This window comes from Mesorhizobium sp. M1273 (assembly GCF_040318195.1).
In the GTDB taxonomy this organism is placed as follows: Bacteria; Pseudomonadota; Alphaproteobacteria; order Rhizobiales; family Rhizobiaceae; genus Mesorhizobium.
Genome location: NZ_JAMYLV010000008.1, coordinates 114,263 through 171,221, shown reverse-complemented (window position 1 = coordinate 171,221; position 56,959 = coordinate 114,263). Strand labels below are relative to the sequence as shown.

The following is a 56,959-nucleotide window of genomic DNA, read 5'->3' as shown; positions in this document are numbered from 1 at the left end:
CGCCCAGCATGGCCGCCGTATCGCCAGGCTGTTCCTGGATGAAGTGTTGCGCCACGGCACCACGACAGTCGCGGCCTATTGCTCGGTACACAAGGAATCTGCCGAAGCGTTCTTTGCAGAGTCGCACGACCGCAACATGCTCAACATCGCCGGCAAGGTGATGATGGACCGCAACGCGCCGGACGGCGTGCTCGACACGCCGCAATCGGGCTATGACGACAGCAAGGCGTTGATCGATGAGTGGCACGGCAAGGGGCGCCAGCACTATGCCATCACGCCGCGCTTCGCCATCACCTCGTCGCCCGAGCAATTGGAGATGGCGGGCGCGCTCTGCCGCGAATATCCTGATCTGCACATGCAGACGCATCTGTCGGAAAACCACGCCGAGATCGCCTTCACGCAGCAATTATACCCGCAGACGCGGGACTACACCGACATCTACGAACACTATGGGCTGCTCGGGCGCAGAAGCCTGTTCGGCCATTGCATCCACCTGTCGGAGCGCGAGGCGGATGCGCTTTCGGATAGCGGCTCGGTGGCGGTGTTCTGCCCGACCTCCAACCTGTTTCTCGGCTCGGGCCTGTTCGATTATCAGCGCTATAGCCGCCGCGAGAAGCCGCTTCGCATCGCCGCCGCCACCGATGTCGGCGGTGGCACCAACTATTCGATGCTGCGCACCATGGACGAGGGCTACAAGGTGATCGCGCTGAACGGCGAGAAGCTCAATCCGTTCCAGTCCTTCTGGCAGCTGACCCGCGGCAATGCCGAGGCGCTGTCGCTTGCGGAAAGGATCGGCACCCTGGAGGAAGGCAGCGACGCCGATATCATCGTGCTCGACGCCCGCGCCACGCCGGCGATGCGGCTGCGGGTGGAGACGGCGGACACGCTCGCCGAGGAATTGTTTCTGCTGCAGACGCTCGGCGATGACCGCGCCGTGCGCGAGGTCTATGTCGCCGGCCGGGCGGCCAAGGCGGATATAGCGGTTTAGCCGTCGTATGCGGCCGGCTTGACCGGGCGGCAGCCATCCGCCAAAGCAACAGGCGAGATCGACAGGGGAACGACATGGCCGTTGCGGACGACATCGCTCTGATCAAGAAACAGGAAGCCACGCTTGTCTTTTCGGCCTTCGACGAAGCCGTCGCTTTCGAGATCGGCTCGGCGATCCGCGACCGGGCTCTCAAGGAAAACCTGCCGATCATCGTCGATATCAGAACTTTCGACCGGCCGCTGTTCTATGCGGCAATGCCCGGCTCGAACGCCTCCAATCCGGACTGGGCGCGGCGCAAGATCAACGTCGTGCGGCGGTTCCTGAAAAGCACCTACCGCATTGTGCTGGAGCAGCAGCGCCCCGACCGCAGCTTCAAGCCCGGCGAAGGGCTGGACGTTGCCGACTATGTGCTGGCCGGTGGCGGCTTTCCCATCACTGTCAAGGGCGCTGGCGTCATCGGCGTGATCGCCGTCTCCGGCCTACCGGAGCGCGAGGACCACGGAGTGGTCGTCGATACGCTGTGTAGCTACTTGGGCGTCGATAGCCAGGAGTTGGTCCTGCCGCCGGAAGCAACATCGTGACGTTGGCGCTGCCCCTCATCCGCCTGCCGGCACCTTCTCCCCGCGTAGTGACGGGGAGAAGGGAAACGCTCCAACGCTGGCGATCCCCTCTCCCCGTCTCTATACGGGGAGAGGGTAAGGGTGAGGGGCAGCGCAAACGCCGCAGAAGCTCGCACAGCGTCCGTGGTAGCTCAGTATGACCGCGCTCGATCCCAAGTCCTTTCTCATTTCGATCTTCAACGCCGCCGTTGCCGCCGCCGATCCCCAGAGGACGATCAAGGATCATTTGCCCGCAAGGCCGAAGGGACGGACCATCGTCATCGGTGCAGGAAAAGGCTCGGCGCAGATGGCGGCGGCTTTCGAGAAAGTGTGGGACCGGCCGATCGAAGGGCTGGTCGTCACCCGCTACGGCTATGGCGCGGCCTGCCGGCGCATCGAGATCATCGAGGCGGCGCATCCGGTGCCGGATGCCGCGGGGCTAGAAGCTTCCCGGCGGCTGCTCGAAAAGGTCCAGGGACTGACTGCGGACGACCTCGTCGTGGCGCTCATTTCGGGCGGCGGCTCGGCGCTGCTGCCGTCACCTGCCGAAGGTCTGACGCTGGCCGATGAGATCGCCGTCAACGAGGCGCTGCTCGCCTCCGGCGCGCCGATCGCCGCGATGAACACCATCCGTAAACATGTTTCCACGATCAAGGGCGGCAGGCTGGCGGCCGCTGCCTATCCAGCCAAGGTGGTGTCGCTGGTGGTCTCCGACATTCCGGGCGATAACCCGGCGCTGGTCGCTTCCGGCCCGACCGTTCCCGATTCCGGCAGCCGCGAAGATGCATTAGCGTCGATCGCCGCCTATGACATGAAACTACCGGCTTCAGTGATGGCGCACATCAATTCGCCGGCCGCCGATGCACCGCGCGTCGATGATCCGCGTTTTTCGCGCAACGAGGTACATCTGATCGCCTCGGCCGGCGTATCGCTGGAAGCGGCTGCGGCCGAAGCCAGGTACCAAGGTATCGAAGCGGTCATTCTCTCCGATTCCATCGAGGGCGAGGCACGTGAGGTCGGCGGCGTCCACGCTGCAATCGCGCGCGAAGTGGCGAGGCGCAACCGGCCATTCGCAAAACCGGTGCTGATCCTGTCGGGCGGCGAGACGACCGTGACCTTGCGCGCGGAAGGCAAAGGCGGCCGCAACTCGGAATTCCTGCTCGCCTTCGCCATTGGGATCAGCGGCATGGCGGGCGTCCACGCACTGGCCGCCGACACCGACGGCATAGACGGTTCGGAAGACAATGCCGGCGCCTTCGCCGACGGCTCGACAGTGTCGCGGATGCATAAGGCGGGCATCGATGCCAAGGCCATGCTTGCCGGCAACAACGCCTGGACGGCATTCAATGCCGTAGATGACCTTTTCGCACCCGGTCCGACCGGCACAAACGTCAACGATCTCCGGGCGATATTGATCAAATAGCTCAGGCGGCCATCAGCTTTTTCACCGCTCTCATATCCTGCAGGAACCGGTCGCGTTCTGCCTGCTTGTCCGCCGGCTCACGAATGCGCAGGATGAAGGACGGATGGATGGTGACGAAGACACGCAAGCCATCGTCGCGCTCCACGACGGCCCCACGCATCTTCATGATCGGCACCACCTTGCCAAGCAGCGCCTGCGCCGCCGTTGCGCCGAGCGCCACCGCCAGATTGGGCTTGATCAGATCGATTTCCTTGTCGAGCCACCAGCGGCAAGCCTGCACCTCGCCGGCGTTCGGCTTGGAGTGGATGCGCCGCTTGCCTCGCGGCTCGAACTTGAAATGCTTGACCGCGTTGGTGACGTAGACTTTCAGCCGATCGACGCCGGCATCGTCCAGGATCGCGTCGAACACCTTGCCCGCCGGACCGACGAAGGGCTTGCCCGCCAGGTCCTCCTGGTCGCCCGGCTGTTCGCCGACGAAGATCACCTTGGCTTTATCAGGGCCTTCACCGAACACGGTCTGCGTGGCGTCGTGCCATAGCGGACAGCGGCGGCAGATCTTGGCCGTTTCGCGCAGTTCAGGAATCGTCCTGGCGTCGATTTCTGTCGTTTCCGGAGACTTGCTTGCAGGCAAGCGTCTTGCCTGCACTTTGGCATGGTGCGGCGTCGGGGTTGTCTGCATCCTGGCGATCATGACTAAGGCGGCCTTGCTCGCTCCTGCAATCAGACACGCAATGAGCAAAGCCCGCCGAAGGTTCCGCTGAAATTATTCCGCATGGGCCTTCACCGGCGGATGGCCGACGATGTGATGCCCTACACCTCGTGCAGATAGAGGTGATAATCCAGTTCGCTGACCGTGCGCGCCACGCGCAGATATTCCGACTGCTTGATCGCCACGAACGTCCGGTGCAGGTCTTCGCCCAATGCGCCCTTGAGGAAGGTCGACGCCCTTGCCGCCTCGATCGCGGCACGCCAGTCGACCGGCATCGTCGTGCGCGTGACGGCTGATTCGTAGCCATTGCCGGTGGTTTCGGGACCGGGATCGAGGCCTTCGTCGAGGCCTTTGACGACACCGGCCAGCACCGTTGCCGCCACCAGGTAAGGATTCGCGTCGACGCCCGATGGCCGGTGCTCGATGCGGCGGTTCCTGGCATCGCCGGCCGGCACACGCAGTGCCACCGAACGGTTGTTGACGCCCCAGGTCGGCGCCACCGGCGCATAGGATTGCGAGACGAAGCGCCGCCATGAATTGGCATGCGGCGCGAAGACCAGCATCGATTCCGCCATCGTCTGGATCAGTCCGCCGAGGCCGCGCAGCAGCGGCAGCGACCAGCTTTCGCCGCCGGTTTCGGCAAAGACATTCTTGCCGGCATCGTCCAGCAGCGAGACATGAAAATGCATGCCCGAGCCGGCATATTTCTCGATCGGCTTGGCCATGAAGCAAGCGGTGACACCATGACGGCGCGCCTGCGCCCGCACCAGTCGCTTGAGCATGACGAGATCGTCGGCCGCCCGCATCACATCCTTGCGGTAGTTGAGCGTCAGCTCGTACTGGCCGGGCGCATATTCCGAGATGACCGTCTCGGCCGGGATGCCTTGCACCTTGGCTGCGGCGTAGATGTCGGAAAACAGCGGCTCCATGCCGTGCAGATGGTCGACGGAATAGACCTCCGTCTTGGCCGAGCGGCGTCCGTCAAGCACCGCGTGCGCCGGCTGCACCTTGCCTTCGGCATCGCGCTCGTTGGCGAGCAGGAAGAATTCGAGCTCGAAGGCACCGGCCGGATGCAGGCCCTTGGCCGCGAGGATGTCTACCTGGCGGGCGAGTGCCAGCCGCGGGTCGGACGACATCGGCTGGCCATCGAGATGGTACATCGCCATCAGCACCTGGCCGCGCGGCGGCTGGGTGCCGAACAGCGGCACCAGTGTGCCGGGGATCGGCCACGCCCGCAGGTCGCCGTCGCCCGTCGTCCAGATCAGCCCGGTCTCGTGAACATCCTCGCCGGTGATGTCGAGGCCGAGGATCGAGATCGGCATGTGCCGGCCCCCCTCGAAGATGCTTATCAACTCATGCCGGCGCACGATCTTGCCGCGACCGACGCCATTGGCGTCGGTCAGCACGATGTCAAACGCTTCGATCTCGGGATGAGCGTCGAGAAAGGCCTGCGCCTCGGCGGGCGTCGAGCCCGAAGGGGATGCCGTAACCAGGTTCAAACTTTGCTTGGGCGCTTGTTTCATGCCGCAAGCTTGTCTCACGCCGTAAGCTTTGCCGCAACCGCGCCGAAGGCAGTGATCAGCCGGTTCACCTGGGCGGCGCTGGTCGCAGGAGAGATCAGCATCATGTTGTGGAAGGGTGCGATCAGCACGCCGCGATTGACCAGCGCGACATGGATTGCCGCCTCGAGCTCCGGCACGTGCGCAGCTTCCGCATCGCCGCCGTTCCTCAGCGGGCCCGGCGCGCAGATGAACTCGACACGGGCACCGACGCGAGCAACATGCCAGGGCAGACGATAGCGATCGATGACGGCGGTCAGCCCGGCGTCGAGCCGCCGCGCCAGATGGTCCATATGGCTGTAGTTCTCGTCGGTCATGACGTATTCGAGCGTGGCGCGCATCGCTGCGAATTGCAGCGGATTGGCCGACAGCGTTGTCCCCATGCCGGAGTGGCCGGGCTCTTTCCGGCTGATATAAGCGGCATAGCGGGCCGCAACGTCTTCGCTCATGCCCCAGACGCTCGCCGGTACGCCGCCGGCAATCGGCTTGCCCAGCACGAACAGGTCCGGCTCCAGCCCGTATTTGCTTGTATAGCCGCCGGGACCGGTCGAGATTGTATGCGTCTCGTCGATTAGAAGCAGCGTGCCGGTCGCACGGGTGAGACGCCGCAAGCCATCATGAAAGCCGGCTTCGGGCAGCACCATGCAGGAATTGGTCAGCACCGGCTCGGCGATGACGCAGGCGACATCGTTGCCCCGGAGTGCTGCGTCGAGCGCCGGCAGATCGTTGAACTCGACGACATCAGTCGCCCGCGTCAGGTCGCGGAACTCGCCGGCCAGTCCCGGTCGATTCACCGCTTTCCCGGCGACCAGCCGCACCATCGTCTCGTCGACCGAGCCATGATAGCAGCCGTTGAAGACCAGTATCTTCTCCCGGCCGGTAACGGCGCGGGCAACCCGCAGCGCGAAGCGGTTGGCATCGGTCGCCGTCGTCGCGATCTGCCACGACAGCAAACCGAAGCGCTGCTGCAGCAACGGCCCGATGGCGAGCGCGTTCTCGGCAGGCAGCATGTAGGTCAGGCCGCGTCCGGCCTGCCGGCGGATGGCGCGGGCGACGGGCGGCGGCGAATGACCGAACATCGAACCGGTGTCGCCAAGACAGAAATCGTCGAGCCGGTTGCCGTCGATATCTCTGATGGTGGCGCCCCTGGCACTATCGACGAGGATCGGGAACGGCGTCGGCCAGTCGTTCATCCAATGCATCGGCACGCCACCGAAGAAGCCGGGCAGGCCGTTGCCGATTTTCGCCATCGATTTCGGCCGCGCCCGGCGGAAGGCTTCTGCCTCGGTCTCGCGCAACTCGGCGATCCGGGCCGGGCCGATGCCGCCGATGGAAGTCTTTGAATGGTTCATGACGTTCATGGCGGCCCTCTCAGTCGCACATTAGACAATCGGCGGCCGCTACCGCAATTGGCCGGGCGGCTGCCCTGTGTTGGGTCAGCGTCATTTGCATGAAAACAGGCGCTTGACCGCGAGCCGCCTTCGGGCGCCAATGGTACTTCGGCTGGAGGGGATAAGATGGTGCGGGCGATCGTCTGCGCAACAACGCTGCTGTCGTCGGTTGGTGCGGCTCTGGCGTCCGGCGGCATCTGGTGTTCCGCCGAGGATGCAGCCGTCAAATTTCAGGTCGGTGCCGGGGTCACCAGAGGCATGGGCGGGCCGACCTTCAATTTTAGCGGTGAGCTCGAGATTCTGGGCAGGCCGGCTGCCGACAGTCTGCGCAAGACGGTGTTCGAGGATCAGAACCTCACGCAATATTGGCTCGACAACAAGGAATTGCGGCTGCTCGTCTACCACGAACGGCAGGTCGAAAACGCCTACGGCTATGTCGAACTGGCGATCCTGACCAAGGCCAGCGACGAAGGCGTCTATGACGGTCGCTATTTGCTCTCAATCCATGATGTAACGGCCGATGCCGAAAAGGACGGCAAGCAGGCTGAATTGACCGGCAAAGTATCTTGCGGAGCCGAGTAAGTAACAGGCTACGCCGAAATATCGATGACGCCGCAGTCGCCCGCAGCGCTGCCAAAGGCGACGCGGCGCTCTTCCTTGTCCCACATCATCGAAGTGACGGCGCCCTTGCCCGGCCGGCGCAACAGCACTTCCTTGGCGTCGGCGAAGCGCACCGCCATCACCATCCCGTCATCATAGCCGATAGCAACGACGTCCTGGCTCGGGTGACAGGCGACGGAGGTGACCATCGCATTGCCGCGCGTGCCGAGTTCCAGCGGCGCCTTGCCCATCGGCCCGTCTTTGCCGGAAAACGGCCAGACGATCGCCGCCGGTGCGCCGGAACTCGCCAGCCATTTGCCCTTGGCGCTCCACGACAGGCTTTTCACCTTGCCGGGGTAGCCGGACATGCGCATGTGCTTGCCGTCGGCGAGCTTCCAGCCATGCAGCGCGTTTTCCTGCATGGAGGTGACGACGAAGCCGCCGTCCGGCGAGAAGGTGATGCCGGTGTGGGCGCCGGCCCATTCGAGCTCGACCGGCTTGCCGTCGGCAGCCGGGAAGTGCAGCGTCGCGCCATTGTAGCGGGCAACGCCGAAGCGCATGCCTTTGGGCGAGAAGGCCAGCCCCTCGACCGAGCGCGGATGCAAGAATTCCCTGGTCTTGCCGTCGGCAAAACGCACATAGGCAATCTTGCCCGAAGCATAGGCAACAGCGCCTTGCGGCCCGGCGGCGACGCTGGTTATCCATTTTTTGCCTGCGGTCGCCAATTCCGTTGTATTGCCGCCTGGGGTCACGGCAAAGATCCTGCCGTCCTCACCACCGGTGATCAATCGGTCGTTTGCCGCATCATGGAAGGCGGCGAGCATTCCGTCATTGGCCTGCACCGTCTTGTGGCCATGGTCGAGCCGATGGATTGTGCCGTCGGCCAGCGCAAAATGCGGCACGTCGCCGAGAAACACGGCGGCGAGGCAGTGGCCTTCGAGATCGAGCGGGGCGACTGTCGGCATGAGAGATCATTCCGTTCGAGATTTCTGCTGCCTCACCCTTAAGGGGTTGAGCTGCGGGTCTCAACCCGTGCTTCGGATCGTGGTGAGGAGAGACCGCCAGCGTTTAGGCTGCACTTCTCTCAGAAGGAAGAAAGGGCAGCTAAATCAAGCGGCCTGGCAGGCCTCGAAGCTTGTCTTCAGTCGCTCGGCGTCGAGTTCGCGGCCGATGAACACCAGCCGGCTCTCGTGCTTCTCGTCGTCCTTCCAGGCGCGCTGGTGGTCGCCCTCGATGATCATGTGCACACCCTGGATGACATAGCGCTCGTCATCGCCTTTCAGCGCAATGATCCCTTTCAGCCGCAGGATGTTCGGGCCTTCCATCTGGGTGACCTTCTCGATCCACGGGAAGAACTTTTTCGGGTCCATCTCGCCGCCGCGCAGCGACACCGACTGCACAGTCACGTCATGGATGTCGGAAGGGTGCGCATGATGATGCCCGTCATGATCGTGGTGATCATGGTGATGGTGGTCATGATCATGATCATGATGGTCGGGATCGTCATGCGCCTCGAGGAAGTGCGGATCGTTCTCCAGCGCCCGGGACAGGTCGAACGCACCGCGATCGAGCACCTCGGACAGCGCCACGCTGGCGCGTGTGGTGCGATGGATTCGTGCCGCCGGGTTGATGGCGCGGATCGTCGCCTCCACCTTGCTCAGCTCTTCGGGGGTGACCAGATCGGTCTTGTTGAGTACGACGACATCGGCAAAGGCGATCTGGTCCTCGGCCTCTCGGGAATCCTTCAGACGCAGCGGCAGGTGCTTGGCGTCGACCAGCGCCACCACCGCATCGAGCCTGGTCTTGGAACGCACGTCGTCGTCCATGAAGAAGGTCTGCGCCACCGGCACGGGATCGGCGAGGCCTGTGGTCTCGACGACGATGGCGTCGAAGCGGCCAGGCCTGCGCATCAGGCCTTCGACGACGCGGATCAGGTCGCCGCGCACGGTGCAGCAGACGCAGCCATTGTTCATCTCGTAGATTTCCTCGTCGGATTCCACGATCAGCTCGTTGTCGATGCCGATCTCGCCGAATTCATTGACGATGACGGCGTAGCGCTTGCCATGGTTTTCCGAAAGGATGCGGTTGAGCAGTGTCGTCTTGCCGGCGCCGAGATAGCCGGTGAGGACGGTTACGGGGATCTGCGTCTGTGCGTCGCTCATATTCTGCCTCGAATAGGGATTGTCGGCTCCATATAGGATGTGTGCTCGGCTTTTGCACGAGGCAAACCGGTGGGCCAAAGAGGGCTGGTATTGCCGAACTTTCCTCACATTACCGAACTTTCATTGGCGCCGCCTGACAGCGGGCCCTAGACAGGCGGGGTCATTTACGGAGCTGTTCGCGTTGAAGAGGCGCCAGATGTCCGACAAGTCCTTGCCACTGAGCCGTCGGCAGGCGCTCGGTCTCGTTGCGGTTACCGCTGGCGGCATATTCCTGCCCGCCGGTGCAAGGGCCGGGAAGGTTTCGTCCTATGCCGGGCTTGCTTTGTTTGAAGCCGGTGCTGGTGTCTGCACCATCACGCCCGAGGTCACCGAAGGGCCGTTCTATTTCGACCCGAAGCTCGAACGCGCCGACATCACCGAGGGCAAGAAGGGCATCGCCCTCAATGTGCGGCTGCAAATCGTCGACGCCGCCTGCCGGCCGCTTCCCGGCGCCCGCGTCGATATCTGGCATTGCGATGCCCAGGGCGCCTATTCCGGATATCCCGGACAGGGCGACGGGCAGGATATCGACACGTCCGGCCAGAGCTTTCTCCGCGGCTGGCAGAGAACCGATGAAAGCGGCATCGCTTCTTTCGCCACCATCTATCCCGGCTGGTATCGCGGCCGCACCACACACATCCATTTCAAGATCTTCCCCGACGACCGCTCGGTGATGACCGGCCAGATGTTCTTCCCCGACAGCCTCAGCGAGCAGATATTCGCCACCGTCGCGCCCTATAAAGATCGCCCCGGCAAACGCGATACATCGAACGCGCGGGACGGCATTGCGCGGCAGGCCGGGCCGCTGTCGCAGGCAGCGCTGCGGGAAATGGCGGACGCCTATCAGGCGTTGATGGTGGTCGCGGTGAAACCTGGTTGAGAACACCTCGTCATGTCCCCATCCAGCCATTGCGGAAAGTCGTTTGTCATCTAACTGAAATAAACATCTGGCATTAGCCACGGCGAACACCGCGAAGCTTGCCGGCAAAGCTATTTTCCGAGCCGGAATGTTTCGATCGTCATTGCCAATCGGCGGCCTGCTTCTATGCTGCCCGTTCCGGTTCGGCCGAGGAGGGATGAGCATGGCCAAGGCGGACAAGACTGCAACAATGAGCCGGCTGCATTCGGCGGCGCGGCTGGCGCGCACGGCGCTCGCCGCCCGGCTTCTGGCGCATGGTTTCTATGCCGGTCAGGACCAGATCATGCTGGCGCTCGACCGCGAGGACGGGCAGACGCCCGGCAACCTTGCCGGCCGCCTCGGCGTGCGTCCGCCGACCATCACCAAGACCATCAACCGGCTGCAGGCGCAGGGCTTTCTGGAGAAGCGGGCCTCGTCCGCCGATGCCCGCCAGGCGCATATTTTCCTCACCGACACCGGCCGCGAAATCATCCACGCCATCGAGAAATCGGTGAAGAAGACCGAAAAGCAGGCATTGAAGGGTCTCGACAAGAAGGATCAGAAAGCGCTGTTCAAGCTGCTTGCCCGTGTCGAGGCGAACCTTTCGAACGGCGAAATGGTGCTCCCCGATGACGAACTGGATATCGAGGACAAGATCCTTGAATAAGGTCACGCGTTCGCCGCTGGCGGCCGTCGCGTCAGTGCCGACCAACGTCCCGGTGTGACGCCGAACGCCTTCTTGAAATGCCGATTGAAATGGCTTTGATCACTGAAGCCGGCTGCGATGGCGATTTGCGCCAGCGGCTCGTCGGCTTCGATCATCCGACGGGCCCGCTGAAGCCGGCGCATCACCAGGAACCGGTGCGGGCTGGTGGAGAAGGTGGCGCGGAAATGCCGCGAAAGGGCATAACGGTCCAATCCGGTTATCGCCTCCAATTCGTCTGAACGTACAATCCGCGCGACATTTTCCTCCAGATAGTCGCGCGCCAGGCTGGCGGCGCGCCACGCCGTTTTCGCTACCGGTTTCGTCCGCTGACCGGCGTGCCGGGCCAAGCTTTGCATAAGCTGCGTCATGAAATCGACGACAAACAGCTCGTCCAGTTCCTGATTCAACGGCCCGAGCGCGGAAAGCAGCGTCGCCCGGAGATCGCGGTCTGTCACCACGGCATTCCCGACGAATGGCAGTGATCCGCCGCCGAGACAATCGAGCATCAGGGACGGCTCCAAATAGAGCATTCTGTATCGCAAGCCGTCTTCGGTGCCGGCACCGCCATCGTGCAGTTCGTCGGGATGAAGGATAATGATCTGGCCAGGCAGGCTCTGATGCGTTTGGCCGCGATAGCGGAAGCGCTGCACGCCATAAAGCGTCACCCCGATCGCATAGGTGTCGTGGCGATGGAGATCGAAGGCATTGCCGTGGAACCGGGCCTCGATGCGTTCCATCCCGGCAGCACCGGGTGCCGGTACGATGCAGTTCTCGGCTGCATCCACGCACAAACGTCCAAGACCCTGAAAGGCTTCCCGGTCCAGATCGTGCGCCATCGCTTCACTCGCAGCCTCGGATTGGCCCCCTTTTCGGATTGGAAACTGTCGCATGTTCGATACGAAATTTGCAATCGTGCTCAAGGATGATCTTCCCGTCTGGCAAAAGCTCAATGTCACCGCCTTTCTGACCAGCGGCATCGTCGCGCAATTTCCCGACATTATCGGCGACCCCTACCGTGATCGCGCCGGCAATATCTACAACCCGCTGTCGATCCAGCCGGTCATCGTGCTTTCGGCGGACGGCCAGACGCTCGGCGCGATCCAGCGGCGGGCGCTGGAGCGTGGTGTGACGGTTTCGCTCTATGTCGAGGAAATGTTTTCGACCGGGTATGATCTGGCCAACCGCGCCGTCTTTGCCGAATTTGCGCCGGAGGATGCCAAGGTGGTCGGCATCGCGCTTCGCGCCGAAAAGAAGCTCGTCGACAAGATCACCAAGGGCGCCCGCATGCACGCCTGAGTCGTCGGCCACTAGGTCGGCCACTGGGAAACAAACTGAGCCTGTCGGCGGCTGTCGTTGTGCCAGCCTGTTTTGGCTTGCCCGCAGGCGACAATTGCCGCATTGGTGAGGGACCGCCTTGCTTCCCATCCGGCCTGAAATTGAATGCTCCCCCAAGACATGACGAAAGCGCGACATCGCCAGCGGCGATCCTGTGCATGCTTTCCGTCTATGTGTTTTTCACCTTCCTCGACACCAGCAGCAAGTACCTTGTGCTGGCCGGTGTCTCGGCGCTGATCGTCGCCTGGGCCCGCTTCGCGGTCCATGTGCTGATCGTCGGCGTCTTTCTGCGCGGATGGCGCGAGCCGCTGCGCTTTCGTCCCGCCAACCTGCCGGCGCACATCACGCGCGGTCTGCTCCTGTTCGGATCGACGATGTTCAACATTCTGGCGCTGCGGACGCTGCAACTGGCGGAAACCACCTCGATCTACTTCTTCGGCCCGATGGTGATCACCGCGCTTGCCGGTCCGTTGCTCGGCGAATGGGCTGGCTGGCGGCGCTGGCTGGCCATCATGAGCGGCTTTGTCGGCGTCCTCATCATCACCCGGCCGGGCGTCGGCGTTTTTGGCGTCGGCCATCTCTTTGCGCTCGGCTCGATGCTATCGAACAGTTTCTACGTCATCATGACGCGCCGCATGTCGGCTACGGAAACCTCGGAAAGCCTGATCCTGTTTTCGGCGCTGGCGCCGGCCGTGCTGCTGCTGCCGACACTGCCGTTTTCGCCTTCGCTGCCGCAGGATGGCTGGCACTGGTTCATATTGCTGATGCTTGGCGTCTTCGGCGCCATCGGTCATTGGCTTCTTGTGCAGGCCTATCGCCTTGCCACCACCACGGCCCTGGCTCCCTATCCCTATTCGCAGATGATCTGGATGATCATCTCCGGCCTGATCGTCTTCAACCAGTTTCCCGATCGCTGGACGCTGGTCGGTGCCACAGTCATCGTCGCCAGCGGCCTCTACATCGTTCACCGCGAGCACCGGCTCCGCTTGCGCAACCGCGCAACGCTGGGCGCGGAGGCGGAAGCGCTGGCAAAAAAACTTTGATTTGCTCGGAATCGATGGCATAAGAGCCGGCCTTTAAACAGTTTAAATTGCTTCGGGAGCGCAGGGCGCTGGCACAGAAGATCAAGCTTTCGACCATCGCGGATGCGCTCGGCGTGTCCACGGCCACGGTCTCGCTGGCCTTGCGCGACAGCCCGCTGGTCGCCGGCGGCACCCGCGATCGCATCAAGGAACATGCACGCGCCATCGGCTATATCTACAACCGCCGCGCCGCCAGCCTGCGCACCTCGCGCTCGGGCATAGTCGGCGTCGTCGTCCACGACATCATGAACCCGTTCTTTGCCGAGATATTGCGTTCGATAGAGAGCGAGCTCGACCGCAGCCGGCAAACCTTCATCCTGTCGAACCACTACGACCAGCTCGAGAAACAACGCACTTTCATAGACACGCTTCTGCAGCTTGGCGCTGACGGGGTCATCATGTCGCCGGCCATCGGCACGCCGCCCGAAGACATAATCTTGGCCGAGGAGAACGGTCTCCCGGCAGTGCTGATTGCACGCACCGTCGAAGGTGCCGACGTGCCGGTGTTTCGCGGCGACGACGCCTATGGCACCGGGCTTGCCACCAACCATCTGATCTCGCTTGGCCACAAGCGCATCGCCATGATCGGCGGTACCGACCAGACGTCGACCGGCCGCGACCGCTATCAGGGATATGTCAACGCCATGGAGGCGGCAGGGCTTGAGGTCAGGCCGTCCTGGCGCATCCCCGGCCCGCGCACCAAGCAGGCCGGCTTCGAGGCGGCCGGGCAGTTCCTGGCGCTGAAGGACAGGCCGACCGCGGCCTGCTGCTGGAACGACCTCGTCGCCATCGGCCTGATGAATGGCATTGCCCGCGCCGGGCTGGTGCCGGGCATCGACATCTCGGTTACCGGCTACGACGACCTCGAGGAAGCGGCGATCGCCACGCCGGCGCTGACTACCGTGTGGAACGGCCAGCGCGAGGTTGGCCGCCGCGCCGCCAGCGCGCTGCTCGACAAACTCAACGGACAGACGGTGCGGCCGTCGCAGGAACTGATCAAGCCGGAACTGCATGTGCGCCAGTCGACCGGCAAACCGGTGGAACGTGCATGACAAAAACCGAACAGCAAGCTGTTACCATTCTGGTGCCGGGCCAGTTCAACGACCATGCGGTCGGCCGCATCGACGGGGCGTTCAGCCGCGTCCGGATCGAACGCGCCGATCCGTCGCTGGTCACCGACGAGATGCGTCATACGGTGCGCGGCATAGCCGCCTTTGGCGGCATAAGCGCCGCGTTGATGGACGCGCTGCCAAAGCTCGAGATTATCGCCAATTTCGGCGTCGGCTATGATTCGGTCGACATCCGCCACGCCGCACGGCGCGGCATCATGGTCACCAACACACCGGATGTGCTGACCGAAGAGGTCGCCGATACGGCGCTCGGCCTGTTGATCAATGCCGTCCGCGAACTGCCGCGCGCCGAGGCCTGGCTGCGCGACGGAAGCTGGCTGAGCAACGGCAACTATCCGCTGAGCCGGCTGACTTTGCGCGGTCGCCATGTCGGCATCTTCGGCATGGGCCGCATCGGCCTCGCCATTGCCCGGCGGCTCGATGCTTTCGGACTGCCCATCGCCTATCACAACCGGCGCCGCGTCGAAGGCCTGTCCTATGACTATCACCCGACGCTGAAAGGTCTCGCCGAGGCGGTCGACACGCTGATCTCGGTGGCGCCCGGCGGGGCCTCGACGGAAAAGGCCGTCAATGCCGAAATTCTCTCGGCTCTTGGGCCGAACGGCGTCTTCGTCAATATCGGCCGGGGCAGCACGGTCGACGAACCAGCCCTTGCCGCCGCACTTGCCAGCGGCAGCATCGCCGCTGCCGGGCTAGACGTCTTTGCCGACGAGCCGAATGTGCCAGCGGCGTTGCTTGCCGCGCCCAACACCTCGCTTTTGCCGCATGTCGGCTCGGCGTCCGAGCATACGCGCCGCGCCATGGCCGACCTTTGCGTCGACAATCTGGTCTCGTGGTTTTCGCAGCGCAAGGCGCTGACGCCGGTGCCGGAGACGGCAAATGTCAAGGCAAGGCCGTAAGCGGGCTGCCATATCTATTAACTTCAGCTTAACCCTTCGGAATCATTCTGGTCCCCTCGCAGTGTATGTCCGCCTGACAGGACATGACAGCAAGATGAAGCGCGCCTCCCTGATCTCTTCGAACCGGCGCGCTTGAAATGCGCGGAGAACCAGGATGAAGACGCTTCCTGCATTGATGGCAGTCGCTGTGCTGTTCGGCAGCGCCCAGCTGTTTTACGCCGGTAGCGGTGAAAGCCGTGCGGCCAGTGAGTCACCGCTTTCATCCGGCAACTACAGGCTGGTAGCCCATGGCAACGAGGGGTCTTGTGCGGTCAGCCGCGGCGCCGAGATTTCGCAAGGCCTGTCGCTGTTGACGGTCGCAGCAAATTGCCGCCGGGTGTTGCCCGGCGTCGAGCAGGCGAAGTTCTGGCGAGAGCAGGATGACGGCACGGTCACCTTCAGCGCCAACGGCACCGATCCGATCGTCATGTTCTCAGTCGCCGACGGCGATGGTTACGAATCCTACGCGCCGGCGCTGCCGCTGCTGACGCTGGCGTCAGCCGGCAACTAGCGAGCGCGGCAGGACTATTCCGCGGCTGCGCGCACACCCGATTTCGCCGCCTGATGCACGCGCACCGCATCGCCGAATGCGCGAAATATCTTTACCGAGATACTGTCCGATTTGACCCAGTATTCGGGATGCCACTGGACGCCGACAGCGAAAGCCCGTGCATCGCGCACCGAAACCGCCTCGACAGTGCCGTCGGCGGCGACCGCTTCGACCTGCAGCTTTGGGCCAAGCCGGTCGATGGCCTGGCGATGCACCGAATTGACCATGATATCGCCGGCGCCGAAGACCCCGGCCAGGCAGCTGCCGGGTTTTATCGCCACGCTCTGGCGGATGGCGAAGCGTTCGTCCTGATTGTCGCTTGCCGGCGCACGATGATCGAGCGAACCGGCGCGTTCCTGGATTTCGGTGGCCAACGTGCCACCCAGCGCCACATTCATCTCCTGGATGCCGCGGCAGATGGCGAGCAATGGCACCCCGCGCTCCACCGCCCGGCGGATCAGCGGCAACGTCGTCGCGTCGCGGGCGGAGTCGTAAGGACCATTGGCTTCGCTGGCGTCACCGCCATAGAGCGAGGGATGAACGTTCGATTTGGAGCCGGTGACCATGACGCCGTCGACGGCGGAAAGCAGTTCGTCGAAGTCGAGCCGGTCGCCGAAGGACGGTACCAGCAGCGGGAACACGCCTGCACCCGAAAGCGCCGCTTCGAGATATTGCTGTGGCGCGGCATGCCAGGTGTAATTGTCGAACTGGCGGACATCGGTCGATACGGCGACGAGCGGCTGGTGCATTTGGTCCGGATCCCATCGGGTGCAACGAATTATCTGCCTGCAAAATAGGCGATCCGAAGGCGCATTTCCATGGCAAGTTTCGGCGTGTCGCGTAGGCCAGTTAATCGACCTTAGACTATAGTTGCAAGATCTGCCCCAACGCCGTGAATTTCCCCGAAATGCGCCACTCAAACCGGGCTGCCGTGCTGGACTCGACTCCTTGCCTGTGTATTGTCGGCTCGAAGCCGATCCGGGCGCCGAAGTGTCCCGAATGTCGGTCAGTGGATCCAAAAGGGAGGAACTTCATGGATCGTCGTTCGTTCATCCGCAAGGCCGGCACCACCGGTTTCGGCGCTGCGGCCGCTGCCGCGACACTTGCTGCGCCGGCCATCGCCCAGTCCAATCCGAAAGTGACCTGGCGACTGGCGTCGTCCTTCCCGAAGTCGCTCGATACGATCTATGGCGGCGCCGAAGTGTTTTCCAAGATGCTGTCGGAGGCGACCGACGGCAACTTCCAGGTCCAGGTCTTCGCCTCCGGCGAACTCGTTCCCGGCCTGCAGGCCGCCGATGCCACCACAGCCGGCACGGTCGAGGCCTGCCATACCGTGGCATACTATTACTGGGGCAAGGACCCGACGTGGGCGCTGGGAGCCGCGGTTCCGTTTTCGCTCAACGCGCGCGGCATCAACGCCTGGCACTATCATGGCGGCGGCATCGATCTGTTCAACGAGTTCCTGGCGACGCAAGGTCTGTTCGGGCTGCCGGGCGGCAATACCGGCGTGCAGATGGGTGGCTGGTTCCGCAAGGAGATCAAAACGGTCGCCGACCTTTCCGGCCTCAAGATGCGTATCGGTGGTTTTGCCGGCAAAGTGGTGCAAAGGCTCGGGGTGGTTCCGCAGCAGATCGCCGGTGGCGACATTTATCCGGCGTTGGAAAAAGGCACGATCGACGCCGCCGAATGGGTCGGCCCTTACGACGACGAGAAGCTCGGCTTCTATAAGGTTGCGCCCTATTACTACTATCCCGGCTGGTGGGAAGGTGGACCGACCGTCCATCTGATGTTCAACAAGGCGAAATACGACGAACTTTCGCCGGCTTACAAGTCGCTGGTGCATACTGCCGCTCAAGCGGCCGACGCCAACATGCTGCAGAAATACGACTATCTCAATCCGGCGGCGGTTAAGCGGCTGGTTGCCGGCGGTGCCAAGTTGAGCCCGTTCAGCCAGGAGATCATGGCCGCCTGTTTCGAAAAGGCCAACGAAGTCTATGCCGAGATGGAAGCCTCGAATGCGCCGTTCAAGAAGATCTGGGATTCGATCAAGGCGTTCCGCAAGGAGCATTATCTCTGGGCGCAGGTGGCCGAGTACAACTATGACACCTTCATGATGGTCCAGCAGCGCAATGCCAAGCTCTGATCCTGTTGCTTCGCGGCGCCAGTGTTCCTTTCGGAACACTGGCGCCGTAGCGCATTCATTTGCGATCAGTCGGGCACCACCACGACCTTGACCTCGCCTGGCGCCGGCGGGTTGGCAATGATCGCCACCGCCTCGTCGAGGCTGACCTGTCGTGATATCAGCCGATCTACTTCGATCGTCCCCGAGGCGATAAGATTGGCGGCCCGGCGATGGGTAAAGGGGTTGAGGAAGGAACCCAGGACCTTCAACTCACGGAACAGCAGATCGAACGGTTCGAACGCCACTTTCATGCCTTGCGGCATCACGCCGACGACGACGACGGTGCCGCCCGCTTTGGCCAGCCGCATCGCCTGCTCAACAGTGTCTTTCACGCCGGCGCATTCGAACACCACGTCGACGCCGCCCGGCATCAAACCCGACCGGCCGACGATCGCATCGATGACATCGAAGGCGCTGGGATTGAGCGTCGCCGTTGCGCCAAATTGCTCGGCAAGAGCCCGCCGCGAGGCCTGACGGGTCGACAAGAAAATGGTCGTCGCACCGGCGAGCTTTGCCAGTTGAACGGTGAGCAGGCCGATCACGCCGCCGCCGAGCACCGCGACCGACGAGCCTGGTTTGATCGCGGCAAGGTCCACGCCATGCAGGCAGCAGCCGAGCGGCTCGCAGAAAGCACCATGCGTAGGCTTCAGATCGCCTGGCAAGACGAAGGCCTGTTTCTGGGGCAGGACAAGATATTCGGCAAAGCCGCCATCGCGATGGATGCCGATGGCGCGTAGATTGCCGCAGAGATTGACCCGGCCGGCCTGACAATGCTCGCATCGGCCACAGGCAATGTTGGGATCGCCGGTGACGCGGTCGCCGACGGAAAAGCCGGATGCGGCAGGTCCGACCGCCTCGACGATGCCGGAGAATTCATGCCCGAGCGTCACCGGCGGCGTGCACGGGAATTCACCATGGAAAAGATGCCTGTCGGTGCCGCAGACGCCGCACGCCTCGATGCGCACCAGCAGATCGTTCGGCCCGGCGGTCGGTTTCTCGACCTCGCACACGGCGAGGCTGCCCACTCGCTCCAACCGAACCGCCTTCATGGCTGCCGGGCCTTCCTCAGTTGAAACTCGGTGGTTGCGACAGATCGATTGCCGGCGCCGCCGGTTTCGCGGGCGGCTTTTCGTCGAAGCTCGGCGGCTGCGACAAATCCGGTGGGGAAGGTGAGGCCGGGGCAGTGCCGCCGTTGGCCGGCGGCGTGCCAAGCGGCGACAAGCCGATGCCAGGCGTTTCCGGCACCTGGTAGTTGATGGTGCCAGGATCGACGACAGTGCCTTTGTAGTGCATCACCATCTGCGGGAAGGCGATGGTCAGGCCGATCATGATCACCTGGATGCAGACGAAGGGCACTGCGCCCCAATAGATCTGCCCTGTGGTGACGGGCGCGATCTGCTTGCCGGTGAGTCGGTCGAGATAGGGCACGCGCGCGGCGACCGAGCGCAGATAAAACAGCGCGAAGCCGAAGGGCGGATGCATGAAGGAGGTCTGCATGTTGACGCCCAAAAGCACGCCAAACCAGATCAGGTCGATGCCGAGTTTGTCAGCCGCTGGCGCCAAAAGCGGCACGATGATGAAGGCAAGCTCGAAAAAGTCGAGGAAGAAGGCGAGCACGAAGACGAGGATGTTGACGCCAATCAGGAAACCGACTTCACCGCCCGGCAGCGATGTCAACAGGTGCTCGACCCAGATGTGGCCATTGACGCCGTAGAAGGTCAGCGAGAACACCCGCGCGCCGATCAGGATAAACAGAACGAAGGACGACAGCCTGGTCGTCGAGGCCAGCGCCTGCTTGACCACGTCGAGCGACAGCCGCCCCTTCATCGCCGCCATTGCCAGCGCGCCGACGGCGCCCATGGCGCCGCCTTCCGTCGGCGTGGCGATGCCAAGGAAGATGGTGCCCAGCACCAGGAAGATCAGCGCCAGCGGCGGGATCAGCACGATGATCACCTGCTGTGCCAGTCTGGACATTAGGTTGATCTTCAGGCGCTGGTCGACGATCGCCACGACATAGATGAAGATGACGCCAGTAGTGGCGCCGAGGATATCGGCGTTGCCGCCATGGTTCGGTGCGAGGTAGCGATACGCCGCATAGGAAACAACCACCGCCGCCAGCAGCGCCGCCAGCAGCGACAGCACACCGTGGCCGAGCGTGCGGGCCTCCAGCGGCAGTGCCGGCATCGACTTCGGCCGAAAGATCGACATGAGCAGGATGTAGAGCATGTAGATGCCGGTCAAAATGAGCCCGGGGATCAGCGCCCCCTTGTACATATCGCCGACCGAGCGGCCGAGCTGGTCGGCCAGGACGATCAGCACCAGTGACGGCGGGATGATCTGGGCGAGCGTCCCGGACGCGGCAATGACGCCGGATGCCAGCCGCCGGTCGTAGCCGTAGCGCAGCATGATCGGCAGCGAAATCAGACCCATGGCAATGACGGAGGCCGCCACCACGCCGGTCGTCGCGGCGAGCAGCGCGCCGACGAAAATCACGGCATAGGCGAGGCCACCACGGACCGGTCCGAACAACTGGCCGATCGTGTCGAGCAGGTCTTCGGCCATGCCGGATCGTTCGAGCACGATGCCCATGAACGTGAAGAACGGGATCGCCAGTAGCGTATCGTTCGACATCACCCGGCTGCCGTAGAAATTATCCGGCAACGCGTGCAGCAACGGCCAGGCGAGATTGATCGAGCCGCCCGAATAGGGCGACAGAAGCACGCCGATGAAGAAGAACATCAGGCCGTTGGCGGCGAGCGAGAAGGCGACGGGATAGCCGATCAGCAGGAAGACGACCAGCGAGGCGAACATGATCGGCGCCATGTTCTGGGCGATGAACTCGATCACGAGCGCACCTCTTCGACGAGCGCCTTGGCTTCGAGCTCGGCCTGCTCATGCACCGATATGAACGGAGTGGGATCGTCCATCTGACCGCGCATGATGGCGATTTTCTTGATGATTTCGGAAATGCCCTGCAGCGCGAGCAGAAAAAAGCCGACCAGCAAAATCGCCTTCGCCGGCCAGATGATCAGCCCGCCGGAATTGTTCGACATCTCCCCGCTGCGATACGACAGCGACACATAGGGAACGAAATAGACCACCATCAACGTCACGAACGGCATCAGGAAGAAGACGTGACCGAAAAGGTCGATCCAGTGCTGCACGCGGCGCGAGAACATGCCGTAGACGATATCGATGCGGATATGGTCGTTCTGCTTCAGCGTGTAGGCGGCGGCCAGCATGAAGGCGGCGCCGAACAGATACCATTGCAATTCCAGCCAGGCGTTCGAGGACATGTCGAACACCTTGCGGATGACGGCGTTGGCGGCGCTTACCAGGATCGCCAGCAGGATCAGCCACGAAACCCATTTGCCGATGAATTCGTTCAAACGGTCAATGGTTCTGGAAAGAGCGAGAAGCCCTGCCATGCATTCCTCCCTTGTGTCAGAGCGCGGCGGTTCCCTGTCCGTCGTGTCGCTGTGGACCAACGGTATGCAGTGCGTGGTCCGGCTGGTCAACACGGGATAGCCCGCATAAACACAGTTGTGAGATGACGGGCGGCAAAATGCTGCCGCGTCCTTTGCATGTCCAAGGACATGCGGCGCTTTCATCCAAGCAAAGTCGGGTGCGGCTCAGGCGATCTTCTGTTGGTCGCGGCCGGCGCCGATCAGCACAAGCATGGCGACGAGGAACAGGTACATCCAGCCGTCCCGCCATTCGAGCGGGAAATAGCCGGCCCATAGCGATTCGGCCATGCCGAAAGCGGCGGCACCCAGTGCCGCCCGCAAAGGCGAGAGATAGCCGCCCACTGCGGTCACGAACAGGATCTTCAACCCGTAGACCAACCCTGTGCCGAAGCTGATGTTACCGTAGTAGAAGGCGGCGAGCACGCCAGCCAGTGCCGCGCAAAGGCCGCCGAAAAGCACCGCGTGCCGAAACACCGCACGAACATCGACGCCGCACATCGCAGCCGCCTTGGGATCGTCGGATACGGCGCGCCAGCTCCGGCCGAAGCTCGAATATGCGAAGCCCCAGGCAGCCAGCGCTATGGCCGCCAGTACGGCGGCGCAATCGAGCAATTGGATCAGCGTCAACGTCGCCTTGAAGCTGGCATTCTGCGCGAAGACGATGGTCTGGGCCAGCATTGGCGGCAACCATAGGTCATGGGTATCGGCGGCGATGCGGCTGGCTTCCGACAAGACCAGCAATATGCCGAGCGTCGTCACCACGATGGCGTTGGGCGAGCGGTCGGCCAGCGGTTCGAAGATACTTCGCGACAGGACATGGCTGAGCAGCGCCGCATAAAGGAATGCCGCAGCTACGCCGAGCGCGACCGATGCAAACAGCGTTAACCACAGGGCCTGATAGCCGAACGCCGCAGTGAGGATCATCGTATGCCCGCAAAAGGCGAACAGCGCGCCATAGGCAAGATTGGTACGGTGCAGGATGCCGTTGGTCAGCACGTAGCCGAATGCAAGCAATGCGTAGAGCGCGCCCGAATGCAGCCCGTTCAGAACCTGCTGGAAGAAATAGAGCATGCAAGACCCTCTATGCATGCCCCGCAATCGGGGCAGAGGTTTGGGACGAACGATATTCTCAGTACGGCGATCGCCTCAGTGACAAGCGTTGCACCCGGAATCTAACTTGTCAAACGCGAGTTATCAGTTAGATTCGCCATATGACAGTATCCTGGACTCCGCACCGCTTTACCGGTGGCATGCTGGCGCTCGATACGGCGAACACCGTCGTTTTGCGGAACGATCCGGAGAAAACTTTCGACCGTTTCGACGATCCGGCCGAGATCGCCCGCTTTGCCGAAGCCGCGAGTGCCTTTCGCGCCGCCGAGCTCGGTGGCAGGCGGCTCGTAGCGCCGGCGCCTGAAAAGATCGCACCGGTGGTGCTGTCGATCCGGGAGACGACCGATCGGCTGTTTCGCGGCGCGGTATCGAAAGGTGCGATCGCGACCGGCGATATGCCGAAATTCTTGGAAGCCTGCGCCGATGGCCTCGCTCATAGCCGCACCGAAATCGGCACGCCTGGAAAACCGTTCGGTGATCCGGCGACGCCGATTGCCTTCGAGGCCGCGCTTGCGGTCTCGGCGTTGTCGCTGCTGCGTAGCGACACCATTGCCAGGCTGAGGATATGTCCGAACTGCAGCTGGCTGTTTGTCGACAAAAGCCGGAATTCCAGCCGCCTCTGGTGCGACATGGCGGTGTGCGGCAACCGCCAGAAGGCAAACCGACACTATCGCCGCCGGACCGCGGCCAGGGAGGTCACCAATGTCTAGAAGATTCTCACGCGCGATGATTGTCGTCGCGGCGTTGTTCGCGGCGGCCGCGCTCGGCGCCTGCCGTGATTCCGGCAAGGACCAGTTGTTCGCCATTTCCGGGAAGCTGTTCGAGTTCAACTACCGGCTGGGTATCGCCACCTATGTCATCACTCTCAATCCGCTGCGGCCGGTGGGTGAGGGGCAGGTCGCTGTGGTCTCCTTCCAGAACCCGGCCGGCGGTGATCCGATCATCGTCACCCAGAAAATATGGCCGAAGCTGCCGCATGTGACGCTCACCAGCCCGCCGCTTACCTGCGTTGTCAAGGACAAGCCCTATGCGGTGTCGATCCGCATCGAGGATTCCAGCGGCAAGTTGCTGCAGAGTTTCGCGACCACTCTGACGTCCTCACTCGACCAGTCGGTCCTGCCCGACCGGCCTCTGGTGGTCGGGCCAGTCTACGAGCTCAACAAGGACCTGGCCGGCCATGTCGACGGCAAGCTGCCCGGTGAACCGAAGCCCAGTTGCCCAAAGGCTGCATGATGCATCACCAGCGGCACTGACCGCCGCCGGAATTTTTCATGCTCGGCCATCCTCCCCGACAGGCGTTTCGTGGCGCCACACGGCCGCGCACGGATCGTTTGTTGCGGACCGCCTGGCACCTTCGATTTTGTTTGACCTCCCCGGCAAGGGAAGAAAGACTGTGGGCACTCGACTCCGACGTTGGCCGCGCACCTCCAGGCGCGCGGCCTCCGCACAGGAAATGCCTGATGACGCTGCACAATGTCGCGCTCGACGACAAGTTCGACCTGGCAAAGGAGCGCATCTTCCTGTCGGGTGCCCAGGCAGTCATCCGCATGCTTCTGATGCAGCGCGAGCGCGACCGCCGGGCTGGCCTGAACACCGCCGGTTTCGTCTCCGGCTATCGCGGCTCGCCGCTCGGCGGCCTCGACATGCAGCTGTGGAAGGCCAGGAACCAGCTCGCGCAGTCGGACATCGTCTTCCAGCCCGGTCTCAACGAGGAGCTCGCCGCCACCGCCTGCTGGGGCTCGCAGCAGGCCGAATTGCTGGGCGAGGGTACCCATGACGGCGTTTTTTCGGTCTGGTACGGCAAGGGTCCGGGCGTCGACCGCTCCGGCGACGTGTTCCGCCACGCCAATCTCGCCGGGTCGTCGAAACATGGCGGCGTGCTGGCTCTGATGGGCGACGACCACATGGCCGAATCCTCGACCAACGCGCATGCCACCGAGTTCCTGTTCGTCGACACCATGGTGCCGATCCTTAATCCGGCCGGCGTCCAGGAGATCATCGACTACGGCCTTTACGGCTTTGCCATGTCGCGTTTTGCCGGCACCTGGGCGGCGATCAAATGCGTCAAGGACAACATCGAATCGACAGCCTCGGTCGATGCCGCGCTTGACCGGCTAGATATCGTCATTCCGGACTTCGACATGCCGCCCGGCGGCCTCAACATCCGTAACGAGATCGACATGCTCGGCCAGGAGGAGCGGTTGCATGAATACAAGCGCGCCGCCGCTTCTGCGTTCATCCACGCCAATGGGCTGAATCGGATCGTCTATTCGGGCGGCACCAGCGCCAAGCTTGGCATCGTCACCATCGGCAAGAGTTATCTCGATGTTCGCCAGGCGCTGGAGGATATCGGCGTCGACGAAGCGGCCGCCAGTCGTATCGGTATCAGGCTGTTCAAGGTCGGCTGCCCGTGGCCGCTCGACCTGCAACACATCGCCGACTTTGCTCGCGGCCTCGATACCATCGTCGTCGTCGAGGAGAAACGCTCGCTGATCGAGGTGCAACTGCGCGAGAACCTTTACGGCACCGCGACGCAGCCGGTCATCGTCGGCAAGAAGGACGAGACCGGCGACTGGCTGTTCCCGGCCAAGGGCGCGCTCGACCCCAACGATATTGCCATCGCGCTCGGCGAGAGGATTTTGCGAACGATCGGCCCGTCGGAAGAAATCGCCGCGCGGGTTGCGAAATTGCGCCAGTTCCAGGCGATGCTGGCCGACACGTCAGACATCGCCTCGCGCACGCCCTTCTTCTGCTCCGGCTGCCCACACAATTCCTCGACCAAGGTGCCGGACGGCTCGCTCGCCGCCGCCGGAATCGGCTGTCATTTCATGGCGCTGTGGATGGACCGCAACACCGTCGGCTTCACCGCCATGGGCGGCGAGGGCGCGCAGTGGGTCGGCCAGGCGCCGTTCTCGAAGCGCGAGCACATCTTCCAGAATCTGGGCGATGGCACTTACAACCACTCGGGTGTGCTGGCGATACGCTTCGCGCTGTCGACCGACGCCAACATCACCTACAAGATCCTCTACAATGACGCCGTCGCGATGACCGGTGGGCAGCCGCACGAGGGCGGCCTGACGGTAGACATGATCGCAAGGCAGGTGCGCGCCGAGGGCGTGGAGCGCATCGCCATCGTCACCGACGAGCCGGACAAGTATCCCGGCAAGGTGGAATTTCCCGCCGGCGCCACCATCCATCACCGCGACGACCTCGATCTCGTCCAGCGCGAGTTGCGTTCGGTCAAAGGCGTCTCGGTGCTGCTCTACGACCAGACCTGCGCCGCCGAGAAGCGTCGCCGCCGCAAGCGCGGCACCTTCCCCGATCCGGACAAGCGTATCTTCATCAACGAGCTGGTCTGCGAAGGCTGCGGCGATTGCGGCGTGCAGTCGAATTGCGTCTCGATCCAGCCGGTCGAGACCGAATTCGGCCGCAAGCGCAAGATCGACCAGTCGAGCTGCAACAAGGACTTCTCTTGCGTCAACGGTTTCTGCCCCTCCTTCGTCACCGTTCACGGCGCCAAAATCAGGAAAGCCGAAGGCATAGCCGGCGCGGCCGACCCGCTCGCGGGGGTGCCGGCGCCGGCGCAATTTGCGCTCGGTGAACAAGGCTGGGCGGCGATCATCGACGGTGTCGGCGGCACCGGCGTCGTCACCATAGGCGCGGTGCTGGGCATGGCCGCGCACCTGGAAGGCAAGGGCTGCGGCATGATCGACATGGCCGGCCTCGCCCAGAAGGGCGGCTCGGTGTTCACCCATGTCCGCATCGCCCGCACGCCGGACGACATCCACGCCATTCGGGTATCGGCCGGCAAGGCCGATCTCGTGCTCGGCTGCGATCTCGTCGTTTCAGGTGCCAAGAAGGTGTTGGCCGCGGTGCGCGAAGGCCATACCATCTTCCTCGCCAACACTGCCGAGATCATGCCGGGCGAGTTCGCCCGTTCGGCCGATTTCTCGCTGCCCGTCGAGCGGCTGAAGAAGGCGATAAGAACGGCCGCGGGCGACGACAGGACGCATTTCTTCGACGCTACCCGCACCGCCACTGCCCTGTTCGGCAGCTCGCTTGGTGCCAACATGTTCATGCTCGGATTCGCCTTCCAGCATGGCGGCTTGCCGCTGTCGACGGAGGCGGTCGAGAAGGCGATCGAGCTCAACGGCGAGGCGGTAGCGATGAATGTCGCGGCATTTCGCTGGGGCCGCCGCGCCGCCGACCAGCCGGATTTCGTCCGCAGCCTTCTCGCCCAGCCGGGCAAGGCCACGCAGCATGCCGCCATTGCCGAGACGCTGGACGATATCATTGCTCGCCGCGTCGGCTTCCTGACCGCCTACCAGAACGCCGCCTATGGCAAGCGCTATGCCGACAGACTGGCGGCGCTGCGCAAGGCCGAAACCAATGCTGTGCCCGGGTCGACCGTGGTGACCGAGGCTGCCGCAAAGAACCTGTTCAAGCTGATGGCGATCAAGGACGAATACGAGGTGGCGCGGCTTTATACGGACGGCTCCTTTGCCGCAGAGCTCGCAAAGCAGTTCCAGAGCTACGGCAAGCTTGAATTCCATCTCGCACCGCCGATCATGGGCAGGCGCGGCAGTGACGGGAAGCCGAAGAAATCGAGCTTTGGCCCGTGGATGATGAACGCGTTCCGCCTGCTGGCGGCAATGAAGGGCCTGCGCGGCACCGTTTTCGACCTGTTCGGCTACAGCGCCGAGAGGCGTATGGAGCGGCAGCTTCTTGCCCTCTATGAAGCCGACCTGGAACTTGTCGCCGGCGCGCTGGCGCCGGGCAAGATCGAGGTTGCTGCCGCGCTTGTTTCGGTACCGGCGCTCATCCGCGGCTTTGGCCACGTCAAGCAGGCCAGTGCCGAAAAAGCCGCCGGCGAACGCCAGCGTCTGCTCGACCGCCTCTCGACGGCGCCGCTGCGGCCGCAACTTCAAGCCGCCGAATAATTCAGCGCTGTGATACGCCTTGTTTACCTGAACGGTAGTTTCCCTGCTTCCGCCGCGTCACCAATGGATGTTGGCAGGGTTCGAAACGCCGCTCTAAACCTTTCTTAAGGCCAATGTGACACTGCTGGGTTCCCCAGGGTTGGGATCCAGGCGTGAATCTGAGACGAAAAAACGAGATTCCGGTCGACGTTTACATTCCGTTCGTGGAAACGCTGTTTCGCGACGGGTTCACGCTGTCGATCGGCCTTGTTGCGCAGACACTCCTCGTCATTCTGGTCTATTGGAAGACCATGGACTTGGCGTATCTTCTAGTTGCCGCTGGGCTCATCATTGTCGGTACTCTGCGCCTTCGCAACATCCGAAAATACGGGCGACTTCCTTCCCCGACGACGTGGGAAGAAGCCCATGATCGCGAAAACGATTACATAATTTTCGGTTCGATGCATGGTTTCATGCTTGGCGCGTTCTGTTTCGTCAGTATCTATCTGGCAAATGACAGCCACGACAACTATGCCGAAATAGCCTCTGTCTGCGTCACTCTGGCATCGGTCACGTCGATTGCCGGCCGCAATTATGGGTCGCCGCGGATGGTCATGATTTTTATCATAACCACCACATGGCCCATATCGCTTGGCTTTATCCTGCGCGGCGATATCTACCACATCATCCTCGGTCTGATGTCGGCCCCTTTTCTGTTTGCGATCAAACGGTTCGCCGACATCGTCCGCGAAGTCCTGTTTACCGCCCTGTCGGAGGAAAAGAAGGCGAACCGCATCGCGCAGCGTTTCAACCGCGCGCTCAACACCATGTCGCATGGCCTTGTCATGCTTGGTCCCGACGGCCGGGTGGCGGTGGCCAATGCCGAAGCCGCGCACCTGATGTCGCTCAAATCGGCCGATGCGCTGCTAGGCCGCTCGATCCACGGTCTGCTGATGCGCGGCGCTGCAGGCGGCATGCTGGCGCCGAAAGATTGCCGTTACATCGAAGCCCAGCTGACGCGTGCGTTGCGCGAGGGCCGCGACCGCAAGGTCCTGGTCTCGCTCACCAACGGCCAGCACTATGAATTTTCGGCGCGCGAAGGCAGCCAGGAACTGGGCGTCGTCACTTTCGAGGATGTGACCGCCCGGGTCGAGGCGGAAGACAAGATCCGCTTCATGGCGCGCTACGACAGTCTCACCGGCCTGCCCAACCGCGCCTACTTCCACGAGTTGGTGGTGGAAGCCATGGCCTCAGGGGATCCCGAGCGTCTCTGCGGGCTGGTGGTGCTCGATCTCGATGATTTCAAGAGCGTCAACGACACGCTCGGCCATCCGGTCGGCGACGGATTGATCTACGCCGTTGCCGAGCGGCTGGCGGCAGTCGCTGGGCCAGGCATCACCGTCAGCCGCTTCGGCGGCGACGAGTTCATGATCTTCTTCGAGCGCATCGAGGATGAAAGCCACCTGACCGGCCAGGTTGACGAGATCTTTGTCAATCTACAGGGCGAGGTCGATGTCGCCGGCCACGGATTACGCATCCAGGCCTCCGGCGGCGCGGTGCTGTCGCGGGTCAAGGATACCGACGTTGACGCCATGATCGTCAAAGCCGACCTTGCACTCTACAAGGCCAAGGAGCTTGGCAAGAACGGTTGGCGGCTGTTCGAGGCCTCCATGGATGCTGCCTTCCGCAGCCGTCAGCTGATGAAGGCGGACCTGCGCAGCGCCGTGGAAAACAACGAATTGCGGGTGGTCTATCAGCCGATCGTCGCGATGAGCACGATGCGTATCGCCAGTTGCGAAGCGCTGTGCCGCTGGGATCATCCCGATCTCGGGCCGATTTCCCCCGGTATCTTTATTCCGCTGGCGGAGGAAATGGGGATTATTTCCGACATCAGCACCTTCGTCCTGCATGCGGCCTGCACGGAATGCGCCAAATGGCCGGCCCAGACCAGCGTGTCGGTCAATCTCTCGGCCAAGGATTTCCGCAACCGTGATGTCATCCAGAAGGTTCGCGACGCGCTGGCTGAATCCGGTCTCTCCGCCGGACGTCTGGAGATTGAGGTCACCGAGACGGCGCTGCTCGACGACAAGTCGCTGACACGCCAATATATCGAGGAGTTGAAGCGGCTCGGCGTGCGCATTGCGCTCGACGATTTCGGTACCGGGTATTCGAGCCTCAGCTATCTCCACAAACTGCCGCTCGACAAAATCAAGATCGACCGCTCGTTCCTGATGGATGTCACTCAGAACAGCCGGTCGCTCGAATTGCTCAAGGGCATCGTCAACCTGTCACGGCCGCTGGGACTTTCGGTTACCGTCGAAGGTGTCGAGACCTTCGAACAGCTCAAGATCCTGGCATTGCAGGTCAAGCCGGACCTGGTCCAGGGCTTTCTGTTCGGGTCGGCACTCAGCGCGTCCGGCATCGAGACGATGTCGAGCACCGTCTGGCCCTTTGCCAAGGACATCCAGACGGCAAGGAAGGCGCCGCGGCGCTGACTTCGCGCTGAAAACCTGCGTATTTTAGTATAATTTTATTAATTGTTAACCTTAACGGGCGGTAAACGAGCTCCTACTTATTTTCATCTTTACATCTCATGACCCGTCCGTAGTGTCGGCTGGTGGCGGTAATCGCGGGGAATAGAGTTCATGTGTGCCCAGTTGAGTTCGCTCGGCCATGCGGCGGGCGCTGGTGGGAAAGATGCGTCCGAGACCATGTCCAGCTTCGCGCAACATGTTTATGCGCTGCTTGACCGGACGGAGTACCGACGCTGTGAAAGCGGCGAGGACTTCGAAAACATTTACAGGCTGCGCTACAATTCCTATCGGATGAACGATCTGGTGCCCGAGAATGCGTCCCGTCAGGTCCATGACGAGTTTGACGAACTGCCCAATTGCCATACGTTCGGAATCTATATCGAGGGGCGGCTGGTCAGCACAATGCGCCTGCATAACGTGTCTGCTGATAACGCCACATCACCAGCACTCAGCGTCTACAAGGACTTGTTGATGCCGCGTCTGGCGGCCGGCGAAGTCTTTATCGACCCGAGCCGTTTTGCCGTGGACGCCGAATGGTCACGGCTTTACCCGCAGATCCCGTATGTGACGCTGCGCCTTGCGGGCATGGCTTGCTTCCATTTCGGCGCGCCTTATTGCATATCCATGATCCGCGAGGACCATGCGGCTTTCTACAAGCGCATCTATCGGGCGCGACCGATTGGCGATGCGCGGCCCTATGCCGGCGTGATCAACTGTTTCGCGCTGCTTTATCAAGCCGATGTCCTGGCGATCAAGAATGAAACCTACGCTCGCTTTCCGTTCTTCCGTTCGACGCCAATGGAGCAGCGCATGTTGTTCGATACGCCCGGTGCCGGCGAACTCGCCCCGCTGACCATCCTGCCCACCGCCAAGTATTTTCGCGAAGCCGCCTGAACGAGCCCATGGAGCCTTCCGGTCGCTTCGGCGTTCTGGGCAAGGGTGCTGGTGGTAGGTCGGCATGGCCGGCATCCGCCAAGCATCGCTTCGATAGCGATCCGATCAAAGGAACCGATATGACCATTTCCACGCTCGCCCTTACCCCGCTTATCTCGCTGATTGCAGGCGTGCTGATCCTGGTGATGCCGCGGCTGCTCAATTATATCGTCGCCCTTTATCTGATCGTTGTCGGCCTGCTCGGTCTGTTCCCGCATCTCGCCGGCTAACGACATAGGCAATAGCGGACCTGCCATCCATTGTGATTGGTATCGCCGCGCTTCGCGCAGCGATTTCAAGTTTTGCTTGAGATTGTTGGCTGCGGCGATGCGGCAATAGCGCCATTGCCCTTAACGCGGCTTTTCGCTATGTGCCTGAAAGATGTCTTCGAAGGGGTATTCCAATGGCTGAACACACGCCGACCGGTCCTGTCGAACTAGGCGCGAAGATGGACTATGCCGAGCACGACCGCACCTATGCCGGCTTTGTGATGCTGGCCAAATATGGGTCGCTATTTTGCGCCGCCGTGCTTCTTGCCATGGCGTTCGGCTTCTTTGTGGGCGGCTTCTTCTCGGGGACTATCCTATTCGTGCTGATCCTGGCCATCGGCGCCTTTATTCTCCGATAACTCCTCCAACCTTTGTCGAAGGCGCCGCCGGGGTCGGTCGATGTCTTGCGGTAACAGGGTTCCGGCCGAAAGGATCATGCGGTGGGACAGACGGTTTTCATCCCTCGTGAGCTCGACGCAAACGAGCCGCGCGTCGGGGCCTCCCCCGACACGGTGAAGCGGCTGGCGGCACTGGGTTTCGACGTGATTGTCGAAACCGGCGCCGGCACTGCGTCGCGCATTCCCGACGAGGAGTTCGCCCGGGTGGGCGCCGCGATCGGCAAGGCCGGTGATGCAGCCAGGGCCGATGTCGTGCTGAAGGTGCGCCGCCCCACGGACGCCGAGCTGAAGGGCTACAAGTCCGGCGCCGCTGTCATCGCGATCATGGATCCCTACGGCAACGACGCTGCCGTCGCTGCCCTTGCCAAGGCCGGTGTTACTGCCTTCTCCATGGAGTTCATGCCGCGCATCACCCGCGCCCAGTCGATGGACGTTCTATCCAGCCAGGCCAACCTCGCCGGCTATCAGGCGGTGATCGACGCGGCTGCCGAATATGACCGGGCGTTACCGATGATGATGACGGCGGCCGGCACCGTACCGGCAGCGAAGGCGTTCGTCATGGGCGTCGGCGTCGCCGGTCTGCAGGCCATCGCCACCGCGCGCCGCCTCGGCGCCGTGGTCACCGCCACCGACGTGCGCCCGGCCGCCAAGGAGCAGGTCGCCTCGCTCGGCGCAAAATTCCTGGCCGTCGAGGACGAGGAGTTCAAGGCGGCCGAGACGGCCGGCGGCTACGCCAAGGAAATGTCGAAGGAATACCAGGCCAAGCAGGCGGCGCTGACCGCCGAGCACATCGCCAAGCAGGACATCGTCATCACCACCGCGCTGATCCCCGGCCGTCCGGCGCCGAAGCTGGTCTCGGCGGCAATGGTCGCCTCGATGAAACCCGGCTCTGTGATCGTCGACCTCGCGGTCGAGCGCGGCGGCAATGTCGAGGGCGCCGAAGCCGGCAAGGTGGTGACCACGGCCAACGGGGTAAAGATCGTCGGCCATCTCAACGTTCCCGGTCGCGTCGCCGCCTCCGCTTCGCTTCTCTATGCCAGGAACCTCTATGCCTTCCTCGAGACGCTGGTCGACAAGGCGGCGAAGACGCTTGCCATCAACCGCGACGACGAACTGGTCAAGGCGACGATGCTGACCGATGCTGGCAAGATCGTGCATCCGGCTTTCGCAAAGGCTGAGCAGGAGCCGCCAAAGGGCCAATATGTCGAGCCACCGGCCATTCCGGCCAGGACGATGGTTGCCGAGGCTTCGGCGAAGCCGGCTGCGAAGAAAACGGCCGCTTCGAGGAAGCCCAAGACCACCGGAGGGATCGCGTGATGGATCAGACTCTGCAGAAAGCCCTCGACCAGCTCGACCAGGCGACAGCTGCCGTGCGGCTCGCGGTGCAGAACCTGGCGGCCGCGCCCGGCACCGAGGCGGCGGGTGACGCCGCTCACGCGCTGTCCGGCGGTGCCATCGATCCCTTCGTCTTTCGCTTCGCCATCTTTGTCCTGGCGATCTTCGTCGGCTACTACGTCGTGTGGTCCGTCACGCCGGCACTGCACACGCCGCTGATGGCGGTCACCAACGCCATTTCCTCGGTCATCGTCGTCGGCGCGCTGCTGGCCGTCGGCATCTCGGCCTCAGGGCTTGCCACCGGCTTCGGCTTCGTTGCGCTGATGCTGGTATCGGTCAACATCTTCGGCGGCTTCCTCGTCACCCAGCGCATGCTGGCCATGTACAAGAAGAAGGAAAAGTAGGCCGCTATGAACGCCAACTTCGCCTCCTTTCTCTATCTGGTCTCCGGCATCCTGTTCATCCTCGCATTGCGCGGCCTGTCGCATCCGACCACCAGCCGCCAGGGCAATATGTACGGCATGATCGGCATGGGCATCGCCATCGCCACGACGCTGGCGCTGGCGACCCCTTCGGCCGGGCGCTTCGGCCTCATAGTGCTCGGGCTGCTGATAGGCGGCTCGGCCGGTGCGGTCACGGCACGGCGCATTGCCATGACCTCGATGCCGCAGCTGGTCGCCGCCTTCCACTCGCTGGTCGGTCTTGCCGCGGTCATGGTGGCGGCCGCCGCCATCTATGCACCGGAAAGCTTCGGCATCGGCACCGTCGCCGATATCCATGCCCAGGCACTGATCGAGATGAGCCTCGGCGTTGCCATAGGTGCCATCACCTTCACCGGCTCGGTCATCGCCTTTTTGAAGCTCGACGGCCGCATGTCGGGCAAGCCGATCATGATCGGTGGCCGCCACTTCATCAACGCGGCCCTGGGCATTGCGCTGATCGTGCTGATCGTGCTGCTCGTCACCGCCGAGTCCAAGGTGGTGTTCTGGCTGATCGTTGCCGCCTCGCTGGTGCTGGGTGTGCTTCTCATCATCCCGATCGGTGGCGCCGATATGCCGGTGGTCGTGTCGATGCTGAATTCCTATTCGGGCTGGGCCGCGGCCGCCCTGGGCTTCACGCTCGGCAATCTGGCGCTGATCATCACCGGCGCGCTGGTCGGCTCGTCGGGCGCCATCCTGTCTTACATCATGTGCAAAGGCATGAACCGGAGCTTCATCTCGGTCATCCTCGGCGGCTTCGGCGGCGAGACATCAGCCATTGCCAACGACGGCATCGAGCGCACGGTCAAGCAGGGCTCGGCCGAGGATGCCGCCTATCTGATGATGAATGCGCAAAAGGTCATCATCGTGCCGGGCTACGGCATGGCCGTCGCCCAGGCGCAGCACGCGCTGCGCGAGATGGCCGACAAGCTCAAGGCCAACGGCGTCGATGTCAAATACGCCATCCACCCGGTTGCCGGCCGCATGCCCGGCCACATGAACGTGCTCTTGGCCGAAGCCAACGTGCCTTATGACGAAGTGTTCGAGCTGGAGGACATCAACTCTGAGTTCGCGCAGGCCGACGTCGCCTATGTCATCGGGGCCAATGACGTCACCAATCCCTCGGCTCGTGACGACAAGTCCTCACCTATCTACGGCATGCCAATCCTCGACGTCGACAAGGCGCGCACTTGCTTGTTCGTCAAGCGCTCGCTCGGCTCCGGCTATGCCGGCATCGACAACACGCTGTTCTACAAGGACGGCACCATGATGCTGCTCGGCGACGCCAAGAAGATGACCGAGGAGATCGTCAAAGCGATGGATCACTGAAACGGCGTCGCTGCCAACTCACTGCCGATCGTCGAATACAGCCCGGCTCCGCGCCGGGCTTTTTCTTGGCTGTTACCGGTTCTGAAGCTACGATGCCGACCCGTCGTCTTGCTAACGGCGTCATCGTGGAGGTGCTGGTGCCCGACCCTGGTTCTGCTGCATCGCCGGCCGCCGATCTGACCGCAGCAGAGAAGGCGCCACGCAAGCGCAGCCAGGCGGTAGTGGTCGTGCACGGCATGGGCGAGCAGCGGCCCATGGACACGTTGAGGGAGTTTGTCCAGGCCGTATGGAGCCACGATCCGGCCCGTGCACCGTTCTATGCCCATGTCCCCGATCCGGCCGACCCGATGGGTGCGAAGATCAACCAGAGCTGGATCACGCCCGACAGCCGGACCAATTCGCACGAACTCCGCCGGATCACCACGCCCTATGATGTCGATGGCCGCCGCACCGATTTCTACGAGCTTTACTGGGCCGACATCACCCAGGGCACGACCCGAAGCCGCCTTGCTGCCTGGGTGACGACCCTGCTCTGGCGCAAGCCGGCCGATATTCCGCGCGATGTGCTCAAACTCTATGTCGTCACGCTTTTGGCCACCCTCGTGGTCCTGGGCGCGGCGCTGGCGCTCGCAACGTCGACCTGGCAAGGCTACATCTCGTGGACGACGGGTGTGCTTGTCACGGTTCTGGCGTCGTTCGTCATCTGGTCGGTGGACCAGTTTGGCTTGCCCTATTTCGGCGACGTCGCCGCCTATGTGCGGGCCGAAGCGGCAACGGTCGAGAAGCGGGCGCTGGTCCGCGAGCGTGGCCTCAAGCTGCTGAAGCGTCTCATGATGGACGATGCCTATGACCGCATCGTGCTGGTCTCGCACAGCCTCGGGTCGATCATCGCCTATGATCTGTTGCAGATATTGTGGGCCGATTTCAGGCCTAGAAAGTTGGAAGCCATTCGCGACAAAGCGAGGCTGAAGGCGATCCACGCCGTCGACAAGGCGACGCTGGTCGCCGATGCCTCCGCTTGGCCCGACAGCCTCGATGACCTCCCCGCATTCCGGCGCAGCCAATGGGAGCTCTACCGGCAGCTTCGCGTCGGCGACGCCGATCATCCGCTGCCGTGGAAGATCAGCGATTTCGTCACGCTCGGCAGTCCGCTGACCCACAGCGAGTTTCTGGTGACCTACAACCTCGCCGAATTCAGGCGCGGCATCGCCGAGCGCCTGTTTTCAGCATGCCCGCCGATCGCCGACAGAGCGGCGGGCGGGACCATGCTCTACCAGGAAGGGCGCAGCCATTCCGGCAAGCCGCAGCGGGCAGTGCATCATGGCGCGGTGTTTGCCGCGACACGCTGGACCAATATTTTCGACAGGGGCAATGGCTGGCTGACCGGCGACCCGATTTCAGGGCGGATGACGGAAAATTTTGGTCCCGGCGTGGAAAACATCCAGGTCGAGCTGCGCGGCTCGGGCGGCCGCGTCTTCACGCACAGGCTCTACTGGTCGCTGACGGCGAGCGGCGTCGAGGTCGACGCGCTGGCCGGCGTACAGCCGCGCTCGCACCTTGCCGTGCTGCGCGATGCGGTCGATCTCGGCCGCAAACTGGAAGCTGAGCTGTAGGCGGCAAGCAATGCGCGGCGGCAGTTCAAAGCAAGGTCCCCTTCGGGCGTAATCTTCCCGAAGCGGACCGAGTTCGCTTAGTCACCGATCAACGATTGGTCAGGAAAATCGCTTCCTCGTCGTCGCGCTGCCTGCCGCCAAGTGCTGCAGCCGCGCTGGCAATGAAGGCCCCGACGACCAGCGACAGCGCGCCAATCAACGAGAAGGTCGCGCCTGCCTTTCTGGCGGTGTCGGCCGCCTGCTGGGCCTTGACCTTGGCGTCCTGCGCTCTGGCGATTACCGTATCGACGCGAGCGGTGGCATCCGCTTCGGACAGGCCTGTGCGGGCGGCCACCAGCCGCGATAGATAGGTCTTGTCGTCGGCCGATATTTCGCCTGCTGCGGCACTCGCGATTAGAATGCGCGATGCCTGCGCCGTTGCCGCAGCGTCGCTCTCCGGATTGGCGGCAGCGAGCCTTGCCGGATCGGCCGGGCGGAACAGCGTATCGACGAAATACGATGTGGCGTTGTCAGTCGAGGCGCTACCCGCGTTTGCAGCAGCACCTGCCGAAGCGCCCATTGCCGCGCCCGATGCCACAGTCGAAGCAGCCTGGACACCGGTACCTATCGCGGCCGAAAGCGCCGTGCCGAGCACGCCGGCGACGAGCAGCGTCGCCAGCGCCCAGGCCAGGAAGCCGTGAGCGGTATCGCGGAAGAAGACTTCATCGGTGTGGATGCCGACCCATTTGGTGCGCAGGCGTCCGGCGAGGTAGCCACCCAGGGCCGAGGACAGCCACTGCACGACGATCAGCCAGACGGCGGTGGAAACGGCGAAAGTGGTGACTGACGCACCCGAGCCGGACCATGGCGACACCATGCTCAGCCCAAGCCCGGAGCCGAGCAGCATCAAGATGAAGGTAAGCGTTGACGCAGCAAAGGCGCCGGCGACGATTGGCCCCCAGCTGACAGCAGTGGAAGCGGATTCCGTCGGGGCGGAAACGTCGACAGCTGTTACGGTGGACTGCATCGAAGCCTCCCTACCGTGCGAACAGCATGATCAGAATAATGATCGGAATTGGGACTCCGAGAAGCCAGAGCAAAATGCCACGTCCCATGGATGCCTCCTGCGGCGATTGTGATCAACTACAATGCCTTGAAAGCCTTTCCGTTCCGGCGGTCCTGGTGATCTTTGTTGCGTTGCAGCAGTCGTATTGGTGCGCCAAGGCGCACCAATACACTTCATGCCTGCTGGCTGGGTATCTGGATGGCGACTCAAATGTCCAGATTGGCAACCGACAGCGCGTTTTCCTGGATGAATTCGCGCCTTGGCTCGACCTCGTCGCCCATCAGCCGTGAAAACAAGCTGTCCGCATCAGTCGCGTCATTGACCTTGACCTGTAACAGCGAGCGCACATTCGGGTCGAGCGTCGTTTCCCAGAGCTGCTCGGCGTTCATTTCGCCAAGGCCCTTGTAGCGCTGCATGGTCAGGCCCTTGCGGCCGGTGGCAAACACGGCATTGAGCAGTGCCAGCGGCCCCGAAATGGTTTCCGAGACATCCTTGCGGCGCAGCACCGGCGGCTCGCCGTAGATTTCCGCCAGGCGCGGCGCATAGCGGTCGAGCTGGCGTGCGTCGGCGGAATTGATCAATGCCAGGTCGAGATGCGCGAACTCCTTGACGCTGCGCACCGTTCGCTCGAAGACATAGCCGCCAATGCCCTCGTTCGAGGTCGACATGCGGCCGATCCAGCCGCGCTCGGTGTCCTCGGCGATAATGTCGAGACGACGGGCAACACGCTCGGCCGTTTCGTTGGCGCGGCGGAGGTCGGTGAAGATCTCCGGGTTGAGCGCGCCGGCAATCGCTGCCTGCTCGACCACGCCTCTGTTATAGCGCGTGTGCAATCCGTTGATGAGCTGGCGGACAGCCAAGGCGTCGTCGATGGCGCTGCGCAGGTCCTGTCCAGCCCGCACCTCGCCTGTGCTGAGCGCAAGCGACGCTTCTTCCAGCCCGGAGCCGATCAGGAATTCCTCGAAGGCGGCTTCGTCCTTGATGTATTGCGAGCTCTTCCCGCGCGTCACCTTGTAGAGCGGCGGCTGCGCGATGTAGAGATGCCCGCGTTCGATCAGTTCCGGCATCTGCCGGAAGAAGAAGGTCAGCAGCAAGGTGCGGATGTGGGCGCCGTCGACATCGGCGTCGGTCATCAGGATGATCTTGTGGTAGCGCAGCTTGTCGGCGTTGAACTCGTCCTTGCCGATCGAGGTGCCGAGCGCGGTGATCAGCGTGCCGATCATGTCGGAGCCGAGCATGCGGTCGAAGCGGGCGCGCTCGACATTGAGGATCTTGCCGCGCAGCGGAAGAATGGCCTGGTTCTGGCGCGAACGGCCGCCCTTGGCCGAGCCGCCGGCGCTGTCGCCCTCGACGATAAAGATCTCGGATTTCGCCGGATCGCGCTCCTGGCAATCAGCCAGCTTGCCGGGCAGCGAGGTGACGCCGAGCGAACTCTTGCGGGTGATGTCGCGTGCCTTGCGCGCGGCTTCGCGCGCGGCAGCGGCCTGGATGACCTTCTCGATGACCGCCTTGCCCTCGGTCGGGTGCTCCTCGAGCCAGGTGCCGAGCGCTTCGTTGACAAGCCCTTCGACCACCGGGCGGACCTCGGACGACACCAGCTTGTCCTTGGTCTGCGAGGAGAATTTCGGGTCGGGAACCTTGACTGACAGCACCGCGGTCAGCCCTTCGCGGCAATCATCGCCGATCAGCGCCACTTTTTCCTTCTTGGTCAGGCCCGAGGAGTCGCCATAACCGGTTATCTGGCGCGTCAGCGCACCGCGGAAGCCTGCCAGATGCGTGCCGCCGTCGCGTTGCGGGATGTTGTTGGTGAAGGCCAGCACGTTCTCGTGGTAGCTGTCGTTCCACCACATGGCGACTTCGACCGTGATGCCGTCGCGCTCGGCGCGGATCGAGATCGGCTTGTCGAGCAACGGCTTCTTCGTCCGGTCGAGATATCGGACGAACTCTTCCAGCCCGCCATCGTAGTGCAGTTCATGGCGCACGATGTCGGCATGGCGGGCATCGGTCAAAACGATGCGCACGCCGGAGTTCAGGAAGGCGAGCTCGCGCAGCCGATGCTCCAGCGTACCGTAGTCGAATTCGACCATGGTGAACGTCTCGGACGACGGCAAAAACGTGATTTCGCTGCCGCTGCGCCCTTCATAGGTGCCGGGGACCTTGTCTTGTTCATAACTGCCGGTGATCCGCAGCGGCGCGTCGGCATTGCCATGCGTGAAACTCATCTCGTAGATCTGGCCGTTGCGGCGGATCTTCAGTTTCAGCCAGGCCGACAGGGCGTTGACGACCGACACGCCGACGCCGTGCAGGCCGCCTGAGACCTTGTAGGAGTTCTGGTCGAACTTGCCGCCGGCATGCAGCTGCGTCATGATCACTTCGGCCGCTGAAATGCCTTCGCCGGTGTGGATATCGGTCGGAATGCCGCGGCCATTGTCGATGACCGTCACCGATCCGTCCGGATTGAGCGTCACCGTCACCAGGTCGGCATGGCCGGCCAGTGCTTCGTCGATGGCGTTGTCGACCACCTCATAGACCATGTGGTGCAGGCCCGAGCCGTCGTCGGTATCGCCGATATACATGCCCGGCCGCTTGCGAACGGCATCCAAGCCCTTCAAAACCTTGATGGAATCGGCGCCGTATTCGGCTTCAACGCCGTTGGCGATGTCGGTCTGGTCGCTCATGAAAACCTGTCTGATTGATGCCGTGTGCAGAGCGCGAAAAATCGGCTTCGAATCGCGCATTTCTAATGTCGTAGATATAGGCGCAAAAGGCGGTTTTTCCAAGGTTTGCAGGCATTTCGGAACGGAATGACCATCGCGTGAGCAGGCTATCGGCGCCTGGCTTCGATCCTGGCCAGCCGCTCACGTAAAAACTTGATCATGAACTTGTGGCGCGGTGCCAACCGCCCGCTCCGGTCGAGCTCGAGCGTCATGTCGAGCGCCTTGGAAAGCACAGCCTTCGGGTCCTTTGCGACTTGGGCGTAGTCGATATAGGCGACCACCAGGTCGCGCTGCCAGGTGGCGTTGTCCGGATCGGACCGGGCAAGTTTCTCGCGAATGGCCAGACTGTCCTGAAGGGCTTGCCGGGCGCCCCTGACGTCGCGCTGCCTGAGGCGCAGCGTGGCGACTTCGGACAGCGTTATCGACAAGTCCCGCTGCCAGTCGGAATTGGCGGGATCGAGCTTGGCCAGCCTCTGCGCAATCGCGTAGCTGTCCAGATAGGCTTTCAGCGCGCCTTTGTGGTCGCCCTGTATCGCCAGGACGCCGGCGACTTTCTCGATGCACACGGAAAGGTCGCGCTGCCATTCGGTGTTGTTCGGGTCGCCGGCGGCGAGCGCGCTGGCCTGCGAAAGTGCCTTACGATAAGCCGAAAGTGCCGCCGGCCAATTCTGCTGGTCGCTCAGCGCATTGCCGATCTTGGCGTTGCCGACCGACAGGTCGCGCTTCAACTCGGTGTCGTCCGGATCGCGTTTCGCCAGTTGCTTGACGATCGCCAGACCTTCCTTGTAGGCCGCCAGCGCCCCGGCGGCGTCGCCGCGTTCGCGCAGCAGGTCGCCTATCGTATCGTGGCTGACCGAGACGTCACGCTGCCGGTCGGCGTCTCCCGGTTTGTCCGCCGCCAGCGCCAGCCGCACCTTCAGGCTCTCTTCATAGGCCGCCTGTGCGTTGTCCAGTTGGCCTGCGATATGGGCAAGGTGACCGATCTCATCGTAGGTGATGGTCAGGTCGCGCTGCAGTTCGGCACGGTCCGGCTCTCCGGCGGCGAGCTGCTTCTTGATCGACAGGCTTTCCTGGTAGACCTCTGCGGCGCCGGCCAGATCGCCTTGCGTCGCCAATACGTTGCCGATCTTGTCGTCGGCCATGGCGAGGTCGCCGAACCACTCCAGATTGTCCGGTTCTGCCTCGGTCAGGCCCTGCAGAATGGTCTTGGCGGTCCCATAATTCTGCAGCGCTGACGGCAGATTGCCTTGCGCCATCCGCACGTTGCCGAGCTTGACGTGGCTGACGGCGAAGTCGCGCTTCACGTTGAGATCGGTTTCATGATGCGACCGCCGCTCGAGATCGGCTTGCAGCGCCTCGAAGGCACGGCCAGCCGCATCGATATTGCCGACCGTGGTATACAGCTTGCCGAGCTCGTCCAGCGTGCGGATCAAGCGGTCGGCGTCGTCGAGCGACAGCACCACCTGTCCGGCTTCGTCATAAAGCGCGAGCACGGACTCATAGTCCTTGATGGCTGTGGCGTAGTCGAGGTCGGCGCGCGCCGCCCCGCCGGACAAATAGCGCGTTGCGGCCTCGGAGAGCGTGCGGCTGACGAAATTGGCCTTCAAAGCGTTGCGAGAGACACTGTCGATCTCGGCTGCCTCGGCGAGCTTTTTCCGCGCCGCATCGAACGCTCCCAGCGAAAGCTGCTCTTCGGCCTGCCGGCGCAACGCCGACACTCTGAGATCGTCGGATCCAAGCGTCTGCATTTCGCTCCGCACCTTGACGAAGGCGTCGGCTGCCTCACGCAGCCTGGCGTTCAGACTGTCCGCGGAGAGGTGGCCGGCATCGGAACTGATCAACGCGCCATAGAGCGGTGCCAGCGGCATGTCGGCGTCGCTGGCGATCTTCTCCACTTCGCCGCGCATCTGAGGCGTCACCTCGGCCATGGCCAGCAACAGGCGTTCGCGTTCCGGCAATTTCTCCTTGGCCGAGGCGGCAAAGAACAGCTGCGGCAGGCCGCTCTCGACATAGGGCAATTGCTTGCCGCGCGAGAGGTCGTAAACCTCCTGCTGCACGAGCGTCAGCACGGAGCGGATCTCGAGACCTTCGGTGCCGAGGTATTTCGTCAGCGCCGCGGTAAACGGCGAATTCTGGTCCGTCCCATCCGCGGCGGTCTCGCCGGGCGCCGCCGAGAAGGCAAACAGGATGTTTTCTGCCCGCCCGATGCGGCCAAGACCCGGCCGGACCTTGTCGCTGACCTCTTTTACCAGCGCCGCTGCGCCGCGGCCTTCGCCGCCCGTAGCCGCAAACGGATCGCTGCGGCAGGCATCGAGCACGATCAGTCCGACCTTGCTGGTGGCGGCGACGGTCGCGCGGATCTCCTCCAGCGGCAGGCTGGTCCGTTCCAGCGTAGCGAGCGACGACGCGTCTGCATCGACCGGCAGGAGCCGATTCTCGCCGGCTATCTCGACGCCGTGGCCGGAGAAGAACACCAGTGCCACGTCGGCGCCTTTGGCATCCTCGCGGAAATCGTCAAGCGCCCGGCGCATGCGCCGCAGGTCGCGGTTGGTTTCGAGGAAGACCTCGAAACCGAGCTTCCTCAGCACCGTTTCCATGATCTCGCCGTCATTGACGGGATTGGCGAGCGGCCGGATCAGCCGGTAGTCGTTCTCGGCGATGACCAGCGCAGCGCGCCGTTCCGCCATTGCAGCGGAGGCCGTCGAGAGGATCAGCAGCAAGGCAAACAGAAAACGCAAATCGAACCGCCCCGGCCCGGTCATTTGCCGGAGCATTCCATCTCTTTATGGCATGAGCAAGTTATGGCATCGGCCAGTTCGGCCGTTCGCGTTGTTAGCTGGCGCGCATCGGCCTCAGCGCTTCGCTCCAGCGGAACAGCTCGTCCAGCATGGTCCTGGCCCCGCCGAGCACCTGCTCGCTGGGCAGGAAGGCGCCGGTCTCGTCGAGCAGCTTCTGGTACATCGGCAGCGCCACGCCTTCCGGAATCGGCATGACACCGACGGCGGTCAGCAACGGTTTGACCGCCTGCGCCGCTCGCAAACCGCCGGAGACACCGCCGTAGCTGAGGATGGCGGCCGGCTTGTATCGCCATTCCCTGAGCAGGTAGTCGACCGCGTTGACGATCGCGGGAGCGGTGAAATAATTGTACTCCGGCGCCACGAAGACGAATGCGTCGGCTGCGTCGATTGCTTTCGACCAGGCTTTCGTGTGGCTGTTTTCGTATTTGCCGAGTCTCGGATGATGCGGCTCGTCCAGCACCGGCAGGTTGAATGCGGCGATGTCAGTGAGCACCGGCTCGAATTTGCCATGCTCGCGCGCAAAGCTCTCCAGCCACTTTGCGAAAGCGGGTCCGGCGCGGCCCGGCCGCGTGCTGCCGATGATGACGTTCAACTGGTGCTTCAAGGCAGGCTCCCGCCGGTTCTGACATCTGTGGTGCTGCCACCTAAGACACGCAGCCGGACACAGCAAGCAGGCACTTTCCGGTGCCCGGGTCACATTCCAGAGAGCGGATGCATCACCTTGTCGTCCGCTCACATGGACGCCTGCCTTGCCCGCCACTACATTGAGGTGTCAGCGGAGCAAGCCATGGACAGTCAGCCCGTCCCCTTCGTCCCGCCGGCGCCGAAGCCGCGCACCGCGCCGCCTTCAACGCTGGAGATGATCCGCATCGTCTACCGCAATCCGCTCGAACTGTGGGGTGAGGCGACCTACAACGAGCCCTGGATTTCGGTGAACGGCGTCGGGGGACCGCTGGTCATCGCCAACGATCCCGGCCTCATCCGCCATGTGCTTGTCGACAACGCCAAGAACTACAAGATGGCCACGGTGCGCCAGTTGATCCTGCGGCCGATCTTGCGCGACGGGCTGCTGACCGCCGAGGGCGAAGTGTGGCGGCGTTCGCGCAAGGCCATGGCGCCGGTGTTCACGCCGCGCCATATCTTCGGTTTTGCCGAGCCGATGCTGAGGCGCACGCGGGAGTTCGTCACGCGCTACGAGGGCGGCGGCACGTTCGACATCGCTCACGACATGACGCTGCTTACCTTTGACATCCTGGCCGAGACGCTGTTTTCCGGTGAGATTTCAGGCGAGCCGGGCAGCTTTGCCAAGGAGATCGACCGCCTGTTCGAGACCATGGGTCGGGTCGATCCGCTCGACCTGTTGCGGGCACCCGATTGGCTGCCGCGTCTGACCCGCATCCGCGGCCGCAAGACCATGGCCTACTTCCGCAAGATCGTCACCGACACGGTGCAGATGCGCGAGGCGCGGTTGAAGCGTGATCCGGACACGGTGCCGCAGGATTTTCTCACGCTGCTGTTGAAAGCGGAGGGACCGGGCGGGCTGACCCGGGCCGAGGTCGAGGACAACATCATCACCTTTATCGGCGCCGGCCACGAGACTACGGCCAGGGCGCTCGGCTGGACGCTCTACTGCCTTGCCGAAGCGCCGTGGGAGCGCGAAAAGATCGAGCACGAGATCGATGCGGTGCTGGCGCGTGAGCCCGACCCGACGAAATGGCTCGACGCCATGCCGCTCACCCGTGCCGCCTTCGAAGAGGCGCTCAGGCTCTATCCGCCGGCGCCGTCGATCAACCGCGAACCGATCGAGCCCGAAACCTGGAACGGCCTCTACATACCGCGACGTGCTGCGGTGCTGGTGATGCCGTGGGTCGTCCACCGCCATCGGAAATTGTGGGACCGGCCGGACGCTTTCATGCCGGAACGCTTCCATCCGGGAAACCGCGAAAAGATCGATCGTTTCCAGTATTTGCCGTTCGGCGCCGGCCCCCGCGTCTGCATCGGCGCCAGCTTCGCCATGCAGGAGGCAATCATCGCGTTGGCGATCATGCTGTCACGCTACCGTTTCGACGCCACCGCGGAAACCCGCCCCTGGCCGGTGCAGAAGCTGACGACGCAGCCGCAAGGCGGCCTGCCGATGCAGGTCACCCGGCGCGCCTCGTAGGCAACCGGACGTCCGTTCGTATTATGCGGCGGACTTGCGTTGGAACTGGCCGGCGGCGCGGTAGCGCCAGAGATAGCTGGGCAGGATGGTTCCGATCGACCGTGGCTGGATCCCGAGGCCGGCGAGCGTCCGGTTGTCCTTGACGGCGGCTTCCGACACGACATTGTGCTGGCGCAACAGCAGGACCTGGTCCTTGGTCAACAACGGATTGGGCAACAGCCCGAGAATTGATGCCTGGAGGTTCGCCAGCCACCATGGCACGGGCAGCAAAAACCGCTTGCGTTCGATGATGATAAGCAGCTGTTGCATGCATTCCTTGAAGGTAAGCACTTGCGGCCCGCCGAGTTCATATATCCGGCCGCCGTGGACCTTGCCGTCGACCGAATGCGCCACCGCTTCGGCGACGTCGCCGACATAGACCGGCTGGAATTTCGTCTGCCCGCCGCCGATCAGCGGCAGCACCGGGGAAAAGCGGGCCATGTTGGCAAAGCGGTTGAAGAAACCGTCCTCTGGCCCGAAATTGATCGATGGCCGCAAGATCACGGCGTCTTGGACCGTCTCCAGAACGGCCTTTTCGCCGAGCGCCTTGGTACGCGCGTAGTCCGATTGCGCGTGGAGATCCGCTCCCAGAGCCGAGATGTGGGTGAGGCCGGCGCCGACGGCGCGCGCCGCTTCAGCGACAGCCCGCGCGCCGAACTCGTGGACGGCAGTGAATTTCTGCCGGCCGGCCTCATGCGCGATCGCCACCAGATTGACGACATGGTCCGCGCCTTGCACGGCGCGGTCGACCGACCAGCGCACCCGGACATTGGCTTGCACCGGCTGGATCTGCCCGACATTGCCGAGCGGCTGCAGGTGGCCGGCGAGATCGGGCCGACGGCAGGCAACCCGGATGCGGTAGCCGCGCTTGGCCAGCGCCCGCACGACATGACGACCGACAAAGCCGGAGCCGCCGAACACGACGACGAGCTTTGGGGTCTGCAGGATTTCGGTCATGGCTGGCTCCGGCGGGCTATCCAGATGGTTTGGTTTGAAGCCGTTTCATAGTCGGTTTCGCGCCAAAGGCAAAGGGTGACCATCGGTCGCCCGGCATTGTTGAAGCATGATTTCCAGTATCCGTTGGAAACGGCAGAAAACCCGCCGACGCCGGGCTTTAGGGTAACTCCATTCGGGACAGGAACCTTTGTTCCGGCCGGCGATTTTAGGATGTATGGTTTGATTCCGAATGGAGGATATTGCCGATGACGACAAAACGCGTTGCGATCTTCGCTCTGGCTTTCGCAACAGGCTGCAGCATTGGTGCCTCGGCATTCGCGGCAAACCGGCATCACCACCAAGCTCAACCCGAACGCTACGTTCCGGCCAACGGCAACATCATCGACATTCTGTTCGGTGGCCCGCGCTACTATGACAACCACCTGTTCACGACGGCCGCCGAACCCTGCTCCTACAACAGGGTAGGGCCGGACGCGAATGCGGCGAACGTCATCAACGATCATTATTGCGGGAAGTAGGCTCGCGCTGCCGGATCGGCAGGCGTTCTCAGCCGCTCATCGGACAAACGAATTTCTTCAGGACGAATAGCGGGCGGCGAATTCGGAAATGCGCTGCACCACGGCTTTCGGCGCGCTTATGCCGCGCGCCGCCGCCTTCTCCGCGGCCTCGGCCCGGGCACGCCCCGGCACATGCACGCCATAGCGCCGCCGCAGCCGGTCGAGTTGATCCTTCATCCGCTTTTCGAAGTCCGGATCGAGCAGCTTGGGCTCGACGGCAAGCACGAACAGGCCGGTCCCCGGACTGTCCGGCCCGCCGCTGAACCATGGCGCATCGAGCGACCAGTTGGCGCCCGACAGGCCCGCAGCCAGCACCTCGACCATCAGCGCGATGTTGGCGCCGCGCTGGCCGCCGAAGGCAAGCATGGCGCCCTTCATTGCAGCTGCCGGGTCCGTGGTCGGATTGCCGCTCGCATCCAGTGCCCAGCCTTCGGGTATCTTCTTGCCGTCCTCGGCCGCCTTGCGGATGTTGACGAAGGCGGTGGCGCTCGACGATTGGTCGATGACCAGCGCCGCCCCGTCGGCGGGTGCCGCAAAGGACATCGGGTTGGTGCAGTAGACCGGCTTGACCGAGCCCGAGCCGGCAAGCACGGCCGGGCCGTTGGTGGCGGCGAACGACACCAATCCCTGCGCGGCCAGCCTTCCGGTGAAATAGCCGAGCGCGCCGCACGTATAGGCATTCTTCTGCGAAAAAATCGCGACGCCGAACAGCCGCGCCGCCTTGGCGAGTTCATCGATCGTGCGGTCGAAACCGGTATGCGCCAGTCCGCCGCGCGCATCGGAGAGATAGACCGCGAGCGCCGGCCTGGTGATCACCGGATCGGCGTTGCCGTCGATGCGGCCGGCTTCCAGCGCTTCGAGATAATCGATGAAGTGCGACAGCCCAACGGTCGACAGTCCTTCCGCCTCGGCCGCGACGATCGAGGCAGCCAGCGACTGCGCCGCCTCTTCGTTGGCGCCAGCGCCAAGTGCGGCCATCCGGCACAGCCCTGTCGCCTGGTCGAGACTGAGTTGCATTGTGATTGCCATGAATATCTGAGGGAATGGGTGAATGGTGAGTGGGATTTAGCCGGAAACACTACGGGCTACTCACTACTGACCATTCACCATTCACCTAACCAATCTTGTTCGGAATCCGCGCCTCGATCTTGCCCAGGGTGAAGACGAGGATGCCGGTGATCGCCATATAGATCAACGCCAGGAGCAGCAAGGGTTCATAGGTGAGGTAGGTATCCTGACGCACCTTTGAAGAGACGGCGAATATGTCGATCACGCTGATGGTCGCCACCAGCGGCGTCGATTTCAGCTGCAGCACGATTTCGCCCGTCAGTGTCGGCAGCGCGCGGTAGAAGGCCTGCGGCAGCCAGATTCGCCGGAAAATCCTCCACCGGCTCATGCCGAAGGCGCGGGCGGCTTCCAATTGGCCTTTCGGTACGCCGGCAAAAGCGCCTCGCATCACCTCGCCCTCATAGCCGGCGAAGGACAGCGTCAGCCCGAGCACGCCATAGGGCCATGCCTGCCTCAGATAGGGCCACATCCAGGACTCGCGAATCCATGGATATTGTGGAAACAGCGAGCCCAGCCCGTAATAGAGCAACCAGAGCTGCAGCAGCAGCGGCGTTCCCCTGATGACCGTGCAGAAGGCCTTGGCGGGCGCCGCGAACCAGAAAGAGCCTGCGGCTTGTGCCAGTCCGAGCGGCATGGCGAGCAGGAAGCCCAGCGTGCAGGTGACGGCAAGAATCCACAGCGCGCGCCAGATGCCGAGCAATCCCATCCCGTAATATTTCGGCAGCCAGTCCCAGCGCATGAAGACGGCCGCCGCCAAAACCAGTCCCAGCGCGATCAGGATCAGCACGATACGATGCGGCTTCAGCCACAGCGAAGCGCGTGCGGCTATCACGACGGCCGCCGCTTCGCCAGTCATCGCGGGGTCAGCCATCACCGGGCCTCCTTGAGCGACGGCATGCCGCGGCGGGCCCATGTCTCGATACGGCCGATGATCAGATTCGAAACCAGCGTCAACAGAAGGTAGATCGCGCCGGCGGCGATAAAGAATGTCAGATAGGCTTTGGTGACGCCGGCCGCCTGCCGTGTCGCCAATGTCAGCTCGAAAAAGCCGACGACCGCCAGCAGGGCTGTGTCCTTGGTGGCGATCAGCCAGAGATTGGCAAGGCCGGGTATGGCGAACGGCAGCATCGCCGGCAGCGTGATGCGCCGCAGCAGCAGGCCGGGAGACATGCCATAGGCGCGCGCGGCTTCGATCTGGCCCTGCGGAATGGCAAGGATCGCGCCGCGGATCACCTCGGTCGAATAGGCGCCCTGGACGAAGCCGAGCACGGCAATGCCGGCCGCCAGCCCGCTAATGTCCATGCGCTGATAGCCCATTGCCGTCAGCATCTGATTGATCAGGTCGGTACCGGCGTAATAGAGCAGAAGGATCAGCACCAGCTCCGGCACGGCGCGCACGACGGTCGTATAGACTGCCAGGAGATCGCGCACCACCGGACCACCATATAGCTTGCCGGAGGCGCCGCCGATGCCGATCAAAAGGCCGAGACCGGTGGCGCCGACCGCGATCTCGATCGTATGGAGCAGCCCGACGATGAGCGTTCCACCCCAGCCCGGCGGCACGGGCGAGAGAAGCGCGATGGCAGAGGCAGCCCAAGTCGGAACAAATGCGTCGATCAGCGTCGCCCTCGAATTGCTGGCGCTAAAACCGCCAGCGATCTCCGCCCGCGGAAGCTCGCGTCGATGTATTTCGACGAACCACGCGGCTCTATCGGGGCCGCGTGGTTAATCGCTCATGGATGAGGCCGTCAGTTCGACTGCGTGTCGGCACCGTAAATGTCGAAGTCGAAGTACTTCTTCGAAATCTCGTCATATTTGCCGTTGGCGCGGATGGCCTTGATGCCGGCGTTGATCTTTTCCTTCAACTCGGTGTCTTCCTTGCGGACGCCGGCGCCGACGCCGGGCCCGAGAATGGCCAGATCCGGCGCGACCATGCCTTTCAGATCGCAGCATTGCTTGCCCTGGTCCGATTTCAGGAAGGCGTCGAGGGCGATGGAATCGGCCTGCACCGCGTCGACCCGGCCGGCGGCAAGATCCTGGTTGGCCTCGTCCTGGGTCTGGTATTCCTTGATTTCCGCCGCGTCGGCGAAGTGCTTCTTGGCGTAGTCGGCGTGTACGGTCGAGACCTGGACGCCGATGATCTTGCCCTTGAGGTCCTCCGGTGTCGAGCCGAACTTCTGGTCCTTCGGCCCGATGATCGCAGTCGGGGTGTTGTAATATTTGTCGGAGAAGTCGATCGTCTTCTTGCGTTCGTCGGTGATCGACATCGAGCTGGCGATGACGTCGATCTTCTTGGTCGTCAACGCCGGGATGATGCCGTCCCAGGCGACCGGCGTGATGACGCAGTCGAGCTTCTCTTCGGTGCAGACAGCGTCGATGAATTCGATTTCCCAACCGACCCATTTGCCGGAAGCATCCGGCGAGGTGAACGGCGGATAGGGCTCGGCAGCGACACCGATCTTGACCGGATCGGCCTTGGCCACGCCCACGGCGGCAACGCCAAGCAGCAGCGCTGCCGCAAAGGTCTTGAGAATAATCTTCATCGTCATGACTCCCAGTTTGTTGTTGTTCCCGGTTTTCGTCCGCCCACGGTTTAACTGATGTTGCGGATGAACTGCTTCAGCCTTTCGGATTTTGGTGCGCCGAAGATCTGTTCCGGCGGCCCTTCTTCCTCGACCAGCCCGTTGTGGAGGTAGACGACATGCGTCGCGACCTCGCGGGCAAACTTCATCTCATGGGTGACCAGCACCATGGTGCGGCCTTCGCGCGCCAGGTCGCCGATCACCTTCAGCACCTCGCCGACGAGTTCCGGGTCGAGCGCCGAAGTCGGCTCATCGAACAGCATGACGCGCGGATTGATGGCCAGCGCCCTGGCGATCGCGGCGCGCTGCTGTTGGCCGCCCGACAGATAGGCAGGATAGACGTCGCGTTTTTCGGCCAGGCCAACGCGGGCGAGCAATTTTTCCGCCTCGCCGATCGCCACATCGCGCTTGACGCCGAGCACATGCACGGGAACCTCGATGACGTTCTCGATCAACGTCATGTGGCTCCACAGATTGAAGTTCTGGAAGACCATGCCAAGCTTGGAGCGGATGCGTTCGATCTGCTTGCGGTCTGCGGGCACGGTGTGGCCGTAGCTGTCGGCCTTCAGCTTTATCTCTTCGCCATTGACCCGGATAATGCCGCTGGTCGGGTTCTCCAGGCAGTTGATGCAGCGCAGCAGCGTCGATTTGCCCGAGCCGCTGCCGCCGATGATGGCGATCACCTCGCCGTCGCGCGCTGACAGCGAAACGCCCTTCAGTACGTGCAGCTTGCCGAAATTCTTGTGCAGGTTCTCGACGTGGATGGCTTCGGCGGCGCCGTTCTGCGCCGTATGCTTCAGGGCGGTGGCCGGCGCTGTCATCGTCGCGGCGCCCCGCGGAGCAGCCGAGGCAGTGGTTGCTGGAATTTTTTACCCATTACCCGTCACTGGACAGCGTTCCGATTCTCAAGATGGACCGTTCCGCTTGTCTCCGTCAACCGCAGTTTTTTGGACCATTGATCACCGCCTGCCGAGTGGCTATTGGCAGGAGGGGCGCGTTTCAGGAGAATTTAGTGGGCAAAGCATACGGGTCGCAGTCGATGGCCGGGACGCTGCAGCGCGTGCTGATGCGCTCCGCTGCCGGCGCCATGCGTCGGGCCGAAGCGCTGGAGTGGCACTATGGCCCCGGCTTCAATCCGCAAAAAGCGGCGGTCCAGCATGATGCGCTGGCCAGGCTGATTTCGGCCTCAGGCGCTGAGATCGAATGGCTGAGTGACGCCGACGACGGGCTTGCCGATTCGGTTTTTACCCACGATCCCTCGCTGATGACCGACCATGGCGCGGTCATCCTTGCCATGGGCAAGGCGCTGCGCCGGCCCGAGCCCAGCCTCCACGAGGCAGCCTATGGGCGCATGGGCATCCCCGTCCTCGGCCGAATCGAGGCTCCCGGCCAGGTCGAGGGCGGCGACTGCGTGTGGGTGGATGCAAACACGCTGGCCATCGGCCGCGGCGTGCGCACCAATCAGCACGGCATCCAGCAGCTCTCCAACCTGCTTTCGCCCAAGGGCATCCAGGTCTATGGCTTCGACCTGCCGCTCTGGCAGGGCGAGGAGGCCTGCCTGCACCTGATGTCGGTGATCAGCCCGCTCGCCGACGATCTGGCGCTGGTCTATGCGCCCCTCCTGCCGGTCGCCTTCCATCAGATGCTGCGCGAACGTGGCATTCGGCTGGTCGACGGCGATGCCGACGAATTCTTCGCCTCGAATGGGCTCAGCCTCAATGTCCTGCCGACCGCGCCGCGCCAGGTTATCGCCGTTGCCGGTTTTCCGAAGACGGCGGCTGCCATGCAGGCCGCTGGCTGTACGGTCTCGACATTCGAGGCCGATGCGCTGTGCATTGCCTGCGAGGGCGGCCCGACCTGCCTCACACGCCCGGTGCTAAGACAATGACGACCATTGGCGAAGCGCTCATCACCTTGCTCGAAGCGCACGGCGTCGACATCGTCTTCGGCATCCCCGGCGTGCACACGGTCGAGCTCTACCGCGGGCTGGCGCGGTCGAAGATCCGTCACATCACGCCGCGCCACGAGCAGGGCGCCGGCTTCATGGCTGACGGCTATGCGCGCGCCAGCGGCAGGCCGGGTATCGCTTTCGTCATCACCGGGCCGGGGCTGACCAACACCATCACCGCCATGGGCCAGGCGCGCGCCGATTCGGTGCCGATGCTGGTAATCTCGGGCGTCAACGCCACACCGACGCTGGGCAAAGGCCTTGGCCATCTGCATGAACTGCCGGACCAGCGCGGCATGATGGAGAAGGTGGCGCTGTTTTCGCACCGTGTCACCGAGGCCGGCGAACTGCCCGGCGTGCTCGCCCGCGCCTTTGCGCTGTTCTCATCCTCGCGTCCGGGTCCGGTGCACATCGAGATCCCGACCGATGTCATGAGCCTGCCTGCCAACGGCATCGTGCCGCTGCTGCGGAGTTCAGCGCCGCCCGAGCCGGATGTGGCGGCGATTGCCGAGGCGGCAAGGCTATGCGCGTCTGCCCGCCGGCCGCTTATCCTGGCCGGCGGCGGCGCCAAAGCGGCCGAAGCGCCGTTGCAGCACCTGGCCGAGAGGCTGGGAGCGCCGGTCGTCCAGACCGCCAATGCGCGCGGCCTGCTCTATCGTCATCCACTTGGCGTGCCGGCCAGCCCCAGCCTGAAGGCGGTGCGTGCGCTGATCGCCGATGCCGACCTGGTCATTGCCGCCGGCACCGAATTCGGTCCGACCGACTATGATGGCTATGGCGACGGCGGTTTTGTCCTGCCCGCCAACCTGATCCGCATCGACATCGGCGCCGACCAGCTTGCCCGCCGGCCTGCGCGGATTTCGATCCAGGCCGATTGCGGAGCGGCGCTCAAGGCGCTGCTTGCCGAAATCGGCACGCACGAGACGCCATTGGATGATGGTTCAGCCCGCGCCGCCGCGACGCGGCAGGCGGCCTTTGCCGAGATCGGCCCGGCCATGCAGGCGCAATTGCGAGCCGTCGAGACGATCCGCGATGCGCTGCCTGGCGCGATCATCGTCGGCGATTCGACCCAGCCGGTCTACGCCGCCAACCTCTATTACGATCACGACCGGCCGGGCGGCTGGTTCAACGCGGCCACCGGCTTCGGCGCGCTCGGCTATGGCCCGCCGGCGGCGATCGGTGCCGTCCTTGCCAGGCCTGAGGCGCCGGTCGTTTGCCTCACCGGCGACGGCGGCTTCCAGTTCACCCTGCCGGAACTGGGCGCCGCGCTCGACGCGGCGGCGCCGGTGATCTTCGCCGTCTGGAACAATCGTGGCTACCGCGAGATCGAAACCTCGATGCTCGACGTCGGCGTCGAGCCGGTCGGCGTCTCCCCGGCACCGCCGGATTTCTGCAAATTGGCCGAAGCCTACGGCATTGCCGCCGAGCGGATTTCTGGCACTGGCGGCTTGGCGGACGCGCTCGGGCGCGCGCGGGCGACTGGACGACCTTACGTCATCGAGATTTCGGTTGAGTGATCGCGCGAAAGGCGCGACCTTCCGCATCGGCGGCGCGCAATGACGGAGCGGTCGAATATGACGGAAACACTGGACGGCAGACATATCGTGGTGACCGGCGGCACCGGTGCCCTTGGCGGCGCGGTCGTAGGAAAACTGCTGGAGCAGGGCGCGATCTGCCATGTGCCCAATGCCCACGCTGCCGCGCCTGCGCATTTTCCCTTTCCGGCGCATGACCGCGTCAGGCTGGCGCACAATGTCGACCTTGCCGACCCTGCCAAGGTCGACGCCTTCTATGCCAGCGTTCCGAATTTATGGGCATCGGTGCATCTGGCCGGCGGCTTCACCGCCGCGCCGGTCGAGAAGATCGAGCCCGCCTCCTTCGCCGAGATGATGGACACCAATGCCCGCACCACCTTCCTGTGCTGCCGCGCGGCGATACGCTCGATGCTGGAATCTTCCGTGCCGGGCCGCATCGTCAATGTCACCGCGCGAGCCGGGCTCGATCCGCGGCGCGGCTCCGGCAAGGTGGCCTACGCCGCCGCCAAGGCGGCAGTCGCCGCGATGACCGTGGCGATAGCCGAAGAGCTGAAGGGCAACGGCATCCTGGTCAACGCCGTGGCGCCCTCGACGCTCGACACGCCGGCCAACCGGGCTGACATGCCGAACGCAGATTTCAGCAGATGGGTCAGCCTTGAAGCGGCCGCCGAGGCCATTGCCTATCTCGCCTCGCCGGCCAACATGGCGATCAGCGGCACGCTGGTGCCACTCTACGGCCGGGCCTGAGCCTGCGGTCCGTCGCAAGCAAAAGGTCACAAGCAAAAGCCCCGCCGGATCGTTCCGGCGGGGCTTTTGTTTCGTTTATAACCCGCGCGAGGCGCGGTGTTGGCTTAGCTGCCCTGCTTCTTCAGCGCGGCACCCAAAATATCGCCCAGCGAAGCGCCGGAGTCGGTCGAACCGTATTGGGCGACCGCTTCCTTCTCTTCGGCGATTTCCAGGGCCTTGATCGAGACCTGCAGCTTGCGGGTCTTCTTGTCGAAGGCGATGACACGGGCGTCGACTTTCTGGCCGACGGTGAAGCGCTCGGGGCGCTGCTCGTCGCGGTCACGGCTGAGATCGGAGCGCTTGATGAAGGTCTCGATGCCGCTGTCGACCAGCCGCACTTCCAGACCGCCATCCTTCACGCCGATAACCTCGCAGGTGACGACTGCGTTCTTGCGCAGTTCGCCTGACGTCGCTGCTTCGCCGACCGTGTCCTTGGCCAGCTGCTTGATGCCGAGCGAGATGCGCTCCTTGTCTATGTCGACGTCGAGCACCTGCGCCTTGACCATGTCGCCGCGATTGTACTCTTCGATCACCTGCTCGCCCGGACGGGTCCAGTCGAGGTCGGAAAGGTGGACCATGCCGTCGACGTCGCCTTCGAGGCCGATGAACAGGCCGAACTCGGTCTTGTTCTTGACCTCGCCCTCAACCTGGCTGCCGACCGGGTGGCTGCGCGCGAAGGCCTCCCACGGGTTCTCCAGCGTCTGCTTGAGGCCGAGCGAGATGCGGCGCTTGGCCGGATCGACTTCGAGCACCACCACGTCGACTTCCTGCGTCGTCGACAGGATCTTGCCGGGATGCACGTTCTTCTTGGTCCACGACATTTCCGAAACGTGGATGAGGCCTTCGATGCCCGGCTCCAGCTCGACGAACGCGCCGTAGTCGGTGATGTTGGTGACGGTACCCTTGATCTTCTTGCCGATCGGGAACTTGGTGCCGATCTCGGACCACGGATCGCTCTCGAGCTGCTTCATGCCGAGCGAGATGCGGTGGGTTTCCTGGTTGATGCGGATGATCTGCACCTTGACCGTCTGGCCAATATTGAGGATTTCGGTCGGATGGTTGACGCGGCGCCATGCCATGTCGGTGACGTGCAGAAGGCCGTCGATGCCGCCGAGGTCGACGAACGCACCATAGTCGGTGATGTTCTTGACGACGCCTTCGACCACCTGGCCTTCTTCGAGGTTCTGCACGATTTCCGAACGCTGTTCGGCGCGGCTTTCCTCGAGCACGGTGCGGCGCGACACCACGATGTTGCCGCGGCGGCGATCCATCTTGAGGATCTCGAAGGGCTGCGGGTTGTGCATCAGCGGCGAGACGTCGCGGATCGGGCGGATGTCGACCTGGCTGCGCGGCAGGAAGGCCACGGCACCGTCGAGGTCGACGGTGAAGCCGCCCTTGACCTGGTTGAAGATGACGCCTTCGACGCGTTCGCCCTTGGTGAACTTCTCTTCGAGACGGACCCAGCTCTCTTCGCGGCGGGCCTTTTCGCGCGACAGCATGGCTTCGCCAAGCGCGTTCTCGATACGCTCGACATAGACCTCGACCGTGTCGCCGACCTTGAGCGTCGTGTCCTTGCCCTTGACGCCGAATTCCTTCAGCGGCACGCGGCCTTCGACCTTGAGGCCGACGTCGATGATGGCCATGTCCTTCTCAATGGCGGTGATGATGCCCTTGACGACCTGGCCTTCGCCGGAATGGCCGGCGGAAAATGATTCTTCGAGCAGGCTCGCGAAATCATCGCGAGTGGGATTTGCAACTGACATAGTTTCTCCTGGAATGCCCCGCAATCTGTCGCGGGGCGGGCGCCGTGGGTTAGCGTTGCGTTGGCCTGCCAGCGTTCCGGGCAAAAAGCCCTTGGCCGCCCTTGAGCGGCAATTCCGGCGCATGAAGAATGCTGGCAGGCTGGTTCATACCCGATATGGGAAGTCTTTTTGTCGCCGGCAATCGGCGGCGGCAGGAAAACCCGGCTCAGGCTTCGTTTCTCTTGGCCAGGACATCGTCGATGATCGCCTGAGCTGCCAGAAACGCGGCTTCTATAGCCATTTCCGACGTGTCGAGCAAGTGCGCATCGGCGGCCGGCTTCAAGGGC

General features: G+C 63.2%; 51 protein-coding genes (2 of these 51 cut by a window edge). 28 read left to right on the top strand and 23 right to left on the bottom strand.

Features of this window, described 5'->3' with window-relative positions; all coding sequences use genetic code 11:
- The 3 genes from guaD to NKH30_RS11845 form a co-directional block, all read left to right on the top strand.
- A protein-coding gene (gene guaD, locus NKH30_RS11855; RefSeq protein ID WP_352818683.1) for a guanine deaminase crosses the window boundary here: on the top strand, positions 1 to 988 show its 3' portion. 326 nt of this gene lie to the left of the window's left edge; 988 of the gene's 1,314 nt are visible here — the last part of the coding sequence; its start codon lies off the left edge, out of view; its stop codon occupies positions 986 to 988.
- A 74-nt stretch (positions 989 to 1,062) separates the two neighbouring features.
- Complete coding sequence (locus tag NKH30_RS11850; RefSeq protein WP_352697149.1) at positions 1,063 to 1,569, top strand: heme-degrading domain-containing protein; 507 nt, start codon at positions 1,063 to 1,065, stop codon at positions 1,567 to 1,569.
- Positions 1,570 to 1,744: 175 nt separating this feature from the next.
- The gene (locus tag NKH30_RS11845) at positions 1,745 to 3,010 is read left to right on the top strand and encodes a glycerate kinase type-2 family protein (protein ID WP_352928434.1); all 1,266 of its coding nucleotides are present in this window, start codon (positions 1,745 to 1,747) and stop codon (positions 3,008 to 3,010) included.
- A 1-nt stretch (position 3,011) separates the two neighbouring features.
- Here NKH30_RS11845 and NKH30_RS11840 read toward each other — a convergent pair whose 3' ends face one another.
- The 3 genes from NKH30_RS11840 to NKH30_RS11830 form a co-directional block, all read right to left on the bottom strand.
- A complete protein-coding gene (locus NKH30_RS11840; RefSeq protein WP_280952098.1) occupies positions 3,012 to 3,734 on the bottom strand; it encodes a UdgX family uracil-DNA binding protein in 723 nt (240 codons plus the stop codon).
- Positions 3,735 to 3,820: 86 nt separating this feature from the next.
- A complete protein-coding gene (locus NKH30_RS11835; protein WP_352928436.1) occupies positions 3,821 to 5,242 on the bottom strand; it encodes a glutamine synthetase family protein in 1,422 nt (473 codons plus the stop codon).
- A gap of 14 nt (positions 5,243 to 5,256) precedes the next feature.
- Positions 5,257 to 6,639, bottom strand: coding sequence for an aspartate aminotransferase family protein (locus NKH30_RS11830; protein ID WP_352995536.1), 1,383 nt, complete (start codon positions 6,637 to 6,639; stop codon positions 5,257 to 5,259).
- A gap of 156 nt (positions 6,640 to 6,795) precedes the next feature.
- On the opposite strand from NKH30_RS11830, the gene NKH30_RS11825 reads away from it, so the two are divergent.
- Positions 6,796 to 7,251, top strand: a complete 456-nt coding sequence (locus NKH30_RS11825; RefSeq protein WP_352970013.1) for a hypothetical protein — start codon at positions 6,796 to 6,798, stop codon at positions 7,249 to 7,251.
- A gap of 8 nt (positions 7,252 to 7,259) precedes the next feature.
- Here NKH30_RS11825 and NKH30_RS11820 read toward each other — a convergent pair whose 3' ends face one another.
- Both NKH30_RS11820 and NKH30_RS11815 read right to left on the bottom strand, forming a co-directional pair.
- Positions 7,260 to 8,234: a WD40 repeat domain-containing protein gene (locus tag NKH30_RS11820; protein WP_352928442.1), complete on the bottom strand. Its 975-nt coding sequence runs from the start codon at positions 8,232 to 8,234 to the stop codon at positions 7,260 to 7,262.
- A gap of 144 nt (positions 8,235 to 8,378) precedes the next feature.
- Positions 8,379 to 9,431 (bottom strand): CobW family GTP-binding protein, encoded by a 1,053-nt coding sequence (locus tag NKH30_RS11815; RefSeq protein ID WP_352995534.1) that lies wholly within the window; start codon positions 9,429 to 9,431, stop codon positions 8,379 to 8,381.
- 196 nt (positions 9,432 to 9,627) lie between these two features.
- Here NKH30_RS11815 and NKH30_RS11810 point away from each other — a divergent pair, with 196 nt between their 5' ends.
- Both NKH30_RS11810 and NKH30_RS11805 read left to right on the top strand, forming a co-directional pair.
- Positions 9,628 to 10,350, top strand: coding sequence for an intradiol ring-cleavage dioxygenase (locus NKH30_RS11810; RefSeq protein ID WP_352995532.1), 723 nt, complete (start codon positions 9,628 to 9,630; stop codon positions 10,348 to 10,350).
- A gap of 202 nt (positions 10,351 to 10,552) precedes the next feature.
- Entirely contained in the window at positions 10,553 to 11,035 is a 483-nt protein-coding gene (locus NKH30_RS11805; protein WP_352454736.1) for a MarR family winged helix-turn-helix transcriptional regulator, read from the top strand.
- A gap of 2 nt (positions 11,036 to 11,037) precedes the next feature.
- Here the strand turns inward: NKH30_RS11805 and NKH30_RS11800 are convergent, their stop codons facing one another.
- A complete protein-coding gene (locus NKH30_RS11800; protein WP_352995529.1) occupies positions 11,038 to 11,910 on the bottom strand; it encodes an AraC family transcriptional regulator in 873 nt (290 codons plus the stop codon).
- 52 nt (positions 11,911 to 11,962) lie between these two features.
- On the opposite strand from NKH30_RS11800, the gene NKH30_RS11795 reads away from it, so the two are divergent.
- The 5 genes from NKH30_RS11795 (at position 11,963) to NKH30_RS11775 (ending at position 16,070) form a co-directional block, all read left to right on the top strand.
- The gene (locus tag NKH30_RS11795) at positions 11,963 to 12,370 is read left to right on the top strand and encodes a DUF2000 family protein (protein WP_254816031.1); all 408 of its coding nucleotides are present in this window, start codon (positions 11,963 to 11,965) and stop codon (positions 12,368 to 12,370) included.
- Positions 12,371 to 12,567: 197 nt separating this feature from the next.
- Positions 12,568 to 13,452, top strand: a complete 885-nt coding sequence (locus tag NKH30_RS11790) for a DMT family transporter (RefSeq protein ID WP_352995526.1) — start codon at positions 12,568 to 12,570, stop codon at positions 13,450 to 13,452.
- Positions 13,453 to 13,520: 68 nt separating this feature from the next.
- Positions 13,521 to 14,543 (top strand): LacI family DNA-binding transcriptional regulator, encoded by a 1,023-nt coding sequence (locus NKH30_RS11785; RefSeq protein WP_352540495.1) that lies wholly within the window; start codon positions 13,521 to 13,523, stop codon positions 14,541 to 14,543.
- A complete protein-coding gene (locus NKH30_RS11780) occupies positions 14,540 to 15,520 on the top strand; it encodes a 2-hydroxyacid dehydrogenase (protein ID WP_352540374.1) in 981 nt (326 codons plus the stop codon). The genes NKH30_RS11785 and NKH30_RS11780 overlap by 4 nt, the downstream gene beginning before the upstream one ends.
- A gap of 154 nt (positions 15,521 to 15,674) precedes the next feature.
- Positions 15,675 to 16,070, top strand: coding sequence for a hypothetical protein (locus NKH30_RS11775; RefSeq protein ID WP_352469876.1), 396 nt, complete (start codon positions 15,675 to 15,677; stop codon positions 16,068 to 16,070).
- Between the two features lie 14 nt (positions 16,071 to 16,084).
- Here the strand turns inward: NKH30_RS11775 and NKH30_RS11770 are convergent, their stop codons facing one another.
- Complete coding sequence (locus NKH30_RS11770) at positions 16,085 to 16,858, bottom strand: gamma-glutamyl-gamma-aminobutyrate hydrolase family protein (protein WP_352995524.1); 774 nt, start codon at positions 16,856 to 16,858, stop codon at positions 16,085 to 16,087.
- A 284-nt stretch (positions 16,859 to 17,142) separates the two neighbouring features.
- Here NKH30_RS11770 and NKH30_RS11765 point away from each other — a divergent pair, with 284 nt between their 5' ends.
- Positions 17,143 to 18,252: a TRAP transporter substrate-binding protein gene (locus NKH30_RS11765; RefSeq protein WP_352540376.1), complete on the top strand. Its 1,110-nt coding sequence runs from the start codon at positions 17,143 to 17,145 to the stop codon at positions 18,250 to 18,252.
- A 65-nt stretch (positions 18,253 to 18,317) separates the two neighbouring features.
- Here the strand turns inward: NKH30_RS11765 and NKH30_RS11760 are convergent, their stop codons facing one another.
- The 4 genes from NKH30_RS11760 to NKH30_RS11745 form a co-directional block, all read right to left on the bottom strand.
- Positions 18,318 to 19,340, bottom strand: coding sequence for a zinc-dependent alcohol dehydrogenase family protein (locus NKH30_RS11760; protein WP_352995521.1), 1,023 nt, complete (start codon positions 19,338 to 19,340; stop codon positions 18,318 to 18,320).
- Positions 19,341 to 19,356: 16 nt separating this feature from the next.
- The gene (locus tag NKH30_RS11755; protein WP_352540496.1) at positions 19,357 to 21,135 is read right to left on the bottom strand and encodes a TRAP transporter large permease; all 1,779 of its coding nucleotides are present in this window, start codon (positions 21,133 to 21,135) and stop codon (positions 19,357 to 19,359) included.
- Positions 21,135 to 21,719: a TRAP transporter small permease subunit gene (locus tag NKH30_RS11750; protein WP_023676252.1), complete on the bottom strand. Its 585-nt coding sequence runs from the start codon at positions 21,717 to 21,719 to the stop codon at positions 21,135 to 21,137. Before NKH30_RS11750 ends, NKH30_RS11755 begins: the two co-directional genes overlap by 1 nt.
- Positions 21,720 to 21,923: 204 nt before the next feature.
- The gene (locus NKH30_RS11745) at positions 21,924 to 22,829 is read right to left on the bottom strand and encodes a branched-chain amino acid ABC transporter permease (RefSeq protein WP_352469880.1); all 906 of its coding nucleotides are present in this window, start codon (positions 22,827 to 22,829) and stop codon (positions 21,924 to 21,926) included.
- Between the two features lie 140 nt (positions 22,830 to 22,969).
- Here NKH30_RS11745 and NKH30_RS11740 point away from each other — a divergent pair, with 140 nt between their 5' ends.
- The 11 genes from NKH30_RS11740 to NKH30_RS11690 all read left to right on the top strand — a co-directional run bounded on the left by NKH30_RS11740 (position 22,970) and on the right by NKH30_RS11690 (position 36,677).
- Entirely contained in the window at positions 22,970 to 23,578 is a 609-nt protein-coding gene (locus tag NKH30_RS11740; protein WP_352469881.1) for a CGNR zinc finger domain-containing protein, read from the top strand.
- The gene (locus NKH30_RS11735) at positions 23,571 to 24,101 is read left to right on the top strand and encodes a hypothetical protein (RefSeq protein WP_352452209.1); all 531 of its coding nucleotides are present in this window, start codon (positions 23,571 to 23,573) and stop codon (positions 24,099 to 24,101) included. Before NKH30_RS11740 ends, NKH30_RS11735 begins: the two co-directional genes overlap by 8 nt.
- Positions 24,102 to 24,328: 227 nt before the next feature.
- A complete protein-coding gene (locus NKH30_RS11730) occupies positions 24,329 to 27,808 on the top strand; it encodes an indolepyruvate ferredoxin oxidoreductase family protein (protein ID WP_352995519.1) in 3,480 nt (1,159 codons plus the stop codon).
- 152 nt (positions 27,809 to 27,960) lie between these two features.
- Entirely contained in the window at positions 27,961 to 30,282 is a 2,322-nt protein-coding gene (locus tag NKH30_RS11725) for a putative bifunctional diguanylate cyclase/phosphodiesterase (protein WP_352452207.1), read from the top strand.
- Positions 30,283 to 30,432: 150 nt separating this feature from the next.
- Positions 30,433 to 31,215 (top strand): N-acyl amino acid synthase FeeM domain-containing protein, encoded by a 783-nt coding sequence (locus NKH30_RS11720; RefSeq protein ID WP_352469883.1) that lies wholly within the window; start codon positions 30,433 to 30,435, stop codon positions 31,213 to 31,215.
- A gap of 119 nt (positions 31,216 to 31,334) precedes the next feature.
- The gene (locus tag NKH30_RS11715) at positions 31,335 to 31,484 is read left to right on the top strand and encodes a DUF3096 domain-containing protein (protein WP_013528205.1); all 150 of its coding nucleotides are present in this window, start codon (positions 31,335 to 31,337) and stop codon (positions 31,482 to 31,484) included.
- 173 nt (positions 31,485 to 31,657) lie between these two features.
- Positions 31,658 to 31,882, top strand: a complete 225-nt coding sequence (locus tag NKH30_RS11710) for an aa3-type cytochrome c oxidase subunit IV (RefSeq protein WP_023676259.1) — start codon at positions 31,658 to 31,660, stop codon at positions 31,880 to 31,882.
- 81 nt (positions 31,883 to 31,963) lie between these two features.
- On the top strand, positions 31,964 to 33,238 hold the full coding sequence (locus tag NKH30_RS11705) for a Re/Si-specific NAD(P)(+) transhydrogenase subunit alpha (protein ID WP_352813863.1): 1,275 nt from the start codon (positions 31,964 to 31,966) through the stop codon (positions 33,236 to 33,238).
- Entirely contained in the window at positions 33,238 to 33,660 is a 423-nt protein-coding gene (locus NKH30_RS11700) for an NAD(P) transhydrogenase subunit alpha part 2 (RefSeq protein ID WP_036238371.1), read from the top strand. The genes NKH30_RS11705 and NKH30_RS11700 overlap by 1 nt, the downstream gene beginning before the upstream one ends.
- Positions 33,661 to 33,666: 6 nt before the next feature.
- The gene (locus NKH30_RS11695) at positions 33,667 to 35,064 is read left to right on the top strand and encodes an NAD(P)(+) transhydrogenase (Re/Si-specific) subunit beta (protein WP_352454727.1); all 1,398 of its coding nucleotides are present in this window, start codon (positions 33,667 to 33,669) and stop codon (positions 35,062 to 35,064) included.
- Between the two features lie 92 nt (positions 35,065 to 35,156).
- Positions 35,157 to 36,677 (top strand): hypothetical protein, encoded by a 1,521-nt coding sequence (locus NKH30_RS11690; RefSeq protein ID WP_352681484.1) that lies wholly within the window; start codon positions 35,157 to 35,159, stop codon positions 36,675 to 36,677.
- A gap of 88 nt (positions 36,678 to 36,765) precedes the next feature.
- Here the strand turns inward: NKH30_RS11690 and NKH30_RS11685 are convergent, their stop codons facing one another.
- From NKH30_RS11685 to NKH30_RS11670, 4 genes are all read right to left on the bottom strand, one after another.
- Complete coding sequence (locus NKH30_RS11685) at positions 36,766 to 37,683, bottom strand: hypothetical protein (protein ID WP_352501122.1); 918 nt, start codon at positions 37,681 to 37,683, stop codon at positions 36,766 to 36,768.
- Between the two features lie 245 nt (positions 37,684 to 37,928).
- Complete coding sequence (gene gyrB / locus NKH30_RS11680; protein WP_352453677.1) at positions 37,929 to 40,400, bottom strand: DNA topoisomerase (ATP-hydrolyzing) subunit B; 2,472 nt, start codon at positions 40,398 to 40,400, stop codon at positions 37,929 to 37,931.
- Positions 40,401 to 40,546: 146 nt separating this feature from the next.
- On the bottom strand, positions 40,547 to 43,213 hold the full coding sequence (locus tag NKH30_RS11675; RefSeq protein ID WP_352995515.1) for a caspase family protein: 2,667 nt from the start codon (positions 43,211 to 43,213) through the stop codon (positions 40,547 to 40,549).
- A 58-nt stretch (positions 43,214 to 43,271) separates the two neighbouring features.
- Positions 43,272 to 43,841 carry an NADPH-dependent FMN reductase gene (locus tag NKH30_RS11670; RefSeq protein ID WP_352681479.1) on the bottom strand — a complete coding sequence of 190 codons (570 nt, stop codon included), beginning with the start codon at positions 43,839 to 43,841 and terminating at the stop codon, positions 43,272 to 43,274.
- Positions 43,842 to 44,024: 183 nt separating this feature from the next.
- Between NKH30_RS11670 and NKH30_RS11665 the strand changes: the two genes are divergently transcribed.
- Positions 44,025 to 45,398 (top strand): cytochrome P450, encoded by a 1,374-nt coding sequence (locus NKH30_RS11665; protein ID WP_352995512.1) that lies wholly within the window; start codon positions 44,025 to 44,027, stop codon positions 45,396 to 45,398.
- A gap of 21 nt (positions 45,399 to 45,419) precedes the next feature.
- On the opposite strand, the gene NKH30_RS11660 is transcribed toward NKH30_RS11665, so the two are convergent.
- Positions 45,420 to 46,394, bottom strand: a complete 975-nt coding sequence (locus tag NKH30_RS11660; RefSeq protein ID WP_352995509.1) for a complex I NDUFA9 subunit family protein — start codon at positions 46,392 to 46,394, stop codon at positions 45,420 to 45,422.
- Positions 46,395 to 46,639: 245 nt separating this feature from the next.
- Here NKH30_RS11660 and NKH30_RS11655 point away from each other — a divergent pair, with 245 nt between their 5' ends.
- On the top strand, positions 46,640 to 46,912 hold the full coding sequence (locus tag NKH30_RS11655) for a hypothetical protein (RefSeq protein ID WP_352454720.1): 273 nt from the start codon (positions 46,640 to 46,642) through the stop codon (positions 46,910 to 46,912).
- A 57-nt stretch (positions 46,913 to 46,969) separates the two neighbouring features.
- On the opposite strand, the gene NKH30_RS11650 is transcribed toward NKH30_RS11655, so the two are convergent.
- The 5 genes from NKH30_RS11650 to NKH30_RS11630 form a co-directional block, all read right to left on the bottom strand.
- On the bottom strand, positions 46,970 to 47,968 hold the full coding sequence (locus tag NKH30_RS11650; protein ID WP_352813856.1) for an Ldh family oxidoreductase: 999 nt from the start codon (positions 47,966 to 47,968) through the stop codon (positions 46,970 to 46,972).
- Between the two features lie 97 nt (positions 47,969 to 48,065).
- Positions 48,066 to 48,875: an ABC transporter permease gene (locus tag NKH30_RS11645; protein WP_352995575.1), complete on the bottom strand. Its 810-nt coding sequence runs from the start codon at positions 48,873 to 48,875 to the stop codon at positions 48,066 to 48,068.
- 14 nt (positions 48,876 to 48,889) lie between these two features.
- The gene (locus tag NKH30_RS11640) at positions 48,890 to 49,555 is read right to left on the bottom strand and encodes an ABC transporter permease (protein WP_352578586.1); all 666 of its coding nucleotides are present in this window, start codon (positions 49,553 to 49,555) and stop codon (positions 48,890 to 48,892) included.
- 212 nt (positions 49,556 to 49,767) lie between these two features.
- A complete protein-coding gene (locus tag NKH30_RS11635; protein ID WP_352849765.1) occupies positions 49,768 to 50,562 on the bottom strand; it encodes a transporter substrate-binding domain-containing protein in 795 nt (264 codons plus the stop codon).
- 50 nt (positions 50,563 to 50,612) lie between these two features.
- On the bottom strand, positions 50,613 to 51,422 hold the full coding sequence (locus tag NKH30_RS11630) for an ABC transporter ATP-binding protein (RefSeq protein ID WP_023676274.1): 810 nt from the start codon (positions 51,420 to 51,422) through the stop codon (positions 50,613 to 50,615).
- 218 nt (positions 51,423 to 51,640) lie between these two features.
- Here NKH30_RS11630 and NKH30_RS11625 point away from each other — a divergent pair, with 218 nt between their 5' ends.
- From NKH30_RS11625 to NKH30_RS11615, 3 genes are read left to right on the top strand one after another with little or no spacing between them, the layout of a single operon-like run.
- On the top strand, positions 51,641 to 52,489 hold the full coding sequence (locus NKH30_RS11625; protein ID WP_352743990.1) for a dimethylarginine dimethylaminohydrolase family protein: 849 nt from the start codon (positions 51,641 to 51,643) through the stop codon (positions 52,487 to 52,489).
- Entirely contained in the window at positions 52,486 to 54,066 is a 1,581-nt protein-coding gene (locus NKH30_RS11620; RefSeq protein WP_352743809.1) for a 5-guanidino-2-oxopentanoate decarboxylase, read from the top strand. Before NKH30_RS11625 ends, NKH30_RS11620 begins: the two co-directional genes overlap by 4 nt.
- 57 nt (positions 54,067 to 54,123) lie before the next feature.
- Complete coding sequence (locus NKH30_RS11615; protein WP_352453685.1) at positions 54,124 to 54,831, top strand: SDR family NAD(P)-dependent oxidoreductase; 708 nt, start codon at positions 54,124 to 54,126, stop codon at positions 54,829 to 54,831.
- 104 nt (positions 54,832 to 54,935) lie between these two features.
- On the opposite strand, the gene rpsA is transcribed toward NKH30_RS11615, so the two are convergent.
- The gene (gene rpsA, locus NKH30_RS11610) at positions 54,936 to 56,633 is read right to left on the bottom strand and encodes a 30S ribosomal protein S1 (protein ID WP_023676278.1); all 1,698 of its coding nucleotides are present in this window, start codon (positions 56,631 to 56,633) and stop codon (positions 54,936 to 54,938) included.
- A gap of 205 nt (positions 56,634 to 56,838) precedes the next feature.
- On the bottom strand, positions 56,839 to 56,959 hold the 3' portion of the coding sequence (gene cmk / locus NKH30_RS11605; RefSeq protein ID WP_352995505.1) for a (d)CMP kinase. The gene runs 530 nt beyond the window's last position; the window shows 121 of its 651 coding nt (coding positions 531-651); the start codon falls outside the window, past its right edge; its stop codon occupies positions 56,839 to 56,841.

Excerpts from the sequence above, each read along its gene's own strand:
- NKH30_RS11850 (WP_352697149.1), top strand. The coding sequence starts at position 1,063 with ATGGCCGTTGCGGACGACATCGCTCTGATCAAGAAACAGGAAGCCACG.
- NKH30_RS11845 (WP_352928434.1), top strand. The coding sequence starts at position 1,745 with ATGACCGCGCTCGATCCCAAGTCCTTTCTCATTTCGATCTTCAACGCC.
- NKH30_RS11835 (WP_352928436.1), bottom strand. The coding sequence starts at position 5,242 with ATGAAACAAGCGCCCAAGCAAAGTTTGAACCTGGTTACGGCATCCCCT.
- NKH30_RS11830 (WP_352995536.1), bottom strand. The coding sequence starts at position 6,639 with ATGAACGTCATGAACCATTCAAAGACTTCCATCGGCGGCATCGGCCCG.
- NKH30_RS11825 (WP_352970013.1), top strand. The coding sequence starts at position 6,796 with ATGGTGCGGGCGATCGTCTGCGCAACAACGCTGCTGTCGTCGGTTGGT.
- NKH30_RS11820 (WP_352928442.1), bottom strand. The coding sequence starts at position 8,234 with ATGCCGACAGTCGCCCCGCTCGATCTCGAAGGCCACTGCCTCGCCGCC.
- NKH30_RS11815 (WP_352995534.1), bottom strand. The coding sequence starts at position 9,431 with ATGAGCGACGCACAGACGCAGATCCCCGTAACCGTCCTCACCGGCTAT.
- NKH30_RS11810 (WP_352995532.1), top strand. The coding sequence starts at position 9,628 with ATGTCCGACAAGTCCTTGCCACTGAGCCGTCGGCAGGCGCTCGGTCTC.
- NKH30_RS11805 (WP_352454736.1), top strand. The coding sequence starts at position 10,553 with ATGGCCAAGGCGGACAAGACTGCAACAATGAGCCGGCTGCATTCGGCG.
- NKH30_RS11800 (WP_352995529.1), bottom strand. The coding sequence starts at position 11,910 with ATGGCGCACGATCTGGACCGGGAAGCCTTTCAGGGTCTTGGACGTTTG.
- NKH30_RS11795 (WP_254816031.1), top strand. The coding sequence starts at position 11,963 with ATGTTCGATACGAAATTTGCAATCGTGCTCAAGGATGATCTTCCCGTC.
- NKH30_RS11790 (WP_352995526.1), top strand. The coding sequence starts at position 12,568 with ATGCTTTCCGTCTATGTGTTTTTCACCTTCCTCGACACCAGCAGCAAG.
- NKH30_RS11780 (WP_352540374.1), top strand. The coding sequence starts at position 14,540 with ATGACAAAAACCGAACAGCAAGCTGTTACCATTCTGGTGCCGGGCCAG.
- NKH30_RS11775 (WP_352469876.1), top strand. The coding sequence starts at position 15,675 with ATGAAGACGCTTCCTGCATTGATGGCAGTCGCTGTGCTGTTCGGCAGC.
- NKH30_RS11770 (WP_352995524.1), bottom strand. The coding sequence starts at position 16,858 with ATGCACCAGCCGCTCGTCGCCGTATCGACCGATGTCCGCCAGTTCGAC.
- NKH30_RS11765 (WP_352540376.1), top strand. The coding sequence starts at position 17,143 with ATGGATCGTCGTTCGTTCATCCGCAAGGCCGGCACCACCGGTTTCGGC.
- NKH30_RS11760 (WP_352995521.1), bottom strand. The coding sequence starts at position 19,340 with ATGAAGGCGGTTCGGTTGGAGCGAGTGGGCAGCCTCGCCGTGTGCGAG.
- NKH30_RS11750 (WP_023676252.1), bottom strand. The coding sequence starts at position 21,719 with ATGGCAGGGCTTCTCGCTCTTTCCAGAACCATTGACCGTTTGAACGAA.
- NKH30_RS11745 (WP_352469880.1), bottom strand. The coding sequence starts at position 22,829 with ATGCTCTATTTCTTCCAGCAGGTTCTGAACGGGCTGCATTCGGGCGCG.
- NKH30_RS11740 (WP_352469881.1), top strand. The coding sequence starts at position 22,970 with ATGACAGTATCCTGGACTCCGCACCGCTTTACCGGTGGCATGCTGGCG.
- NKH30_RS11735 (WP_352452209.1), top strand. The coding sequence starts at position 23,571 with ATGTCTAGAAGATTCTCACGCGCGATGATTGTCGTCGCGGCGTTGTTC.
- NKH30_RS11730 (WP_352995519.1), top strand. The coding sequence starts at position 24,329 with ATGACGCTGCACAATGTCGCGCTCGACGACAAGTTCGACCTGGCAAAG.
- NKH30_RS11720 (WP_352469883.1), top strand. The coding sequence starts at position 30,433 with ATGTGTGCCCAGTTGAGTTCGCTCGGCCATGCGGCGGGCGCTGGTGGG.
- NKH30_RS11715 (WP_013528205.1), top strand. The coding sequence starts at position 31,335 with ATGACCATTTCCACGCTCGCCCTTACCCCGCTTATCTCGCTGATTGCA.
- NKH30_RS11710 (WP_023676259.1), top strand. The coding sequence starts at position 31,658 with ATGGCTGAACACACGCCGACCGGTCCTGTCGAACTAGGCGCGAAGATG.
- NKH30_RS11700 (WP_036238371.1), top strand. The coding sequence starts at position 33,238 with ATGGATCAGACTCTGCAGAAAGCCCTCGACCAGCTCGACCAGGCGACA.
- NKH30_RS11695 (WP_352454727.1), top strand. The coding sequence starts at position 33,667 with ATGAACGCCAACTTCGCCTCCTTTCTCTATCTGGTCTCCGGCATCCTG.
- NKH30_RS11690 (WP_352681484.1), top strand. The coding sequence starts at position 35,157 with ATGCCGACCCGTCGTCTTGCTAACGGCGTCATCGTGGAGGTGCTGGTG.
- NKH30_RS11685 (WP_352501122.1), bottom strand. The coding sequence starts at position 37,683 with ATGCAGTCCACCGTAACAGCTGTCGACGTTTCCGCCCCGACGGAATCC.
- gyrB (WP_352453677.1), bottom strand. The coding sequence starts at position 40,400 with ATGAGCGACCAGACCGACATCGCCAACGGCGTTGAAGCCGAATACGGC.
- NKH30_RS11675 (WP_352995515.1), bottom strand. The coding sequence starts at position 43,213 with ATGCTCCGGCAAATGACCGGGCCGGGGCGGTTCGATTTGCGTTTTCTG.
- NKH30_RS11665 (WP_352995512.1), top strand. The coding sequence starts at position 44,025 with ATGGACAGTCAGCCCGTCCCCTTCGTCCCGCCGGCGCCGAAGCCGCGC.
- NKH30_RS11660 (WP_352995509.1), bottom strand. The coding sequence starts at position 46,394 with ATGACCGAAATCCTGCAGACCCCAAAGCTCGTCGTCGTGTTCGGCGGC.
- NKH30_RS11655 (WP_352454720.1), top strand. The coding sequence starts at position 46,640 with ATGACGACAAAACGCGTTGCGATCTTCGCTCTGGCTTTCGCAACAGGC.
- NKH30_RS11650 (WP_352813856.1), bottom strand. The coding sequence starts at position 47,968 with ATGCAACTCAGTCTCGACCAGGCGACAGGGCTGTGCCGGATGGCCGCA.
- NKH30_RS11645 (WP_352995575.1), bottom strand. The coding sequence starts at position 48,875 with ATGACTGGCGAAGCGGCGGCCGTCGTGATAGCCGCACGCGCTTCGCTG.
- NKH30_RS11635 (WP_352849765.1), bottom strand. The coding sequence starts at position 50,562 with ATGAAGATTATTCTCAAGACCTTTGCGGCAGCGCTGCTGCTTGGCGTT.
- NKH30_RS11630 (WP_023676274.1), bottom strand. The coding sequence starts at position 51,422 with ATGACAGCGCCGGCCACCGCCCTGAAGCATACGGCGCAGAACGGCGCC.
- NKH30_RS11625 (WP_352743990.1), top strand. The coding sequence starts at position 51,641 with ATGGCCGGGACGCTGCAGCGCGTGCTGATGCGCTCCGCTGCCGGCGCC.
- NKH30_RS11620 (WP_352743809.1), top strand. The coding sequence starts at position 52,486 with ATGACGACCATTGGCGAAGCGCTCATCACCTTGCTCGAAGCGCACGGC.
- NKH30_RS11615 (WP_352453685.1), top strand. The coding sequence starts at position 54,124 with ATGACGGAAACACTGGACGGCAGACATATCGTGGTGACCGGCGGCACC.
- rpsA (WP_023676278.1), bottom strand. The coding sequence starts at position 56,633 with ATGTCAGTTGCAAATCCCACTCGCGATGATTTCGCGAGCCTGCTCGAA.